This window comes from Pectobacterium brasiliense (assembly GCF_013449685.1).
Lineage (GTDB): Bacteria > Pseudomonadota > Gammaproteobacteria > Enterobacterales > Enterobacteriaceae > Pectobacterium > Pectobacterium brasiliense_A.
The window spans coordinates 115,343-171,487 of record NZ_JACDSF010000031.1; the positions used below are offsets into that span (position 1 = coordinate 115,343).

A 56,145-nucleotide genomic window follows, 5' to 3' on the forward strand; every position below is an offset into this window, starting at 1 on the left:
CGTGCGGGCGAGAATTCCGTTAACGCCGGATGCCGAAATTACGATGGAAGCCAATCCCGGTACGGTTGAAGCCGACCGTTTCAGCGGCTATCAGCGCGCGGGCATTAACCGTATCTCCATCGGCGTTCAGAGTTTCGATCCGCAAAAGCTGACACGCCTCGGGCGTATTCACGGCCCGGACGAGGCCAGACGCGCTGCGCACCTAGCGACCGGTCTGGGATTGCGCAGCTTTAATCTGGACCTGATGCACGGCTTGCCGGATCAATCGCTGGACGAAGCGCTGGACGACCTGCGTCAGGCGATTGCGCTCAATCCGCCGCATTTATCGTGGTATCAGTTGACTATCGAGCCCAATACGCTGTTTAGCTCGCGCCCGCCGACGCTACCGGACGACGACGCGCTGTGGGACATCTACGAGCAGGGCCATGCGCTACTGAGCGCAGCGGGTTACCAGCAATATGAAACCTCTGCCTATGCCAAACCGGGCTATCAGTGCCAGCACAACCTGAACTACTGGCGCTTCGGCGACTATTTAGGGATTGGCTGCGGGGCGCACGGCAAGCTGACCTTCAGCGACGGCCGCATTCTGCGCACGGTCAAAGTCCGCCATCCGCGTGGCTATATGCAGGGTAAGTATCTGGATAAACAGCACGACGTTGCTAACGACGATCGGCCTTTTGAGTTTTTCATGAACCGCTTTCGCCTGCTGGAAGCCGCGCCACGCGAGGATTTCACGGCGTACACCGGTCTGGAAGAACACAGCATCCGCCCGCAGTTGGATCAGGCGCTAGCGCAAGGCTATCTGACGGAAACCGCCACGCATTGGCAAATCACCGAACACGGTAAACTGTTCCTGAACTCCCTGCTGGAACTGTTTCTGGCGGAAGACGAGTAATCATTCCGTGGGCAGGTTTATCACAGANNAAAACCTGCCCACCGCTTCCCACCCTACCTCTCCTTTTGGATGATGACTTAAAAGCGTTATTTATTTACAGCCTGAATGTCTCCACGATGAGGCGCAGACTCTGAGCCTGTTCAGAAAGTGACTGAGAGGCGGTTGACGACTCCTCCACCAATGCAGAGTTGCTCTGCGTCACCCCATCCATCTGGCTCACGGCCACACTCACCTGAGAGATCCCCTGCATCTGCTCAGCCGACGACAGGGCTATGCCATCCATTGATGTGGCAAGTTCTTCAACCAAATTAATGACTTTCATGCTGTTTTGGCCGGTTTCATTGGCCACCATCACGCCGCATTCAACCTGACTCACCGTCTGCTCTATCAGTGACTTGATATCTTTTGCCGCCGTGGAACTGCGTTGCGCCAGGGTCCTGACTTCTGATGCCACCACAGCAAACCCACGTCCGCTTTCACCGGCACGCGCGGCTTCTACCGCAGCGTTGAGCGCAAGGATGTTGGTCTGAAATGCAATACTCTCGATGACCGAGGTAATGTCTCTCACCTTCGAGGCACTTTGCGAAATACCGCCCATGGTATCTGACATGCGTCTAACGTCCTTTTCACCATTTTTTACCAGTAAAGCCGTATCCCTTGCTGCGTTAGCCGTCTGCCTGGCCATTGCGCTGTTACTCTGAACAGCGGCCGTCAACTGCTCCATACTTGCCGCCGTCTGCTGAAGTGCAGCCGCCTGCTCTTCAGTGCGTGAAGCCAGCTCATTGTTACCCTTTGAGATTTCATCTGATGACAGCGCAACAGAAGCGGAGCCATCCTTAATATCTGAGACGATGCCACGAAGCCGCTCCTGCATTCCAGATAGCGAGGCCATCAGGCTGCGTGTATCATTTTTTCGCAGTTGAACGGCTGAGGACAGATCTCCTTGTGAAATCTCATAAGCGAGACGCTGTGCGTCGGCAGGTTCTCCACCGAGTTCACTCATCAGTTTACGAATCAGATAAATACTGGTGGACAAGCCAAACACCACTGCGATGGCTAACAGCACCAGTAAGATGATGTAAGCATGTTCAGTCGTTTTACTGTTTTCTGCGACAGCATCATCAGACCGTTGAGTGAGCTCCTGGCTCATGAGGGTCAGCCCGTCAATCAGAGGAACCTGAGCCGGCCTTACGGTCTCCAGAAGAAACTTCACTGTGGCTGCATTATTTTTCCCTAAGGCTATGGGGATCGTGTTACTGAACGAATCCAGCGCATTTTTTTTGCTGTTCTCTATCAATTCAAATGCTTTAAATTCGGTGCTATTAGTAGACCGGTCAATCATCTGCCCCAGCAGCGTACTGCTGTCAGTGAACCGTTGCTTTAATTTTTCGAGCCGAGCAGATTGCTCCTCAATACCTTTTTCATCAGTAAATAACGCAAGATTTCTTACTGTTATCGCCATGTCGCGCTGAATAAGCGTCAGGTCTGTGATCAGTTTTGTTTTTTGCATATCCCCCTGAACCACGGATTCAAGGGTGCTTTTTGCCTGATACAACGAATGAATGGCAACCACTATGCATACGGAGAAGAAAATAATTAACGTACCAAAACCGGAGCCGAGTCGTGTTGAGATTTTCATGAGTCTTTACTGGAAAAGGGAGGGTTATGATTATTTTCGGCATAAATGTGAAAATCTTTATTCAGAAAAAATCTCAAGATATCCGTCATGGTGGCATCCATTCCATAAATACATCCTGAGTAAAATCAGAACATTAATTTAATTAATGCAATTGGAAACTCAGCCCGTATCCCTTGGTAATCACATCGGTGCAGCAACAGAGCCAGATTCCTCTCTAAGCTACTCTCCATAAGCCGTAACATAATCTCAAACAATATCAGTTGGTTCGGGGCTCTCGAGGATTGAATGTTTACCGGCGGTTATGACACAGTAGAAATCTATCAACATCTTTCTATCAAACCCTGTTTATCAACCACCTGCGGGTAACGATGATGAAACGTATAACAACAATCGTAGTAGCGCTGCTGGTCACGGCAGCATTGAGCGGCTGTAACACCACGCGCGGCTTTGGCCAAGATGTGCAGAAACTGGGTAGCACAATTTCCCACGCCGCCAGCTAACCCACCGTCAAATAACAAAAAACCGGCCATACGTTAGCCGGTTTTTTCGTTTACGCCGCGATCCCTATGCTTTCCGCAGTTGGTTCAATCCCCCTCAGAACGCCGACAGCATATCAATATGCGGAATGCCGTCTTCGTCATATTCCTCACCGGTCGCCACAAAGCCGAACGCGCCGTAGAACGTTTGCAAATGAGCCTGCGCCGACAGGAAAAGATGCTTTTGCGGCCAGTGGCGTGCGCAGGCAATCAGCGTGTGTTCCATCAGCTGGTGCCCCAGATGTTGCCCGCGGGCATGCGGCGCGACAATCACGCGCCCGATCGTCACCACATCGTTGTTCGGATGGGGTGCTAGCAACCGGGCGCATGCGGCCAGTTTGCCGTCACGGTACGCCGTAATATGGCGATTGCCGTCCACCAGATCGCGGCCATCAATATCCAAATAGGGACAGGTTTGCTCGACCACAAATACCTGATTGCGCAGCGCCAATATGTCATGCAGTGAATACACGTTAAGGTCTGCCACATCCCAGTCATGCCATATCAGACTCATTGCTACCCTTCCTATTTCGTTTATTCCGCACCGGTGGAGCGATCGCGGCGCTTAGCCAGAATCAGCCATGCCCACAGCAACGCAATAGCCAGCGCAAACAAGACGCCAAAGCCAATCCCGATAGTGATAACCGACACGCCCAGTTTCACCACCAGAGAATAGAGCCCCAGCATTAACAGCATAGCGCCGTTCTCACCCAAATTCTGTACGGCGATCGCATTACCCGCACCGACGCTGGCCTTCCCACGTTCCTGCAACAGCGCATTCAGCGGGACGATGAAGAACCCACCGAGTGCCCCCAGCAGAATCAGCAAGGAATAGGCGCTCATGAGGTTGTGCTGAAGCGTAAAAATCACCACCACTACGCCGATCAGGAACCCCGCAGGCAGGCAGCGCCGCACGCTATCGAGCGTTATCAGCTTCGCAGCCGCACCGGCTCCCGCCACGATGCCCACGGCGACCATCGCGTTAAGCAGCGTTGGTGTGGCATTGTCGGTGATGCCAAGCGCATGCGGCACCCACAGCACCAGCAGAAAACGCAGCGTCACGCCTGCGCCCCAGAACATACTGGTGCCGATCAGCGAGAGTCGGGCGTCGCCATCGCGCCACAGTACGCGACAGGCGGAAAAGAAGCTTGCAGCCATCTGCACCGGATGCCACGGCTGTCCGGGTCGCGCCGCGTTGAGACGAGGAATCAGCATATTCGCCCCCAGCGCTATGCCGTAAGCTACCGCACACACCGACAGCGCTCCGTAAATGTTCCAGTCCGCCAGCACGCCGCCCGCGACTGAACCGGTCAGGATCGCCGCAATCGTCGAGGCTTCCATCAGACCATTTGCTTTGACCAACTGATCGCCGCGCGTGATCTCACCCAGAATGCCGTATTTCGCCGGGGAATAAGCGGCAGCACCAATGCCCACCAGCGTGTATCCCAGAAACGGATTTCCGCCCACGCAAATCAGCAGCGCGCCCGCCAGCTTCAGGGTATTGGCGAACATCATCACCTGCCCTTTGGAGAAGCTGTCCGCAATTTGCCCGACAAACGGTGCCAGAATGATGTACGCCGCGACAAACCCCATCTGCAAAAACGGCTGGCTCCAGTCGGGATACACCAGCTGTTTGATCAGCGCTAAGGTGGCAAACAGCAGCGCGTTATCGCCAAACGCGGAGAAGAACTGCGCGATAATCACCGCGCTCATACTGCGCGACAGCAAAGGCGTCGCGGGTTCAGTCTGTTGACTCATGCATTCGACTCCGACGCGTTAGTTGCTGGTTCTTCGGCCATCTGGCGCAGCGTGACAAAGTCAGGCTTGCCGCTGCCAAGTAGCGGTAAAGCTTTCACATAGCGAATATCACGCGGCACTGCCAGTTCCGGTACGCCGCTGCGGCGTGCTTGTGCAAGCAATGCGTCACGGGTTATCTGGTTGTCCGTCGTAAACAGCACCAGCGCCTCGCCTTTGCTGCTGTCACTTTTCGCACTGGCCGCATGCTGCGCTTCCGGCGATATCTTCACCGCCAGCTGTTCTACGCTTTCCAGCGACACCATCTCCCCTGCCAGCTTGGCAAAGCGCTTCACGCGGCCGATGATGGTGCAGAAGCCTCTTTCATCCAGTTCGACAATATCGCCCGTGTCATACCAGCCCTGCTGCAACTCGCCCTGCGCGTTTTCTGTCGCAGTCGCTTCGAGCACGCCGGGATTTTCCACCCGCAGATAGCCTTTCATGATATTCGGCCCGCGCAGCTGTAGACGACCACCGCGCGTGATGCCCGGTACCGTAATCAAACGCGATTCAATTTCCGGCAACAGCTTGCCGACGGAATGGATTTTTGTCGCCATCGGCACGTTGATCGCCACCACCGGCGCACACTCGGTCACGCCGTAGCCTTCCAGAATGCGGATACCAAATTTGTCCTGCCAAACCTGACGCGTGGTTTCAGACAGCTTTTCTGCCCCGGCAACCACATAGCGCAGACGAGCAAAATCATACGGATGGGCAAAGCGCGCGTAGTTGCCTAAGAACGTTGAGGTTCCGAACAGCACGGTACAGTTCTGGTCATAAACCAGCTCCGGCACGATGCGATAATGTAGCGGGCTGGGATAGAGGAACACGCGAGCGCCCGTCATCAGCGGCGTTAACAGCCCCACCGTCAGGCCAAACGCATGGAACAGCGGCAGCGCAGACATAAAGCGGTCGCGCGGCGTGAAATCCGCCACTGTACGAATCTGCTCAACGTTCGCCAGCAGGCTGTCATGGGAATGCACGACGCCTTTCGGATTCCCCTCGGAACCGGAGGTAAACAGCACGATAGCCGCATCGTCAGGCTTCTGCGGCAGCATCGCACGAGCAGGAAACAGCAGATGAAACAGGATCCACAGCTTATCCGTCAGCGTTACGGTGTCTTTCAAATCTTCCAGATAGACCCAGTTGGCCTCGTTAACCTGCTTCGGCAGATCCGTCAGCTTGCCCTTTTCAAGAAACTGGCGAGACGTGACGATGGTTTTGATCCCCGCCGCTTTCATCGCGCTTTGTAGCCCTTTCGCGCCTGCGGTGTAGTTCAGCATGGCAGGAACGCGGTTACGCAGCGATGCGCCCAGGATGGATGCCGCGGTAATGGTCGCGTTGGGCAACAGCATACCGACATGTTCATCGACGCGGGTAAAGCGCTGCAAAATGCGCGACACGCCCAGCGATTTTTTCAATAAACCCTGATAGCTGTCTTCATTGAATGAGATATCCGCAATGCTGGGGGAGGAGCGCCCGTAACGGGTTCTCGCCGCCAGAAAGGCCTGATACAGCGTGTGCTGTGGGCGCGTATCCATCCGCGCTTTCATCATAATCTGGTGCAAATGCTCACCGGCCAGCGCACGGCGTTCTCTGGCACTGCTGGCTTCCGGCATCGGCAGCGTGGTCGGCGACAAATAGGTGATCGTAATCTGCGGGAGGCAGCGGCGTTTAAAGACGCCCGCCAACCGACCAAACGGCGTGAACTCTGCGCCATCAATGCGCACGGGGATAATCGTTGCTCCCGATTTCGCCGCGACAAACGCCGCGCCGCTGTAAATCTTCATCAGCGATCCGGTTACGCTGATGCGCCCTTCAGGGAAAACCACGACGGGCTGGCCGCGTTCGATCACCTTGATCAGCCCTTTAATCGCCAGAGGCTTAGTGGGATCTAACGGCACGAAATCGATATACGGCTTCAGCCAACGCATAAACCAGCGGTCGGAAATGGAGGAGTACACGGCAAAGACGGGTTTTATCGGTAAGAATAACGCCAGTAAAACGCCATCAAGGAACGAGACGTGATTGGGGGTAATGAGCAATTTGGATTGCTGAAACTGGCTGCTGTCGCCCTCGATCCGGATGCGGTACAGACGCTGGAACACCCAACGTAACAGGGTATGAATCATGCCTTCTCCCAATAGACAGATAAACGGGCAGCTTGCTGAAACGCAAAAACCACCAGGCGATACGTCAAAATACTACATACATATCATACTTCAAGTGATGGGCACGCGGCTTAAGGTGAAGATTGCCAACGGCACAGCATTCACATCGCATGAAAATGGCTGGAAATAACGAAAGCGGGAAATTCAGGCAAAAAAAAACCTACGCATCCGCGTAGGTTGGTGTAATCAAATGGTTTCAATGTACAGAGCACATCGATATATCACCAATCAATACCTCTGGGACTTGTAACTCTAAAGATCGCCGCTTCGCTTCACCAGCGATGAATCGAAAGAGTTATTCTATAAGTGCAACCAACTGTAAGATTCTGGTGAATCATGTAAGGCCGCCGCTTTTTAGCGCGTTTTTTAGCGGGATAGCGACTGGTGATACAGGCGCACAGGCTTATCCGGGTAATCCAACCCATCGCCGATGTAACGCCAGCCGTGTTTTTCGTAATAGCCGCTAAACGTGGCATACAAGTAGAGATCGTCAAAGCCTCGACGGCGACAGAAGTCCAGTACGTGCTGTTGCAGCGCGATACCCAGCCCTTTGTCACGCTGGCTTTCTTCGACGTATAGCGATGCCAGCCAAGGCGTCAAATCCTGTCGGCTGATTAAATCACAGCGCCAGAGTCCCACCGTCCCGACTAAACGCTCGCCCTCCAGCGCGATAAACGTCAGCGGCAGCGCCGCCGGATTCAGGCTATTGCGCACTACGCTGGCAAAGAATTCACGGCTGTTCTGGCTGCCGAACGCTTGCCAAATCCAGTCGATCACTTGTTCCTGATGCTGGGGATGATCTGCCAGATAAACAATTTTTACGCTAGACATCTCCGCCATGATTACACCAGTTTCCCCTGGAAGATCGGCACAGAATCAAACAAATAGCCGTCAAACTCCGGTGCATCGGCGTCAGAGATTTCCATCAGCGTATTTTTGACGTTTTCGAGGTGCTGCCACATCGCCTGATACGATCCAGACACGTCGCGACGCCGCAGTGCCGCCAGAATAGCCTGATGATCCGCCAGCCATTTCAGGCGATAGCCCTGCGTCCCAACGTGCGTATAAAGCTGCTGCCAAAGCGCGTTATCGTCACGGCATGCCCAGATATTGCTGACCGTTTCCAGCAGCATCTGGTTTTGCGTCGCACCGGCAATTTGCAGATGGAACAGGCGATCGAAATCGCCACGGTAATCTTTTACGGCAATCGCGGCCTGCTCTTGTTCCAGCGTCTTACGCAGATTTTCGATATCCGCCCGCGTTGCCATACGTGCCGCAAACGCCGCAATGTTGCTTTCCAGCAGTTGACGAGCCTGTAGCATTTCAAAGGCGCCGATATGGTTTTTTCCACCCTCTGCCGCGTCGTCTTCATCGGGAATACGCAAGACATAAACCCCAGAGCCCTGACGAATATCGACCGTGCCTTCCAGTTCAAGCATCAGTAGCGCTTCGCGCACTATCGTCCGGCTAACGCCATAGGTTTCCGCAATATTTCGTTCAGGAGGAAGGCGCGATCCGACGGGGTAGTCCCCTGACTGAATCTTCTGACGCAAATCACAGCCGATTTCCTGATATTGCTTCTTCTCTTGCAGAACTACATCCTTCGCCACGCTTTCACCCTACATGCACTGTCGCCCTAGGTGCGGACGTCAGGCCCGCACCGAATATACCCAGCCACGTACTGACGTCGCGGCGGGGCATTAGTCTACCAAACTCAGCGCCTGATCCAGTACTTTTGCGCCATTTAATGTGCCGTAGGCGACAGGGTCGATCACCGCGATAGGAATCTGGTAGCTGTCCGTCAGCTTTTTATTCTCGTTAAGCTTGAAGCGCACCTGCGGCCCCAGCAGAACCGCAATAATGTCGCCGCCAAACTCCTGCAATTCATCCCGCAAGTTTTGCTCAGGGATCGCGTAGATTTTCAGTTCCATTCCCCGCATTTCCGCTTCCTTCTCCATCTTGGTGACCACCAGTGAGGTCGACATTCCTGCTGAGCAGGCCAGTACGATTCTTTTCATATTCCGTTCCTCATTTTGGTTATCTGCACCTATTTCTCTTCATCATCCAGCGTCAATTCAAGCCGACGCGTGTCGTGTAGCTGACGAAACCAGGCGGCGGATTTTTTCGGCCGCCGTTGCCGATCCTGCTCCAGATCGATTTCGATCAATCCGTAGCGATTTTTAAACGCGTTCATCGGCGAGACGTTGTCGGTAAAGGCCCACAGCATGTAGCCCTGGCAGTTTGCGCCTTCCTCCTTCGCCTTCAACGTCCAGTACAGATGTTCGGCAATAAATGCGATACGGTAATCATCCTGAATCACGCCCGCGTCGTCTTTAAAGCGCGCTTCGTTCTCAATACCGATGCCGTTTTCCGCCACAAACCACGGCGCATTACCGTAGTCGCGCTCTATGCGTTTTGCCATGTCGTAAATGATTTTGGGATTGATCTCCCAGCCGCGCGAGGTGTTCATGCGACGCCCCGGTAGCTCAAAATGCTCGTAATAATAGGCCGGATGGAACGGTGTCTCTTTGTTCCACTCGCGGCTGGGCGCTTTGACCCGATGCGGGTAATACAGGTTGATCCCTACCTCATCGACCGTATTGTCCCGAATGATCGCCAGCTCTTCTTCCGTGTAATCCCACTTCACCCGATGCTGCGCCAGCAGCGCCACCAGCTCCGCCGGATATTCCCCTTTTAACGCCGGATCGAGGAAAACGCGGTTATAGAACAGATCGTAAAGGTGCGCCGCTTTTACATCGTGCGCCGCACGGGATCGCGGATACGTGACTTCGGGATTGAGGATCACACCGATCGAACCGCCATCTCGGTGATAACCCTGCTGCCGAAACCGCTGCACCACTTTTGCCGTTGCCAGATTCTTATGGTGATTCCACTGCATCCAGGTGTGCGTGTTCTGCTCATAAGGGTAGCGTAGCGCGTCCAGATAAACGCGCGTCTGCACCACAATCGGCTCATTGAAGGTAAACCAGCGCTTCACTTTCCCGGCATAGCGGGCGAAAACCGCGTCGGCGTACAGCACAAACCACTCCACCACCTGTTTGGATGACCAGCCCTGATACTTCTCCAGCAAGCAGGCGGGCAGCTCGTAATGCTCAAGGCAGATCATCGGTTCGATCCCCTGCCGGTGCATTTCATCCAGCAGGTTATCGATATAGGTCGCGTACTCTTCATCGACGATGCCTTTCTCATAGTCCAGCATAAAGCGTGACCAGTTGATCGACGTACGATAGTGCGTCAGCCCTGCCAGCTTCATCAACGCCACGTCTTCCCGATAACGATTAAAGAAATCCGTCGCTTTCGCCGGACCATAGCCGTTGTGCCAGACCTGACGATCCTGCTTGTACCAGAGATCCAGATAGGAATCCTGTCCAGCTTTCTTGCCGCTCCAGCCTTCCGTTTGCCATGCCGATGCCGCCGCGCCCAGAATAAAATCCGGTGGAATAGTCAGTGCAACCTTACTCATGCGTTACCTCTCTTCTCGTCCGTTTGTTTCAGGCTTTTTCCGCTGCGGCCTGCTTTTCTGCTTCCAACTGCGCCAGCTCGGCACGACGGGACGCCACTTTGACAAACGGCAGATAGATCAACATCGCAACGATGATGCATACGATCTGTGTCGCGACGGCTCCCATCGATCCCGCCGTCGACAGCCAGGCGTTAATGATCGGCGGCGTTGTCCACGGCACCATCACCACGGCTTTACCCGCAAACCCCATGCTGGTGGCGAAATAACCAATCGTGCCCGTCACTAACGGTGTGATAATGAAGGGAATCGCCAGAATCGGGTTGAGCATAATCGGCATACCAAAAATCACCGGCTCATTAATATTGAACACGCTGGGGCCGAAAGAGATTTTGGCGATCTCTTTCATCTCTTTACGCTTGGACGCAATCATCACCGCCAGCAGCAGGCCAATCGTCAGGCCGGAACCCCCGATGCTCATGTACACATCCCAGAACGGCATGGTGATAATGTTCGGTATCTCCTGCCCCTGCTCAAATGCGGTCATGTTGACGGCAATCGCCCCCAGCAATAGCGGTTCACGAATCGGTTTAATCATCTGGTTGCCGTGAATCCCGATCACCCAGAACAGCTGAGCGACAAACATCAGCACCAGTAAACCAGGCAGGCTTTGCACCACAGATTCCAGCGGCTGCTGTACGACTTTATAAACGGCGTCATACAGATACATGCCTGTCACGCGGTGAAACACAAACCCAAAGGTGGCGATAGCAACCACCGTGATAATGGAAGGAAACAGCGCAGAAAAAGAGGCCGCGACGTTGGGCGGCACGCTGTCCGGCATTTTAATCTGCAGCCGATCGACATTTTGCAGCTTGGTGTACATCTCGACAGACAGGATGGCGATGAACATCCCCAGAAACAGGCTTTTGGTATCGGAGAACTGCTTCGCCAGCACGTCTTTCACCACCATCATCTGTCCGTTAACGGCCATTTCGATCGTAGTTGGCGTGACGGCAATAAAGCAAATCACCGCCAGCAGGCCGGGAAACAGCCCGCGTGAACCGTTAATCTTCCCAAGCTCGATACCAATCAGGAAGACGGCACCGATAGTCAGAAAGCTGAGCGTGGCGTAGTTAATGCCGCTCATAATCGGTTTCAGTTCAGCCAGAAACGAGAACATGGAAAAACTGGCCAGACCATTTTTCGGATCCATCACCATGTTGGAAATCAGAACGGAAAACGCCCCGACGATAATGACGGGCATCAGCGTAATAAAAGATGCCTTAATCGCCATAATGTAACGCAGACTGTTAAATTTATTGGCAAAGGAGCCCAATGAATCAATCAGTTGGTCCTTAAATGACATAACACCACCTCTTTCATCATCATATTGTTATATCGCGTGTGACACGCGGGATGGCCGTTACGCGCAGGGTAAATGCAGGTACCGCGCTTTCGCGTTTGGCATACCAAAAATCAACCATAATGAATTATTTTTCTGTGACATGACTCTCACAAGACAAGATTGGAATTCCAATATGATGAAAATGTGATTTTTGGCATACCATGAAAGCTTAACGACATAACTTCTCAGCCACATAAATTCTCAACCAATATGGGCTGCTTTCCTGACCACAAGAAGGAGACCGACGATGAAAGACACCGAAAACGTTCCTGCATTCGATATGGAACAAACCGTGATGGAACTGCTGATTAATGCGGGTGAAGCGCGCTCAAACGCCATGATGGCTATTCAGGCGGCGCGCCACCGGGAGTGGCAACAGGCAGACGATCTGCTCGCGGCATCACAAGAAGCGGCGCGTGCGGCTCACCGTGTTCAAACACGGCTGATCGGTCTGGACGAAGGGGAAGGCAAGGTGCCCGTCAACCTGATCATGGTACATGCACAGGATCATCTGATGACCGCCATGCTATGCCGGGATTTAGCGGAAGAGATTGTCTTGTTACGCCGTGAAATGGCTGCATCACAAAATTGACAAAAATCTAATTGAGAAACGAACATCAGGCGTTAAATCCAACAATAGGCCTGTGGTAATATGCCATACGACGTTCGTAACAGGGATGGATAGGCGTTTAGCCCGTCATCATACTCAATTAAGGTGCAGCGATGAAAACCATGCTTGAGGTGGCAAGACGTGCAGGCGTGTCTAAAGCGACCGTCTCCAGAGTGCTAAACGGCACGGGTCAGGTCAAACAGACGACACGCGATGCGGTATTTCAGGCAATGGAGGAGCTAGGCTACCGCCCTAATTTTTTGGCGCGTTCGCTGGCTCGCCGTACCTCAAACAGCATTGGTCTTGTTATCTCTAATTTTAACGGCCCCTATTTTGGTCGCCTGCTGCGCCGTGCTACGGATATCGCAGAAAGCAACGGTAAGCACCTGATCGTCACCGACGGGCACGATACGCCGGAAGATGAGCAGCGCGCAGTGCAACTTCTATCAGACAGGCAGTGTGACGCCATTATTCTCTATACCCGTTATATGTCCGAATCGGACCTCATGACGCTGCTCGACACGCTGACCATTCCGATGATCGTGATGAATCGCGATCTGCCGCAGGCGCGAGAGCGCTGCATTTTCTTCCGCCAGCAGCAGGCCGCGTTTGACGTGGTGAATTACCTGATCGAACAAGGCCACCGCGAGATCGCCTTTATCACCGCCCCCATGCAAACACCGACGGCGCAGGCGCGACTCGCGGGCTATCAGCAGGCATTAACCGCTCACCAGATCGCGCTTGAACCGCGCCGAGTGGCATATGGTACCAGTCTGGTCGCCAGCGGCTATCAGGCTGCACGCCAGTTGCTGAATAGCGGTATCAGTTTTAGCGCGCTGTTTGTCAGCAACGATCACATGGCGATTGGCGCAATGAAAGCGCTGTACGAGGCAGGGAAAAAATTACCGCAGGATGTCTCCGTCTTCGGCTTTGACGACGAACCCTGCGCCACTTACCTGCACCCTTCACTTTCCACCGTCTACATGCCGATTGAAGAGATGGCCGCTACCGCGATTACGCAAGTGCTGGATCTGATCGCGGGTAAGGACGTCAACCCGCTACAGCCCTTCACCGGCGAACTAAAAATCCGCGAGTCGGTACAGAAAGGGCCGTATTACACAGCGTAAAACTCACAGTAAAACGCCCCTTTTTCTCAATCCCGATTAAAGCGCTTCCAGCGCCAGCAGCTCATCCAGCGTCTGGCGACGGCGAATCAGGCGTGGTTCACCGTTTTCGAACAGTACTTCTGGCAACAGCGGACGGCTGTTGTAGTTCGAGGACATCGATGCGCCGTACGCACCGGTGTCGTGGAAGACCAGATAGTCGCCAACCTGCGCATCCGGCAGCGCGAACGTTTCCACGCCGCCGCCGGCCTGCTGAGTAAACACATCGCCGGATTCACACAGCGGCCCGGCAATCACACTGTCGCGCAACGTGGACTGGCTGATATCGCGGCCATCGCCCGGCAGCAAAGAAACGTGGTGATAGCTGCCGTACATTGCCGGACGCATCAGATCGTTAAACCCAGCATCGACCAGCACAAAGTGGCGACTCCCCATAGATTTTATCGCCCGCACTTCCGCCACCAGCACGCCGGATTCCGCGACCAGAAAACGTCCTGGCTCGATTTCCAGCGTCACCGGATGACCGAGATGCGCGGCAATTTTCTCACGCGCCGCGTTCCACAGCCCGTAATAGTGTTCGGTATCAATCGCTTCTTCGCCGTGGCGATAGGGAATCGACAGCCCGCCGCCCGCTGAAATCGCCTCGATATCCTGACCCAGTTCAACGACCTGCTGCACCATCGCCTCGCACACCTGTTCCAGATGGCCGTAATCGACGCCGGAACCAATGTGCATGTGGATGCCCACCAGCTTCAGCTGATAGCGCTGAATGTGTGCCAGCGCCAGCGGCAAGTCGCCGTACCAGATCCCGTGCTTGCTGTTCTCGCCGCCAGTGTTGGTTTTCTGGCTGTGACCATGACCAAAGCCCGGATTCACACGTAGCCACACCGGATGCCCCGGCGACTGCTGCCCAAGCTGTTCCAGCATATCGACCGAACCGGCGTTCACCGGAATGTTCAGTTCGGAAACGCGTTGCAGCGTCGGACGATCCAGCAGATCGGCAGTAAACACGATCTCATGCGCATCGGTGCCCGGCACAAAGCCTGCAATCAGCGCACGCTCGATCTCACCCAGCGATACCGAATCCACTTTCACACCCTGCTCACGCATCAGGCGCAAAATGTGCGTATTGGAACACGCCTTCTGCGCGAAGCGGATTGTGTCAAACTGGCGCAATTGGGCGATGCGGTTAACGATGGTCTGCGCGTCATAGGCCCAAACCGGGCAACCAAAACGGGCAGGCAGTTCACGCAGACTTTGCGCGTTCAGAGCATGGGTTACGTCATTCAGATCGTGTGGCATAAAAAGTTACCGAGTTTCAGGATTAAAGGTAATAGGCAATCACTATAAAAAGTACCCAATGAGTAAACAAATATCGTTTCAGGCAGACTCTATTCATTTTTGATATGGTTTATCACAATGATGGTTTATCAAAATAAATAAAGGAGGCGATATGGCGGCAATATCCCTACGGCACATCGAAATTTTCCACGCAGTCATGACCACTGGGAATCTGACGGAAGCGGCGGACCTGCTGAACACGTCGCAGCCGACCGTCAGCCGCGAGCTGGCACGCTTTGAGAAGCTGATTCAGATGACGCTGTTCGAGCGACTGCGCGGCCGGCTTTACCCCACCGCGCAGGGGTTACAGCTGTTTGAAGAAGTGCAGCGCTCGTATTATGGGTTGGATCGGATCATCAACGCCGCCAGCGATATTCGCCGTTTTCAGCAGGCGCAGCTTTCCATTGCCTGTCTGCCCGTGTTCTCACAGTCGCTGCTGCCCGACGCCTGTAAACCGTTGCTGGCGCGTTACCCGCTGCTTAATCTGCACATCATTCCGCAAGAGTCGCCGCTGCTGGAAGAGTGGCTGTCTGCCCAGCGCCACGATCTAGGCTTAACGGAAAACAGCCTCACGCCAGCCGGTACGGAACGGCAAACGCTGATGTTACTCAATGAAGTGTGCGTGCTGCCTGCGGGGCATCCGCTGGCGCAAAAAGCGGTGCTCACGCCGCAGGATTTTGCCGATGAGCCCTTTATCAGCCTGTCGAGCGCCGACAGCTATCGCCAGTTGCTGGATAAGCTGTTTCAGGAACAGGGCGTGTCGCGCCGGATGGTGTTGGAAACGCATAGCGCGGCATCGGTGTGTGCGATGGTGCGGGCAGGCATCGGGCTGTCGATCGTTAACCCGCTCACCGCGTTGGATTATGCCGCTTCCGGCGTCGTCGTGCGGCCTTTCAGCATCGACGTGCCCTTTACGGTCAGCCTGATTCGTCCACTGCACCGCCCTGCTTCGGCGCTGGTCGATACCGTGATTGATCAACTCAAACAGTATGCCGCCGATGTGCCTGCACGTCTGGAGCAGGTCTTGCAGCGCTAATAACGTGATTCGCTTGTGATTAGCGCCGTCACATCGCCGATGGCTGTGCCAGCGCCCGCCAGCGAGGATCGTGAGCAAACCAGTCCACCAGAAAATCCAACAGGGTACGCAGCGCGGCCGGCATCTGGCGGCGCGAGGTGTAAATGCCATAAATCCCCATCGCCTGCGGACGGTATTCCGGCAACAGCGCCACTAATTGTCCACTAGCGAGATACGGCGCCACAGAATAGCGCGGTTGCAGCGCGATCCCCGCCCCTTCCAGCGCTCCCGTCAGCAGCACCAGCGACTCGTTGCCGCTCAGGTTACCGCTAACGGGAATCGTAAACTTTTCATCACCGCGGGAAAAATGCCACAGACTTTTACCGAAATAGGTGTAGGTCAGGCAGTTATGAATCGAGAGATCGGTCAGCTGTCGCGGAATACCGTGCTCATTCAGATAAGAAGGCGATGCACACAGCACCGACTCACAGCGTGAAAGCGGGCGGGCAATCAGATTGGGATCCAGCTCGTTGGTGATGCGCAGCGCCAGATCGATACGCTCCTCGACCAGATTCACCGTTCGGTTATTCATTTGCAGATCGATAGCAACGCGAGGATGTCGCCGCAGGAAAGCCGTTATCGCCATACCAAGCGCCCCCTGCGCCAGCGACTGCGAACAGCTGACGCGCAGCAAACCGCTTAACGTAGCATCGTCGGTATCGGCCTCGACGCGCATATCCGCCGTCAGCGCCAGCATCTCCCGACAGCGCGCCAGCGTTTTTTCACCGGCATCCGTCAGGCTCAGCTTGCGCGTGGTGCGGTGCAATAGCCGCGCCCCTGCCCACGTTTCCATCTCCGCCAGATAGCGCGTCACCATCGCCCGCGACATATCCAGCGTGTCCGCTGCCGCGATCATGCTGCCGCGATCGATAATCGTGACAAACACTTCAGCAGCCGTAATACGATCCATAAATTAGTCCGTTTTATGCAACAAACAATTGCCGGTTTTGCGGTTTTTCGTACGATTAATGCAACATAACATGAACCCACTTTCTGTCATACCTGTGGAGTATCACCATGTCTAAATCTATCGTTTTTACTGTCTCTTTACTCGCGGCATCAATGAGTCTGGCTTCTGCGGCTAACGCCGCCGAGTTAAACATCGACGTGTTTAATCCGGGTGAAGCCAGTATGTTCCCCGTTTCTTCTGAAATTATCAGCGGCGATAAAGAAGTCGCGCTGATCGATGCACAGTTCCAACGTAACGATGCCCAAACGCTGGTTGATCGCATCAAAGCTACCGGAAAAAAACTGACCACCGTCTATATCAGCCATTCTGACCCTGACTACTATTTCGGTCTGGATGTCATTAAAGCCGCCTTCCCGGACGCTAAAATTATTGCGACTCAGGCGACCATCGATGCGATCAACGCCAGCAAAGACGGCAAAGTGGCGCATTGGGGCCCGGTTCTGAAAGAAAACGCGCCGAAGGAGATCGTGGTTCCTCAAGCACTGGAAGGCGATAGCTTTACCGTTGATGGCAAAAAGCTGGAAGTGAAAGGACTGAAAGGGCCAACGCCGGATCGCACTTACGTCTGGATCCCTTCGCTGAAAGCCGTGGTCGGCGGTATTCCAGTGTCTGCCAACATCCACGTCTGGCTTGCCGATACCCAAACGCCAGAATCTCGCGTTCACTGGCGTGACACGCTGAAATCCATTGAAGCGCTGAAGCCAACCACTGTCGTACCGGGTCACTTTATCGCGCCAACGGATTACACCTTGAAAAACGTGACCTTTACGCTGCAATATCTGGATACGGTGGAAAAAGAGCTGGCAAAAGCGAAAGATTCTGCCGAACTGATCGCAGTAATGAAAAAACACTACCCGACGCTGAAAGAAGAATCGGGTCTTGAACTGAGCGCCAAAGTCCTGAAAGGTGAAATGAAGTGGCCACAGTAAGACTGCATTATATTTACGATCCCTTGTGCGGCTGGTGCTACGGCGCCGCTCCACTCGCGCTGGCAGCGCAGGAGATTGACGGGTTGGATCTGATCCTCCACGGCGGCGGTATGATGACGGGCAGTAATAGCCGTACTATCACCCCAGAGTGGCACGACTACGTGATCCCCCACGATCGTCGCATTGCACAAATGACCGGACAAACCTTCGGCGAAGCGTATTACGAAGGGCTGCTCCGCGACACCAGCGTCGTGCTGGATTCTGCGCCGCCGACGGCTGCTGTACTCGCTGCGGAAGCGATGGATGATAAAGGCATGGTGATGCTGCACGAGATCGAGCGTGCGCACTATGTTTCCGGGCTAAAAATCGTCGACGCCGCCGTGCTGCGTCAGTGCGCGGAAGCAATCGGTCTGGATGGCGAGGCTTTCAGCACCGAGTTCGCCTTTATCCAGGCAGAAACGCTGTCAAAACACATCAGCGCTAGCCGGGAATTACTGGCGAAAGTACGTGGACAAGGCTTCCCCACTTTTGCGCTGGAAGACGCTAACGGGAATTTCGAGCAAATCCCGGCGGCAAACTACCTCGGTCAGGTAGACGCATGGCGCAAGGTACTGACACAGAGGGTCAACCACGCGACGGCATAATCGCCGCATCAGCCTTCATTAAGGGAGCACGCCAACGGCTTGTTCCCTTTTTTCGTTCCCGATATCGGCTGTATCTCATCCCCATAAACCCCTAAAGTATCTCCTTCGTGATAAATCAGCGCGTTGAGAGGGAAGCAACATGAGAGCCATGTTGCCGGTGTGATTGCCGGAAAGTACGTTTACTCTGATAAATACGGCGGGCTGATGCCTATCGATAAACTATCAATGCGCAAAGCAGCCAATAACGGGAGTGATTGACAATGAAATTAAGCCACAGCTTTAGTAGCGCATTAAGAACGTTTGCCTATTTCATGGCCAGCGGCACCCAAAATACGCTAGAAGGCATTGATTACCTTTCACTGTATGGTGAAGAACCCAGCGCGTTTGAGCAGGTCTTCGCTATCTACGCTAATGTATTAGAGCTAGATGAAGACGGTAACGTCTTGAACGCTAAATATGCCGAAAAACGAGCTACAGACTATTTACGACAATACTGCGACCCCAGCTTCACCGTCGAACCGCCTTATGAAGACTGGGAAGTTGAGCTGCATTGATTTACCTACGGGGTTTCTTGATCAAAAAAGCCTCGACGAAATAGTCGAGGCTTAGAGAAAACCCAAATTAATGATGGATTATAACGAATGTAATCAGTCTGGCTGGCGGGTGAAAACAACGTCCTCAAACGAGAAACGCTGTTGGCCACCGGTAATCGTCGTGTACGAACGGCTACCACTTAACGTGATCTGCTGGGGGTTATCCGTTGAGGTTCCCACCCAATAATCACGAATGACATAATTATAACCGCCCCCATCATTACGATAGGTACATGCAATGCCAAAATTAATCGTCGCCTGTCCCGCAGTATAAAGCCAGGAACCAGCGAAGAATGCGCCCTGATAAATAAACTCCCCTACAGGCGTGTCTTTCGCTGTGAATGAGCCTGTAAATTTAGCCCCCAAAAAATCTGGGTCGGTAATAACCAATGTATGTTTACCATCTGCGCTAGAATACGTTCCGGCTGATAACATAATTAACCTCTCTATATTAATTTATTTAGAAAATGGAATTAACGCACTGTCATATTCATAATAAAAAAATTCTGAGGCATTACCTATAGCCAACAGTATTCTAAATATAATATGAGATATGCAGCACTTAGATAGTGTATAAAAAATACCGAAGATATTTTATTAAACTAATTTATAACTTCAGCGTAGAACACCAGCAACTAACCCACTCCTGCACTGACGAAAGAGATATCTTTTATGCTGGAGATAAGCTGTTTACTCTTAAGAAGTGTGATAAATTACGTCATATTAATACTATCCATTTTGAGATAATTTAAATGAATATAATTTACCCAAGTGATTACTTTGATAGTTCAAAAGTGGATGAGATTTTCGAGGAAGAATATCATTCGGCGAAAAAAAGTGGTTTATCGTGTCTATTATTATCCACGCAGCATGTATCCAATGGAAAATACAAATTTTCAAAGGACATTGCACCGAACACACCTGTCATTTGGCGAGGCTGGATGCTCAAATCAGATGAATATAAAAAATTGAGCGATGCCGTGACCCAGAATGGCGGTAACATGCTCGTGTCCTTAGAAGATTATCTCTCAATCCATCATATTACGGGATGGTATAAATCATGTGAGAAATACACACCTGACACGATTTTCGTAAAAGAAGATGATGACTTCGACCAGATTATTAACCAGCTAAAGTGGCCCGCCTATTTCGTTAAAGACTATGTTAAGTCACTAACCACATCCAGAGGTTCTATCGCTAAAAATGCTGAAGAGATCCGAGAAATAATATCCTCTATTAAAAAATTTCGTGGTGACATCGAAGGCGGAATTAGTCTAAGAAAGGTTGAAGACATTATAAAAACCAGCGAAAGACGCTATTTTTCCTTTAGAAATAACGTGTATTCTTCTGATGGTGTTGTTCCAGATCTTGTTGTTGAAATAGCACAGCATATCAGTTCCCCCTTTTTCTCGATTGATATGGTTGAAAACGCTTCTGGTGAGCTTCGCCTGATAGAAATTGGCGATGGACAAGTCTCTGATACCAAAGAATGGAACATCGACAAGTTTGTTCAAATATTTATTAAGGCTTAGCTCAGGTTTTAGCTGGTGATTTTGTGAGTCAGGGCTATGCTTCATCTGACGGGCTGTTTTGTGCTAGGGGAAACATTACAAACTTCAGAATATGTCAATCCATGTGGAGTAGATCACGAGCGTGAGCGTATCCTTAAGCGGACAAGCGATGGGTGTATTGCTACAATACATCCAGATGTCAGACTTGTAAGAAAGTGATACTCATTTATGTCATCATTATTGCATTCCATAAAAAATGACATTTCTTAAAATTTAGCTAATAAAAAATGATATTTATATATAATTTAATTTAAAAAAGGATTGTTTTATGAAAATTGAAGTAGACTTCCACAGTTTGAAACTACCATCGGTAAACACAGATGATATGTTGAGGAGAATTAGCACTGGCAAAGCAATTATCTTTACTGGTGCTGGATTTTCCAAAAAAACCATTAACATCCTTAACGAAGAACCTCCCTTGGCAAAAGAATTATCAAAGAAGATAGGAGTACTTGGGGGGATTGGCGATGATATCGATGATCTAATGTTTACATCTAGATTTTTTTTAAAATATAAAGATAAATCTGATTTATTAAGTTTACTTAAAGATTCATTTATTTTAAAAAAAGTAACTAAAGACCATGAGTTTATCTGTTCACTCCCATGGAGAAGATTTTATACAACCAATTATGATAACTCTATAGAACTGGCGTGTCTGAGTTCTGGAAAAAGGGTTGATGCACTAGATATCGATGCAAAACCAAGTAATTACATGTCCCAAGAAAATCTATGTATTCACTTAAATGGAGTCATAGACAAAGCTATTCCTGATGACCTAGAATCGAAAATAAAGCTAACAAACTCCTCATATTTAACCGCTCAGTCTTTTGTTAACTCTCAGTGGAATTATGTGTTTAAGCGAGATTTAGAAACATCCAGTGCTATTATATTTGTTGGATATTCAATGTATGATATGGATGTACAGCGCTTGCTATATCAAACAGATAATTTAATCGACAAGACATATTTTATAGTCAGCGAAGATGCGGACTTTAAATCAACATTTTTCCTAACAGAATTTGGACACGTCTTGCCCATAGGCCTGTCTGGGTTTTCAGAGCTCACTAAGTCCATAAATCCAGATGGAGAAAAAAGTAATGCACCTTATCTTGAATGCTTCAGTTTAAGAGAAATTAAACACACCGATAAATCAGTAACTGATTCTGAGATAAAAGATTTTTTGTTATTTGGTAAATTTAGCGAGCATCAAATAGACACTTCAATTAGTAATGAATATCATGATTTCCTTCTAATACATAGAGACTTAATAACAGATTCAATAAGGTTAATTGATGGCGGAGAAAACATACTAATACATAGTGAACTAGGAAATGGAAAAACAATATTCCTTCAACAGTTAACTTATTCCCTGACACAAAGAGGACATAAAGTATATATTTACTCAGGAAAGAGTGAGTATGATGATGAATTATCTGAAATAGATATAATCGCATCAAAAAAAGAACAGCCAATAATTATAATCGAAGGTTATAATAGAGCACAAAGACTTCTTAAACACATTAGCATAAAATACCCCACAGAGTTGAGAGTAATCATTGTAGATAGAAGTGCAGTTGCAGCTCGATCTGCCCAGCTCATTAATTCTCTAGGGTTAGATTTTTCTGAAATAAGCCTTGATCAATTAACCGATAGTGAAATACACAACTTCATCAACTTATTAGAAAATCAGGGGTTGTGGGAGGAGCTAACAACTCTATCTAAGGATGCTAAACTCAGAAAAATAAAGGATGATTATAATGGTCAAATGTCTGGAATTTTACTTGGACTACTGAATAGTCCATCAATAAAAAATAAAATAAAAGCTCTTACTGATGAATTATTTAATAACCAAGAGTATAAAGATACAATTTTCGGAATCGCTTTATGTGATGTAATTGATGTAAATAAAACATCGTCAATGATATCAGAAATATCAGAAAGCCAAAGTATTTATAAAATGGATTTAAGAAACAATGATGCATTCAAATCCCTTTATAGGTTTGTAGAGAATGGAAATGCCATTGAAACAAAATCAAGCTTAATGTCTTTGGCTATAATTAACAATTGCTTCCAAGATAGCTATATTAAACATAAATTACTTTCTATCGTGGAGAATTTCAACCGCATGAGAAATGTATCTCATGATTCAAATAATGTATTTAAATCTCTTTTACGTTTTCATATCCTTGAAATTTTGATGCCACAAAAGCAGAAAGCTTTGGATAGCTATTATATGGAATTAAAACGGGTGTGCCCTTGGCTTAAAGAATCTCCTCATTACTGGGTTCAGTATGCTATGTGTAGGCTATCCATAGGGGATCTTGATTCGGCACAAACCTATCTAAATGATGCATATTCCTTAGCACGTTCTAGAACAGGTTACCACACTGAAAATATAGATACACAACAAGCAAGATTATTGATAATGAAATGTCTGAAAGAAAATGACCCATCAAAAAGCTTTACTTGCTTTCAAGATGCACACAACATTCTTATAGGTTTGCCTGATGATGGATATAAGCATAGACAAATACTACCTTATAAAGATGTTTTTGATGGAAAATATAAATATTTTAACAAGGGTAATAAGGTGAGTTTTGAACACGCTTGCAAAGCATTGCTTCAACAAGTTGAGTCTGCTGTTTTATTTGTTGATGATTTGACTCTAATTAAGAGGGTTACCTTCATCAACAAGAGTAAAACTGTTTTAGAAGATATCCTAGATAAGATAAAGAACCTTCGTTCGTAAAATAATTTTTAGACGGCTTGTTCTAAATAGCCGTCTTTATTGTAATTTATTATTACACCCAAATCATCGTTTAGTAATTCACCTGAACTATTTAAGTGATACAGAGCTTGATTTATTGCTATTGCCTACTTCTAACTTAAGGTTCATCGCGCTTTACCGGGGAACGCTGCTTTTATCTTCAGGAAGAAGTAATCGTTATCCCGGTATCCATAAGCCATACGTTTTATTACCTTGATTTTATTATTCATCCCCTCCAGTACACTGGTGTTCAGATGATGCGTCGCGCTGGCTATAATCCCACTCACATACCCTTTCAGCCTGTCGGCGAACTGTTTCAGCGCCTTTATCCCGCTTTCCTGTGATTGCCTGTACCATTCATTCCACCGTTGCCTTGCCTCCTGTTCATCCGAGGCGTACCACAGCTCTTTCAGCGCCGTTTTCATCACATACACCGTATTTAGCGGCTGGTTAGCTTCCAGTAACTCTGACAGCTTCACATCATGCCCAGCCGGCAGATTCTCTGGGTTACGCAACAACAGCCAGCGACTGCGTTTGATGACCCGCCTGGCTTTCGGGTTATCACGGAGCTGGTTTGCCTGGTCGACCCTCACCCGGTCAGTCACCTCACGACCGAACTTAGCCACCACGTGGAACAGGTCATAGACTATCTGAGCCTGTGGACAGTGCTCCCTGACTTCAAGGTCCAAAGCTGTATTCATGTCCATCGCCACCGATTCAATGGCTGCACACCCTTGTGGTCCCAGCCAGGTGAAGAAGGGGCGGAAGGCTGCCCGGCTGCGGCCTTCCCCCACCCACAGCACCTGCTGCGTATCAGCATCCGCCACGACAGTCGCGTAACGGTGTCCCTTAAACAGGGCGAATTCATCCATCATGAGACGACGGAGTGTATGCCGTTCTGGCTCCGTGACTTCCCGTTGCATACGCCGGTAATCAATATTTTTAACGGTATGCCAGTGCAGCCCGGTCAGTCCGGCTACGTGCTTAACCGGAAGCAGACGAACCAGTGACTCAACCCATGTCGCTAATGCAGTGGTGTAGTGCTGACGTTCGGGCAGCCAGTCGATTTTTTCGGTTGTGATGCCACAGGACGGACAGCGTAAACGACGAACAGGAATATCCAGCCAGACCTTCCAGTGAAGCAATTCGCGTTCTCTGACACGCCGCAGGGTCGTATCGTGTATTCGGCAGACATCCTGGTTACATCGTCGACAGCAGGCAGATTGTGAAGGGAGATGCTCAAGACGGATGAGCAGAGTATCAGAGGCAATTTCAGTGCAGGAGGAGACACTGAATCCTTTCCAGAAAAGGGAAGTCAGGTTAGCATTCATGGTAGCGGCAGTTTTGAAGGTTCAGGGTGTTTTTTGGCGAAGACAAACCTAAACGTTCTGACTGCCGTTTTCTATTAGTTCACGCTAATCCGCGATGAACCTAACTTAAGCCTTGGCACGTAAATTGGGCATGATTACGCTTCGAACTCATTTTCCACTATAAGCCAGATTATCTATTTTGTCCTGAACTAGTTAAAGCACTGTGCCAAGTATCTTCTCGATAATTTAGTCCTTAGCTATATAGTCAAGCCCCCCTCCTCCCCATTGTTCAATATCTATCCATTAGAAATGATGTTATTGTAATCAGACTATCTTTGCAGATTCGAATGTCATTAGGTCTGCGACTGGCTCATTGCCCACAACAAATTTAGTCATGTTCGAACACAGAACGCTGCCAGATCCAATAAACACAATATGTCGCTAACAGCGTCGTGATTCATACTTATTGATCTCAGACTGTTGTGCACTAAAAACACCTGTTCCTTAACCCAGAGTAAGATAGCTATCAGTCACGGCCCGCTCCCTGTGCTATAGTCGGCACCAGCAAAGATAACCTCAGACAACACCGCCAGACACACGAAACGATAACTGACAAACCATGACCGACGTAAAATCAGGTACACACCACACGGTATCCACCGACTCTCGCGCTTCTCGCCTTAACCGCTTCTCCATCGCGCCGATGTTGGACTGGACCGATCGCCATTGCCGTTATTTTCTTCGCCAGTTGAGCAGCCAGACGCTGCTGTATACCGAAATGGTGACGACAGGCGCGATTCTTCACGGCAAAGGCGACTATCTGGCCTACAGCGAAGAAGAACACCCGCTGGCGCTACAACTCGGCGGTAGCGATCCGCAAGCGCTGGCGCAGTGTGCCAAACTGGCAGAGCAGCGTGGCTATGATGAAGTTAACCTGAACGTTGGCTGCCCATCTGATCGTGTACAGAACGGCCGTTTCGGTGCCTGCTTGATGGGCGAAGCGGCGCTGGTGGCGGACTGCATCAAGGCGATGAAAGACAGTACCTCAATCCCGATTACGGTGAAAACCCGCATCGGCATTGACGATCAAGACAGCTATGAATTCCTGTGCGATTTTATTCAAACCGTCGCCGAACGCGGCGAGTGCGATACTTTTATCGTCCACGCGCGCAAAGCCTGGCTATCGGGCCTGAGTCCGAAAGAGAATCGGGAGATTCCACCGCTGGATTATCCGCGCGTTTACCAGCTCAAGCGCGATTTCCCTGCGCTCACTATCGCTATCAACGGCGGCGTCAAAACGCTGGAAGAAGCCAAAACGCATTTACAGCATCTGGACGGCGTGATGATGGGCCGTGAGGCTTACCAGAATCCCGGTATTCTGGCGCAGGTTGACCGTGAGCTATTTGGCATCGACACTGCCACGCCGGATCTGGCTGGCGTGGTACGAGCCATGTATCCCTATATCGAGCGCGAACTCTCTGGCGGCGCGTCATTAGGCCACATCACGCGTCACATGCTCGGCATGTTTCAGGGCATCCCCGGCGCGCGTCAGTGGCGACGCTATTTGAGTGAAAACGCCCACAAACCCGGTGCTGACGCTGCGGTGGTAGAGCGTGCGCTAGCGCTGGTTAATCTGGTTTAAAAAATACTAATAGTTAGTATTTTTCACCAAAACCCTTTCATTTCTCTTCCTTGTACCGCTGGTAAATCAATCACTTACCAGCGGTACATCTTGGCACGATTCTTGTTATAGCTTATGTGGCACGCAGAACTTTTCTCTGCGGTTTAACCGCTACAGGAGCACACCATGTTGGAAATTTTCTTCGTTATTGGCTTTTTTATCATGCTGATGTTGACGGGAGTATCACTGCTGGGCGTGATTGCGGCACTGTTTGTGGCGTCCCTTTTTATGTTGATTGGTGGGCTGTTTAGCATCGCGATAAAGGTGCTGCCGTGGCTGATTTTAGCCGTCGCAGCGGTGTGGTTGTGGCGCAAATTTAGCGGTCGACCTGTCTACAACTCGCATCGCTATACCTATCGCAAATACACGTATCGCCAGCGCAACGGGAATGACTGGTAATGTCAGAAAAATTTGAATTACGCACAAAAATGACGGGCAACGCCGTGTTTAACACCGACTTGTTTTACTACGGCGCATTTTAATATGACCTGTTTTAGTACAAAAGTGTGCGCCAGCAGATATTTTTTCCCCAATGTGGCTGCTAGGATGGCGCTACTGTTTGATACCCCAATGTCGTTTACACGGGTAAGCAAGCACTGTGGCAGAAAGCCACACAATTTCATCATCGTCAGGGAAATAATAGCCGCACAGCGGCACTTTCGTGACGATCACCACGCTGTACCCTACATACAGTCTGATGAAATTAGCGTAACAGCAAGGGCTTCCTAACAGGAAGCCCTTTGCTTTTCAGAAACCAATATTAGGGAATCAGCAGACATGAACCCTGCGTACTGCGGCTTTCCAGCGCCCGATGCGCCGCTTGCGCATCCGACAGCGCGAATTTCTGGTTCTGCGGCACATCAACCGTAATCGCCCCGCTGGCGATCAGTGAAAAGAGTTCATTGCTGGCCTGTTCCAGCTCGGCGCGGTTCGTCACATAGCCAAACAGCGACGGACGCGTGACGTACAGCGAGCCTTTCTGGTTCAAAATCCCCAGATTGACGCCAGTAACCGGCCCAGACGCATTGCCGAAGCTGACCATCAGTCCACGGCGACGCAGGCTATCGAGCGAGGCTTCCCAGGTATCTTTCCCGACCGAGTCATACACGACGTTCACCTTCTGCCCCTCGGTTAGTTCTGCGACGCGCTGCGCAATATTCTCGGTACGGTAATTAATGGTCGCCCAGGCACCCGCCTGTTTTGCCCGTTCCGCCTTCTCATCGGAACCCACCGTCCCGATCAGCTTCGCTCCCAGCGCCTTCGCCCACTGGCAGGCGATCAACCCAACGCCACCCGCCGCGGCATGGAACAGGAAGACTTCATTTGGCTTGATTTCATACGTCTGGCGTAGCAGATAGTAAACCGTCAGCCCTTTCAGGAAAGAGGCCGCAGCCTGCTCAAAGCTGATGGCATCCGGCAGCAGCGCCACCTTATCCGCCACCACGTTATGCACGTCGCTATACGCACCCAGCCCGGACTGCGCATACACCACACGATCGCCCACTTTCGGCTCGCTAACCCCTGCTCCAACTTTCGTCACGACGCCTGCCGCTTCGGTTCCCAGCCCGGAAGGCAAATCAGGCACCGGATACAGGCCGCTGCGAATATAGGTATCGATAAAATTAATGCCGATGGCGCGGTTCTCAACCTGAACCTCTCCCGCAGCGGGGTCGGCAGGCGTGAAATCCGCATATTGCAGAACCTCTGGGCCACCATAAGCTCGGAACTGAATGCGTTTTGCCATGTTATCTCCTTAATCGTGACAGGTTCATCATTGCTCTATTATGGAATATGGATTGTGTTATTTCGGACGTGTGGCATATACAATGCCCCCTAATCCAATGGCAAATCAACCGGTAAAGAATCCGTTTCATGGCAGAGAAAAGACCCACCAATAAATCGAATGAACCCCGTGACCGCCAGATGGAAGGTCTGAAACTTCCGCCACATTCGCTGGAAGCGGAGCAATCGGTATTGGGTGGCCTGATGCTCGACAATGAGCGCTGGGATAATGTCGCCGAGCGTGTTGTCGCGAACGACTTCTATAACCGCGCCCATCGTCTGATCTTCACTGAAATGCAGCGCCTGCTCGAAATGAGCAAACCCATCGACCTGATTACGCTGTCCGAATCGCTCGAGCTGCAAGGCTCGCTGGAATCCGCCGGTGGCTTCGCCTATCTTGCCGAACTGGCAAAAAACACCCCGAGCGCCGCGAACATCGGGGCTTATGCCGATATCGTGCGCGAGCGCGCCGTGGTGCGTGAAATGATCTCCGTCGCCAATGAGATCGCCGATGCAGGCTACGATCCGCAGGGTCGCAGCAGTGAGGATCTACTCGATCTGGCGGAATCTCGCGTCTTCCAGATCGCCGAAAACCGCGCCAGCAAAGATGAAGGCCCGAAAAGTATCGACCGTATTTTGGAAGACACCGTTTCTCGTATCGAGCAGCTTTATCAAAAACCACACGATGGGGTTACCGGTGTAGATACGGGCTATCAGGATCTCAACAAAAAAACCGCCGGTTTGCAGAAATCTGACCTGATCATCGTGGCAGCGCGTCCATCAATGGGGAAAACTACCTTTGCGATGAACCTGTGTGAACATGCTGCCATGACCCAAGAAAAGCCCGTGCTGATATTTAGTCTGGAGATGCCCGGCGAACAGATCATGATGCGTATGCTCGCGTCACTGTCCCGCGTGGATCAGACCCGTATTCGTACCGGTCAGTTGGACGATGAAGACTGGGCGCGTATTTCCAGCACCATGGGGATCCTGCTGGAAAAGCGCAACATGTACATCGATGACTCCTCCGGCCTGACGCCAACCGAAGTGCGATCCCGCGCCCGCCGCGTGTTCCGTGAACATGACGGCCTGAGCCTGATCATGATCGACTACCTGCAACTGATGCGCGTGCCGTCTCTGTCCGACAACCGTACGCTGGAAATTGCAGAAATCTCCCGCTCGCTCAAAGCCTTGGCAAAAGAATTGCAGGTTCCCGTCGTCGCTCTGTCGCAGCTTAACCGTAGTCTGGAACAGCGCGCCGATAAGCGCCCGGTTAACTCGGATCTGCGTGAATCCGGCTCCATCGAGCAGGATGCCGACCTGATTATGTTTATCTATCGTGATGAGGTGTATCACGAAAACAGCGACCTGAAAGGCATCGCTGAAATCATTCTGGGGAAACAGCGTAACGGCCCGATTGGTTCCGTTCGTTTGACCTTTAACGGGCAGTGGTCGCGCTTTGATAACTATGCCGGCCCACAATATGACGATGAATAACGCAGCGCTCAGCAATGACAACACTGCACTAAGGAACAAGAATGAAAACGGCAACGGCCGTCATTAACCGGCGTGCTTTACGCCACAACCTGCAACGTATCCGCCAGCTCGCGCCTGGCAGCCAGGTCGTTGCCATCGTGAAAGCCAACGCCTACGGCCACGGCATGATCGACGCTGCCCATACCTTTTCCGACGCTGACTGTTACGGCGTCGCGCGGCTTTCCGAAGCGCTGGCACTGCGCGCCGCGGGCATCACCAAGCCTATCGTCCTGCTGGAAGGCTTTTTCTCCTCAGACGAGCTTCCGCTTCTGGTGGAGCACCAGCTAGAAACCGCCGTTCACAGCCCTGAACAGATTGCCGCGCTGGAGCAGGCTACGCTGCCACAGCCGATCCCCGTGTGGATGAAGCTGGATAGCGGCATGCACCGACTTGGCGTTCTGCCGGAACACGCCGACGCGTTTTGGCAGCGCCTGACCGAATGCCGCAATGTGGTTCAGCCGGTCAATATCATGAGCCACTTTTGCCGCGCCGATGAACCCGAAGCCGGCGCCACCGAACGCCAGCTAACCTGCTTCGATGCCTTTACGCAGGGTAAACCCGGCGCACAGTCCATCGCGGCCTCCGGCGGTATTCTGCTGTGGCCGCAGTCACACCGCGATCGCGTTCGTCCCGGCATCATTCTCTATGGCGTGTCGCCGCTGGATAACGAAGACGCCGCGCATTTCGGCTTCCAGCCCGCAATGACCTTTACGTCTCACCTGATTGCCGTTCGCGAACACAATGCGGGCGAAGCGGTCGGTTACGGCGGCACCTGGACCAGCCCGCGCAATACTCGTCTGGGCGTGGTGGCCGTCGGCTACGGCGATGGCTATCCGCGCTGCGCGCCAGCAGGAACCCCCGTGCTCATCAACGGGCGCGAAGTGCCGCTTTCCGGCCGCGTATCAATGGATATGATTACGGTGGATTTAGGGCCGGATGCGCAGGACAAGGTTGGCGATGAGGTCATTCTTTGGGGGCCAACACTACCGGTTGAACGCATTGCCGCGCATACGGGTGCAAGCGCCTACGAACTGATCACGCGCTTAACCCAGCGCACTGCGTTGGAATACGTTGACGGTGAGTAAAAACGGACTAGCAAGTTTTTATCGGCAGGCGCATGGCTTGCCGACCTTAAAACGGATTATCTACTCTACGGCAAGCTGGCTTGCCGTCTCCGCGATCCTGACGCTGTTTGCCCTCGTCAATTTCTATACTCTGAAACCGACGGATGTCGGCGGCACGCTGTTTGGCGGCATGTTTAGCGCGATGTTCGATCTCATCTACTGGTCTTGCGCGGCATCGGGTTTCTGCTTTCTGGCGTTCTTTCGGCTTTCAGGATGGCGTGTTGCCTGGATACTCGCGGGTCTGGTGCAAATCGGCATCAGCGCCCTATGGCGGATTCAATATTGGCAGGAGTATGAAAACGATAATGTAATACTCTCCCCGATGCCCGGTGAGCTGTATGTTTCCATGCTGGTAGGCGCAGGCATGGCCGCTATCGGCATCGTGAAGTATCGACACGCGCGGCGCATCCCAGTCGCTCAACGCCCAACCTATGCTAAAGCCGTCGCCGCATTGCTGCTCGTTGCGCTTTATCTGGCGCTTCCGCTACATCTCTACCTGCGAGAACCTCTCCCTTACTGCGCCTTTAGCCCTGACGGACAGCAGTTAAGCATATGCCTGGGAGACAATGACGAGCGGATTATTGTGGAGTGATGGATTTACTGCCGGATAGGCAGCTTAGAAAGATGAGCAACATGACAGAGTGCTATCTGTCTCGTTCACTGCCGCACAGGCAGCTTAGAAAATTGTGTCCGCGATCATCTCAGGTGTTAAATCGTTCACTGCCGTATAGGCAACTGAGAAATGGTATGCCAAAGCCGGAGCAGATATAGAAAAGTTCACTGCCGTATACGCAGCTTAGAAACACTGCGTAGTACCCATCACCACAACACAGCGGTTCACTGCCGTGTAGGCAGCTCAGAAATAGGACCTATTGACTCTTAATCAATTGGTCGCGTCCACTGCCGAGCAGGCAGCTAAGAAAATAAAGCTCTCCTAAAGTCAGGAATAAAAAACTCATAGGCAACGCGGCCTAAAAAGCTGGTAGTCTGTTTGGCTGACTGCCTGATACTGTTTAGGAAACGCGATGTACCACATTGATGACTTCGATCTGAAAATCCTGACGCTGCTACAGACGAACGGCCGCCTGACCAATCAGGAACTGAGCGATCTGGTTGGGCTTTCCGCCTCGCAGTGTTCCCGCCGTCGCATCGCGCTAGAGCAGGCACAGCTGATTCTCGGCTATCATGCCCGTCTGTCGCCGAACGCGGTCGGGCTGGAATGTCTGGGGTTAATTGAGGTGCGACTGATCAATCACACCAGCGAATACGTTGAGCGTTTTCACCAGATGCTGGGAGAAGTGGACGCCATCATCGACGCCTATAAAACCACGGGCGATGCCGATTATCTGTTAAAAGTCGCCGTGGCAGATCTGCCTGGACTCAGCACGCTGATTAGTCAGATTCTGTCGCAGAACAAGAGCGTCGCGCACCTGAAAACCTCGGTAGTATTGAACCGCCTCAAAGAGAACGGTTTGATGATGCCGGAACGGCCTGCGTTGCCCTAAGTTGGGGCAATCGCCTCTATTTGGTGCAGAAAATCTGCATTTCACGCAATAACCTCCAAATAAATGCACAAAATAGACAAATAAATAATAAAAAATGCATGAATCACGCATTATTTTCATTCATATAATTCAATACGTTGCTCTTATCGCAGGCGAGATTATGCCGATGCCAGCCGCTAAGCAGCACTATCTGGTGCGATTCTTGCTCTGGTAAGCACATGTTTTTACGACAGTCTGTTGAGTGCTCACCATGGATAACGTTATTCCCACACAAAAACTATCACACACGCTGCTGGAAGATATTCTGGCGATACTGATCGGCACGCTGATGGTATCGTTTGGCGTCATTCTGCTACGTCAGGCCGGCGCCCTCACCGGCGGCACCGCAGGTATCGCTTTTCTTATCCACTATCTGACAAACGTCTCCTTTGGCGTCGCGTTTTTCCTGCTGAACCTGCCCTTCTACTATCTGGCCTTACGCCGCATGGGGTGGGAATTCACGGTGAAAACGTTCTGCGCTGTCGGGCTGGTTTCGCTGTTTTCCGACCTGCACCCGATGTTCGTTCATTTCGATCAGCTCAATCCGTTCTACGCCACGCTGTTTGGCAATATCATCACCGGAATCGGCTTCGTGGTGCTGTTCCGCCATAAGGCCAGCCTCGGTGGAATGAACATTCTGGCGCTGTATCTTCAGGACAAATACGGCCTGCGGGCGGGAAAACTCCAGATGGGCGTTGACGTTGTGATTGTGCTGACTTCCCTGTTCGTGGTAAGCATACCGATGTTGATTGCTTCGATTCTGGGGGCAACCATTCTGAACCTGATTATCGCGATGAATCATCGCCCCGGCCGTTACGCGGCCTGATTGTCCCCACCATCGTTGGGGTTGCGGTACCCACAAAAATGACACATTCAGGAGAGCTACACTGTGTTTCAAAACGTTGATACCTATGCCGGAGATCCTATCCTGTCTCTGATGGAAAAATTCAAACAGGATCCAAGAGCGGATAAGATCAATTTGAGTATCGGGCTCTACTACAACGAGCAGAATATTATCCCGCAATTGCGCTCCGTCAGCGCGGCAGAAAGCAGCCTGAAACAGCCAGCGCAGAGCGCGAGCTCTTATTTGCCGATGGAAGGGCTACAGTCTTACCGTACCGCGATCCAACAACTGCTGTTTGGTGCAAACCACGCGGCGCTGGAAGCGGGTCGCATCGCCACCATCCAGACGCTGGGCGGTTCCGGTGCGCTGAAAGTCGGTGCGGATTTCCTGAAACGCTACTTCCCAAATTCAGAAGTGTGGGTCAGCGATCCAACATGGGAAAACCATATTGCGATCTTTGAGGGCGCGGGCTTTAACGTTCACACCTACCCGTATTTCGATGGCGAAAACCTGGGCGTGAAATTTGAGGCCATGCTCGCCACCCTGCAAGCGTTGCCAGCACGCAGCATCGTGCTGCTGCACCCGTGCTGCCACAACCCGACCGGTTCCGACCTCACCACCGAACAGTGGGATCGCATCATTGAGGTCATCATCCAGCGTGAGCTGATTCCGTTTATGGACATCGCCTATCAGGGCTTTGGCCTCGGGATCGAGCAGGATGCCTATGCGATTCGCGCCGTTGCCAGCGCGGGCGTTCCAGCACTCATCGCCAACTCGTTCTCCAAGATTTTCTCACTGTATAGCGAGCGCGTCGGCGGCCTTTCCGTGGTGTGTGACGATGCTGACAGCGCACAGCGCGTGCTGGGCCAGTTAAAAGCCACCGTTCGCCGCAACTACTCTTCCCCACCAAATTTCGGCGCACAGGTGGTCTCTAAAGTCCTGAACGACGCGCAGTTGAATGCTGACTGGAAAGCGGAAGTCGAAGAGATGCGTACCCGCATTCTGAGCATGCGTCAGGAACTGGTTTCGGCACTGAAAAACGCACTGCCGAACCGTAACTTCGACTACCTGCTCACCCAGCGCGGTATGTTCAGCTACACCGGATTCAGCCCGGAACAGGTTGATCGTCTGCGTGAAGAATTCGGCGTGTATCTGATCGCCAGCGGCCGTATGTGTATGGCGGGGCTGAACCACAGCAACGTCCAGCGCGTCGCTGCGGCTTTCGCCGCGATTCAGTAAATCGTAAAATAATAAAGCCACTGGCTTAACCGACTCACCGTTGTGAACTCGCTTAACTCAGTGGCTTGTGTGATAAAAATCCCATGACCCAACTACGCTACCTGAACGGCTATCCCCCAACGATTGTTGCACAAGCGCAAACGCTCCTCGATCAAGGCAAACTCGGCCTCTGGCTGGAAAAAAGATACCCTGACCGCCACCCGATCCAGAGTGATAAGTCGCTCTATCAGTTTGTCGCCGAGCTGAAACAGCGCTATTTGAAAAACGCCCCGGCGATATCAAAGGTGCTTTACGACAATAAACAAAACCCGATAAAAGGGACGCTAGGAACCAATACGTTTGTGGCGCGTGTGCAGGGCGGAAAATTAAAGTCCAATAACGAAATCAGAATAGCGACGCTGTTCCGTGACGGGCCCGAAGATTTCCTGCGGATGATCGTGATACACGAACTCGCTCACCTCAAAGAAAAAGACCACAACAAGGCCTTCTACCAGCTCTGCTGCCATATGGATCCTGATTATCACCAGTTGGAATTTGATATGCGAATCTGGCTGAACTGGCGAGAAATAAATGCGGGTTAGGTCTAACTTCACCTTTTATTATGACTCGCTTTACTTTAGCTTTGCCTTAGCCGTATTATTTCCGCGCGGATAATCGATATATTATCACGCAGTCTATTGATAAATATTCTCATAAGGATTTGATATGGCTAATTTGATTTATGCCAGCATTAATGGTCAAAAACAGGGTTTAATATCATCTGGTTGCTCAACGCTAGATTCAATTGGTAATCGCTACCAAACGGGTCATGAAGATCAAATACAAGTATTAGGGTTAAACCACAGCATCAGTCGCGAACAGAATGTCGCGCATCATCCGATTCATTTTATTAAGCCAATCGATAAGTCGTCTCCGTTATTAGGGATGGCGATCTCTTATAATGAAAAAGTTGATGTGACATTTTATTTTTATCGCGTCAATTCCGCTGGGCAGTTAGAGCTTTATTACGAAGTGACCTTAACGGATGCAAGCATTGTCGACGTCACCTGTGTCTATCCACACGTCATCGATAATAACGACATCATGCCGTATGAAAAAGTCCAGCTGAAATATAAAACCATAGCATGGAACCACAAAATCGCAGGAACGTCGGGTTACAGTATTTGGGAGGAAATGAGCCTCTAAGATTTAGGCCTTTGATAACAAGCACATCTTATTAGCTGTGCTTGTTATTCATCACTTATCACAAAGATCGATACTTTTCACATATTTACTGGGATCCATCCAGGATTTTTTAGGGCAGGTTTCATAGCCTTGTTCTCTAAAATTAAAAGATATATACATAGATGCAACAAAACTAACCACCACACCAATAAAAAACAAATAACCACACACACTTGCTAATATTCCATGCATTCCTATAGGTTTGTTTTTTACTGCCATGTAAAACCCTAAATACGAAAAGTAGAATAATATTGGCGCACCAAAAATAAGTATACCTACTTTCCATGAAAAGATAATGACATCGTTTAGCCTAAATAGATTCCAATAACCGTTAAAAGAAAACCATATTCCCCAGCATGTAAGAATAAAAGTCAACACTGAGAATGCGAAAAATAACGGCCTATTTATTTTAAACACGAACAATCCCCCACAAGCATGAAAAAATAAAAATCTATCAGATCATTGTTTACCATTCATCACAAAGAGAAATGTCTTTCACATACTTATTGGGAGCTATCCATGAGTTATTAGGACAGGTTTTATAATCTTGATCATTAAGATCATATGATATATAAATTGATGAAAAAAAACTAACAACCGCACCAAATATAGCCACAACAGCTAATGAATTAGCTAGTTTATTATTCATTTTAGGCACTTCATTTTTTATAGCTGAATAAAGTGCCAAATATGAAAAATAAAACAACAAAGGTGATCCAAATATCATTAAACCAAGTTTCCATGAAAAAATGATCACATCACTTTTTTGTAAAAAACTCAAATATCCATTGAACGAAACCCAACTAATAAAACATGAAAGAAAAAAAAGGAAAGCTGCAAATGCGCCAACTAATGGCCTGTTTACCTTAACCACAAACACCCCCCTAAATCATAAAATAATTATAACTATATTTATCCCTTACAAAGAGAAATATTCCTTACATATTTATTAGGCGCTATCCATGAGTTCTTGGGACAAATTTTATAACCCTGTTCATTAAGACTATAAGAGATATACATAGATGAAAATAAACTCACCACAATACCAAAAATAGCAAATATAACCAATGCATTTGAAATTTTATTATTCATTTTAATTGGTCTATTTTTTACAGCAGAAAAAAAACCAAAATAAGAAAACTGGAACACTATTGGGACTAGAAAAATTATCACCCCGAGTTTCCATGAAAATGAAATAACATCATTTAGATTAAAGAAATCAATATAGCCGCTTAAAGAGAACCATCCTCCCCAGCATGAAAGAAGAAAAATAAAAACTGAATATATGAAAAAAAATGGTCTATTTATCTTAACCACGACTGACTCTCCCCCATGCATGAAAGAATTGATCAGGATGGTATGGTGTATATTGTCTTTTATGCGATTTCAAATTTTTTATTATCGTCTCACTTATTTTATACTCATTATCCAACCACAGTAATGAAAGACTGACTATCACCCCAATAGCAAAGATGCCAAAAGCAATGCCAATAACACTGAACCCCGTAGCCATAAGCCCAGTTGCTAATGTTTTCGCCCCCCATGCAACCCCAACCGATACCGCTAACTTTGCCGCATCCATCGTTAAATTAACAAAGAAATCGGTCAGTGCGTATTCATCTTTCACCATCAATTCAATGGCTCGATAAGCGCCTGAAAACACAATGCAGAACCTTGCCCCAGTCGCAATACCGCTTTCAATACCTTTCGTACCAATCCCCATATCGAGTATTTTATGGTTACTGACTAAATATCGGGTGGCATCTAAATACTTTCTTACCCCCGGATAGCCAGATAATTTTATGTACTTACTGCCATTTTTCCCGACATATTCCGTTGCCGTGACGCCGAACCCTTTTATCTCCATCACGATTCGGCTCACAGACACGGCTTCTGCGATGTTCCCAGCAAACGATGAAACAGGATCAGTACAGCCAAATATGGCCGTTTTCCACGATTGATTGGGATTTGGGGTGCATAACGTCTGTAAAAAATACGTCGCTTCCTGCGCAGTCAATATGGCATGAATGTTATCGTTATTTATTTCATTGAGTTGAGCATGTAATTTCTGATAGTTAATATCAGCATGCTGCTTTTTAAAATCAAGATGATCTTCTAGCCGATAGTCATCATCAACAAGTGTTTTTAAAACCGGATCGTATTTCACAGCATCTCATTCCTTTGAATTTTACTTAAGTCAACGAACTATTTCCCTGTAAGGTTACTTTAACGGAAAAATGATGATTTTTAAATGTTAATAACGTTCAATACGCAATTTTTCATTCCCAACAAAGAAACCCGTTACTTAAAAAGGTTACGAGAAAGGGGAATCAAAAATACGTTATTTAAAGGCGATAACGCATCAAAATCTGCCGATAGCGCTACCTCGATAATAGCCAGATAATGGCACTTAAAACCGGGGATAAACTGCCTGTACGGCAGTGAACTCCGACTGCACTGCGACAGTGTCGGCTGGGAATTTCTAAGCTGCCTATACGGCAGTGAACAGAATGATTAATCTCATCATATCCGATGACATTTTCTAAGCTGCCTATACGGCAGTGAACGCCACTATATGTTGTATATCCGTCAAATAAATTTTCTAAGCTGCCTATACGGCAGTGAACTGCGAAATTCACTGAGATGGCGGATCACGTCTTTTCTAAGCTGCCTATACGGCAGTGAACTTCCCGCTAGCTCGTCAGCAGGCGCATTTACATTTCTAAGCTGCCTATACGGCAGTGAACACAACGTAACATTCCCGTTATCGCTCAGCAATTTTCTAAGCTGCCTATACGGCAGTGAACTTGGCTACAGTGTGAAGCTGTGAGCCACAGTATTTCTAAGCTGCCTATACGGCAGTGAACTCAGCGGGTGACTGTCCGTTGGCCTAAAAGTGTTTCTAAGCTGCCTATACGGCAGTGAACTCTGCGCCGCAGCTTGCTGCAATCTAGAGTTTTTTCTAAGCTGCCTATACGGCAGTGAACATTCTTGACGAGGTAGTTAACAGAATTTTACCTTTCTAAGCTGCCTATACGGCAGTGAACCCAAAGCCGCCTTAAGAGACTTAATACGCAATTTTCTAAGCTGCCTATACGGCAGTGAACGAAGAAGTGACAAGATTAAGTTATCAACAAGTTTTCTAAGCTGCCTATACGGCAGTGAACGCCGACTATGCCGAATACATGCTGAAATCAGATTTCTAAGCTGCCTATACGGCAGTGAACGCATACGAAACAGCCGCTAATAAAAAGGCGCATTTCTAAGCTGCCTATACGGCAGTGAACATGGAACACTGGTGAGCCACCCGAATTTGATTTTTCTAAGCTGCCTATACGGCAGTGAACCGAACAATATTCGTCAGCAGTTGGCCGCGTTTTTTCTAAGCTGCCTATACGGCAGTGAACCCTTCTTGAACATCATCAACGCTTCCCAAGCTTTTCTAAGCTGCCTATACGGCAGTGAACTTGTCGGCACCACAGCTACTCAGGCAAAAGCATTTCTAAGCTGCCTATACGGCAGTGAACTTTGTTGATGAATTGCTGACTGATGAGGACATTTTCTAAGCTGCCTATACGGCAGTGAACCGCGTGCGGCTTTCGCCAGTACACGCTTCTCCTTTCTAAGCTGCCTATACGGCAGTGAACCTCGTACTCTTCCCTGTCACGCCATTGGTAGATTTCTAAGCTGCCTATACGGCAGTGAACTGCCGGCTCAGTTTGAGTTCGGGGGCATCGTCGTTTCTAAGCTGCCTATACGGCAGTGAACACGGTGCCAGAGTAGACGTTGCTGTGGCTTACTTTCTAAGCTGCCTATACGGCAGTGAACTACTATGGAACAATTACGAAGTTGATGAAGACTTTCTAAGCTGCCTATACGGCAGTGAACCGCTGACGTCAGAGACGCGATAGGCTCCGCGTTTTCTAAGCTGCCTATACGGCAGTGAACGGGTCTATGCGTGGTTCGTTCCGTGCTGACACTTTCTAAGCTGCCTATACGGCAGTGAACAATGCGTTTAGTGCGGGCCTCCATTTCTGCCTTTTCTAAGCTGCCTATACGGCAGTGAACCATCGACACGAGCCGGCGCATCATCTGGTCTTTTTCTAAGCTGCCTATACGGCAGTGAACGGCGGACAGCGAAGAAGCCCAGCGAAAGCAAATTTCTAAGCTGCCTATACGGCAGTGAACCTACGCTAGCTTACTATCAGCAGCAACTACAGTTTCTAAGCTGCCTATACGGCAGTGAACTGTCCATCAACTCACTTATCAGAGAATCGGGTTTTCTAAGCTGCCTATACGGCAGTGAACGTTACGCAGCAGGGTAACACCATCACGTCGCATTTCTAAGCTGCCTATACGGCAGTGAACATACTTCCTGTTTTGTTCCACTTTTACATTGTTTTCTAAGCTGCCTATACGGCAGTGAACACGACCGTAAAATCCCAATTGTTCCGGTTGTTTTTCTAAGCTGCCTATACGGCAGTGAACCCTTTATTCCGTTCATTGACCTCGCGTATTCATTTCTAAGCTGCCTATACGGCAGTGAACGATTTCAATCGCACGCTCAGCACTATCAATTCTTTCTAAGCTGCCTATACGGCAGTGAACAGTCTGAACAGCAAAATGACGGCAGCACAGGATTTCTAAGCTGCCTATACGGCAGTGAACGTGAATGAACCATCTGAGTAGATGTTAATTACTTTCTAAGCTGCCTATACGGCAGTGAACTATTGACACGCACTTGCATAAAATGACCTAGATTTCTAAGCTGCCTATACGGCAGTGAACGACCTAGCTGAATATCGATAGGTGATTTGTCATTTCTAAGCTGCCTATACGGCAGTGAACTTACAAACGGTTCTAAAGTCGTAACGAAAGTATTTCTAAGCTGCCTATACGGCAGTGAACACGACCCGCACCACATCATTGGTCACGGACAATTTCTAAGCTGCCTATACGGCAGTGAACTAATTCAGCTAACTCACTATCGTTATAATTACTTTCTAAGCTGCCTATACGGCAGTGAACCAATCTGGAGCGGGCCAGAGATTAACTGGTCTTTTCTAAGCTGCCTATACGGCAGTGAACATGGCATAGGCAGAAAAGTTGAGTTACATCTTTTTCTAAGCTGCCTATACGGCAGTGAACCGCCCTGTTCAGAATGAGCTTGGTCCCACCGTTTTCTAAGCTGCCTATACGGCAGTGAACGTGATATGTCATGCGGCGTAATATCGGAAATTTTTCTAAGCTGCCTATACGGCAGTGAACAGCAAATGCTCGGGGGTTTGAAAACGAACATCTTTCTAAGCTGCCTATACGGCAGTGAACGGGTAACCGGCTGCTGCTAAATCTGCCCACGGTTTCTAAGCTGCCTATACGGCAGTGAACCAGCGGTCCGTGTCCGCTTAGTTTTTCCTGCTTTTCTAAGCTGCCTATACGGCAGTGAACTTTAAGATGCTGCTTAAAGTCATTTGCCAGTCTTTCTAAGCTGCCTATACGGCAGTGAACTGTAGCCCGATCACTCTAACGGTTTGTTTTATTAGTAGCAATTGCCGTTTTCCCTGCAAAAACCCTTTTTTTCAGCTCATCTGTAACTCATTGATTGTTAAGCCTGTGAAATAGGCCAAATAAAAAGGGTCTGTGTTTGGGTCATATTTTTTGCAGCCACCATTTTTTCTGAATATTTGTGATAATCTGATTTTCGTTAGTTTTCTGAAAATTATATTTTTTCTTTATCAAATAGTTAGCCTGCGACTCATTCCGCTGGCGTCACAGCTATTATCGATTACGGCAGAAAATACATGATGGATAACGCCTTTAGCCCTTCGGACTTAAAAACCATTCTGCATTCCAAACGCGCCAATGTTTATTATCTCCAGCATTGCCGCATTCTCGTTAACGGTGGCCGTGTCGAATATGTCACGGAGGAAGGAAGCCAGTCTCTGTACTGGAATATCCCCATCGCCAATACCAGCGTTGTCATGCTGGGGACCGGCACCTCTGTCACGCAGGCGGCAATGCGGGAGTTCGCCAGAGCGGGCGTCATGATCGGTTTTTGTGGCGGCGGCGGTACTCCGCTGTTTGCAGCCAACGAGGCGGAAGTCGCGGTGTCCTGGCTATCGCCACAGAGCGAATATCGGCCAACCGAATATTTGCAGGACTGGGTGAGTTTTTGGTTCGATGATGAGAAAAGGCTGGCTGCCGCCATCGCTTTCCAACAGGTTCGAATAACACAAATTCGTCAGCACTGGCTGGGCTCGCGTCTGTCCCGCGAATCCCGCTTTACTTTTAAGGCCGACCATCTTCAGGCGCTTCTCGATCGCTATGAAAAAGGGCTAACCGACTGCCGCACCAGCAATGACGTGCTGGTGCAGGAAGCGATGATGACCAAAGCTCTGTACAAACTGGCCGCCAATGCCGTGAGCTATGGCGACTTTACCCGCGCCAAACGCGGCGGCGGCACCGATCTGGCTAACCGCTTTCTCGATCACGGCAATTATCTGGCTTACGGGCTGGCCGCCGTCGCGACATGGGTGCTGGGTCTGCCGCACGGGTTAGCCGTGTTGCACGGTAAAACTCGCCGTGGTGGGCTGGTATTCGACGTCGCCGATTTAATTAAGGACGCACTCGTGCTGCCGCAGGCGTTTATTGCCGCGATGGAAGGCGAAGATGAGCAAGAATTTCGTCAACGCTGCCTGACCGCATTCCAACAATCCGAGGCGCTGGATGTGATGATCGGCAGTTTACAAGATGTCGCTGGCAAGCTGAGTCAGGTGGCTCGATGAACATTCTGCTGATTTCAGAATGCAATAAGCGCGCGCTGGTCGAAACCCGCCGGATACTGGATCAGTTTGCTGAACGCAAGGGCGAACGCACGTGGCAAACCGCCATCACGCAGGAAGGGCTGAACACGCTACGCAAGCTGCTGCGCAAAACGGCACGTCGCAATACGGCCGTCGCCTGTCACTGGGTTCGCAGTGCGAATCATACGGAACTGCTGTGGATCGTCGGTAATTTACGGCGTTTTAATGCACAAGGGAGCGTGCCGACCAACACCACCAGCCGCGATATTCTGCGCGCGCAAGATGAAAACCCGTGGCACAGCGCCGAGGTGTTTAGCCTGCTGGCCGCTATTGCTGGGTTATTTCACGATGTCGGCAAGGCTAACGCGCTATTCCAGACGGGGTTGAGCGGTACAGGTCCACGCAGCCAACCGTATCGGCATGAATGGGTATCACTGCGGCTGTTTCAGGCCTTCGTGGGGGAGCAAGACGACAAAGGCTGGTTAACCGCGCTCAGCACGGTGACTCCAGAGGCAGAAACAACCCTGCTGGCGGCCTTACAGCGGGATAAGCAAACGCCCAGTGGCAGTCCATTTCGCACTTTGCCACCGCTGGCGCAGGTTATCGCCTGGCTGATTGTTTCACACCATCGGCTGCCTATGTTTAACAAATCGGCAGAGCTTGCGCCCAACAGCCGTGAACCCCAGCTAGACTATGCAGAAACATGGTTAACCGACCATCTCTCGGCACAATGGAATGCACTCAATCATTGCAAGCTCGATGTCACGCCAGCCAATCTGGCACAGGTGTGGCAGTTTCCGCATGGCACGCCGCTACGCAGCAGCGTCTGGCGTGAGAAGGCGCGCAAGTTTGCGGGTCGAGCACTAAAGCTCCCCTCATTCATGCATTTCGCTCAGTTAGATCAGCGGCTGACCGTGCATCTGGCGCGTCTCGCACTCATGCTGGCTGACCATCATTATTCAGCAGACGCGGCAACGGTTGGCTGGCAGGATATGGCTTATTCAGTCTGGGCTAACACCGATCGCAAAACGGGGGAATATAAACAGAGGCTGGATGAACACTGCGTCGGCGTCGGGCAAAATGCTCTGTTGCTGGGGCGCAGCCTGCCGAACCTGCGCGATACGCTGCCGGCGATTACCCGGCATAAAGGATTTCGTCAGCGCAGCACGCACCCGCGCTTTCGCTGGCAGGATCGCGCATTCGATCTCGCCTGTTCCATTCGGGAATCCAGCAAGCAACATGGTTTTTTCGGCGTCAACATGGCCTCGACAGGCCGGGGGAAAACCTTCGCTAACGCCCGAATTATGTATGGCTTGTCGGACGAAGCACTCGGCTGTCGCTTCTCTGTCGCGTTAGGGTTACGCACGCTGACGCTACAAACGGGTGATGCGCTACGGCAGCGCTTAAAGCTGGATGAAGACGACCTAGCAGTACTGATTGGTTCACAGGCCGTGCAAGACCTCCATGAAATGCAGTTGGAAAATGAGACGCGCCAACAAAACACAGTGCAGACGGGCAGTGAATCCGCCGACCCGTTGTTCTCTGAACATCAGTATGTTCGTTACGATGGCTCGCTGGACGATGGCAGGTTAAAGACGTGGCTGGAACGCAGCCCAACCCTGCATCAATTACTGAGTGCGCCGGTGCTGATCACCACCATCGATCACCTGATGCCCGCCACAGAAAGTCTGCGCGGCGGCCACCAGATTGCCCCGATGCTACGGCTATTGACCGCCGATCTGGTGCTGGATGAACCGGATGATTTTGGGCTGGAAGATCTTCCCGCGCTCTGCCGACTGGTGAACTGGGCAGGCATGCTGGGATCGCGTGTTCTACTTTCCTCGGCCACGCTGCCACCTGCGTTAATTCGCGCGTTGTTCGGTGCCTATCTTGATGGCCGTGCTGCCTGGCAACAGGCTTACGGCACACCGAATACGCCCTTGAACGTGTGCTGCGGCTGGTTTGATGAATTTGACTGTCAGCATGAGCAGTACGGCGATGTGAAAGGCTTCATAACCAGGCACGATTCATTCGTTCAGCAACGGCTGAAGCATCTTACCAAAGAGGAACTCCCGCTCCGGCTGGCCTCCATTGTGCCCGTCAGTAGCCCCAGTAAAAATAAAGATGATGTTCATCTGGCCGTCGCGCAGGCGATCCACCCACTGCTACGCGATTTACATTCACAGCATCACCAACAGCATAAGAGCGGAAAAACCGTCTCGCTGGGGCTGGTCAGAATGGCAAACATCGACCCGTTGGTTGCCGTCGCCCGTCAGTTGCTTGCCATCCCTTCGCCACAGGACACCTGTATTCATTACTGCATTTATCACAGCCAACATCCGCTGGCGATGCGTTCCTATATTGAGCAACGACTCGATGCCGCGCTGATGCGTAACGACGCCGATGCACTGTGGCAGGTCGATGAAATTCGTCAGGCGATAGAAAACGCGCCGCAGCAGCATCATATCTTTGTGGTGTTAGCGACCTCGGTCGCCGAAGTGGGCCGTGACCACGACTACGACTGGGCGATTGTTGAACCTAGCTCAATGCGTTCATTCATCCAACTCGCCGGACGAATATTGCGCCATCGGCAGGATGAACAACATGTGCCTAAAACGCCGAATATCTGCCTACTTAGCCACAATATTCGCGCGCTGAGAGGGGAAGATATCGCGTACTGTAAACCCGGCTTTGAGTCAAAAGACGAACGGCTGGATACGCACGACCTTCGTCAGCTATTGCAGGAGGAGGACTACCGTCATCTCAACGCCGCCCCGCGCATTGTGCAACCCCCGGCCCTCACCAAGCCGTTTTCACTGATGGCGTTAGAACATGCTGTTTTAGGAAAAACGCTGCTTGGCCTAAAAAATCAACAGCTTGATGGGCTGAAACGCCCTCCCGCCGCGTTTTGGTGGCGTGCGCATCCGCACTGGAACGGTGAATTACAGCGGCGCACGCCGTTTCGTCAATCGGCAAAAGATGAACCGTACACCCTGTGGATCGCCGACGACGATGAAGATGCCGTTTTCATGATACCGGACGACGGCCCCAGCGGCTGGAAGCAAAGCGATGTGATCCGCCCCACGTCACTACACATGGCAGAAGGCGTTTGTGCGTGGGTCGATCCCGACTACCACGCCTTATACCAGCGACTGGCGGACGAAAAGCAGTGGGAACTCGAACGGGTTAGCGCTCGCTTCGGCGAAATCCGCCTGCGGGAAAAAGAAGAAAAAGACTGGCTCTGGCACCCGCTGTTAGGAGTGTTTGGACAGTGACAAAAATAGCAATAGGAGGAGGAATGGAAGAAAGCAGACTGACACAGTTCATCGTGTCCTACATCAACAATCGAAAGCAGGCCAAGCTGGATGCGTTCGATAAAGAAGCGGAGAAGAAACGTGCGGCGCTCAGCGGTGAAGCCTTAGCTGCAGAGGAATTGGATCTGGCCGAGAAGCGGCGAGAGATCGAGCAAAAACATGAGGTTCGCGTGTGGTTAAGCGATGCCTCCAGCCGCGCCGGACAAATCAGTCTGGTCACCCATGCGCTGAAATTTACCCACAGCGACGCCAAAGGCACCAGCGTCTTTAGCACCGGAACGGTAGCAGAGGCCAAAACGCTTTCGACCGCAACACTGACACAGCCCGCTATCGATGCAGTCGGCAACGCCGCCGCCCTTGATGTCGCCAAATTGCTCCAGACCGAGCACGACGGGGATTCGCTGGTCGCGGCCCTACAGCGTGGCGATCACCGTGCATTAGAAGCGCTGGCAGAAAGCCCGGAACAGCTCGCACAGTGGCTGGCAGGGTTTCAGCAGGTCTTCACCGATCGCCAGCCCAGCTCACATAAGCTAGCCAAACAGATCTATTTCCCCATAGCAAACGGTGAATACCATCTGCTCAGCCCGCTGTACTCCTCTTCACTCGCGCAAGCGCTCCACCAGCGGATTAATGCCGTGCGCTTTGGTGATGAAGCCAAAGCGATTCGTCAGGCGCAAAAAGCAAATCAGTGGCACGACCAGCTCTCCATCAGCTACCCCAATCTGGCGGTGCAGAATATGGGGGGCACCAAGCCGCAAAATATTTCCTCACTCAATAGCAGCCGCAGCGGCCGTTCCTATTTGCTCAGCAGCGCACCGCCACAGTGGAACAGCATTGAAAAACCACCACAGCAGCATGACTCTATTTTCCGCCCACGCGGCGAGGTGGACTATCACACCCGAGCGACCTTAGCGCAGATGCAGCGCTTTCTGCTTAGCGTCAAAGAGGTGGAAAACAATCGCGACATTCGTCAACAGCGCCTGCGTTATCTCGACCAGTTGATCGATCAGCTCTTCTTTTATGTCTCCAGCGTGCAAAACCTGCCCTCCGGCTGGAGCGCAGAGTCTGAACTGAAACGCGCCCAGCAGTTGTGGCTCGATCCCTATCGTGCAGAAACGGATACGGTTTTCCGCCGCGAGCGTGAAGCAGGAGAGTGGCAAAAGGCCGTGGCCTACGATTTTGGCCGCTGGCTGAACCGTCGGCTCAAGCATGAAGAGTTGATCTTCGGCGAAGTCGAACGCCGCGAATGGTCTACCGCCGCGCTGTTCAAACGCCGGATGCGTGAAATGGAAAGCACACTGAAAGAGGATCTGGCATGAGCACATTACTTATCCTGCGGCGTATCAAAGTCGAAAATGCCAACGCCATTGCCGGGTTGACCTATGGCTTCCCCGCTATTACGCACTTTCTCGGCTTTACCCATGCGCTATCACGCAAGTTACAGGCCAGCCACGGACTAACGCTGGAAGGCTGCGGCGTGGTGAGCCATCAGCATCAGCTACACGCCTACGGTTCTAGCTGGGAACGGAGTTTCGCCCTGACCCGCAATCCATTGACCAAAGAAGCGAAAACCGCCGCTTTCAATGAAGAAGGCCGTATGCACATGACCGTCTCGCTGTTAATCCGCTGTGAGGGCCAGATCCCTGCGGATACCACGGCATTGTGTGATTTCCTCACCCAGCAGGCACAGTGCCAGCGACTGGCGGGCGGCACCATTGTTGATATCGAGCGCGTCACCATCCAGTCATTACCCAGCGACGAAGCAGAAACCCGTAAAGTTATGCGCCGTTTGTTACCTGGCTTTGTACTAAAAGATCGCACATCACTGCTGCATGACCATTTCCAGACGCTACAGCAGGACAATCCGCAAGCGGAACTGATTGATGCCTGGCTGGACTTCGCTGCGCTAAAAATGCGGGCAGAGCGCGATCCCAACGGGAGCAATGTACAGTGGCAGTACCAGCCCAAACCCGGTGGTGGCGGCTTTCTGATCCCGTTAATGATCGGCTACCGCGCCATTTCGCCGCTTTATGCCCCCGGCGAGGTCGATAAAACCCGCGATCCGCACACGCCATTCTGTTTTGCCGAAGCCGCCTACGGCATCGGGGAATGGCAAGGCGCGCATCGCATCAGTGATATCCGCCAGATACTCTGGGAGTACGACTATCAGAACGGCGATTATCACTGCCGCCAATTAGCAGACACCCATTCAGCAGCAGAAGACACTTCCTACGAATTCGATGACTAAAAAGGACGATATCATGGCAAAAGCACCAACAAGTTTAAAAACTGCGTCAGTACTGGCTTTTGAACGCAAGCTGGCGAATTCGGACGCGGTAATGTACGCAGGCAACTGGGCGCAGCAGGATAACTGGACGCCTATTGCCATTCAGGAGAAATCGGTGCGCGGGACGATCTCCAACCGCCTGAAAAATGCCCTCACCAGCGACCCCGCCAAGCTGGATGCAGAAATCCAAAAAGCCAACCTGCAAACCGTAGACGTTGCCGCCCTTCCCTTCGGAGCCGATACCCTGAAAGTCGTGTTTACCCTGCGGGTGCTCGGTAATCTGGCACAGCCCTCGGTCTGTAACGATCAGGATTATCAAACCGCGTTGGGTAACATCATCACCGGATACGCTCAGGATCAGGGTTTTGGCACACTGGCGGCACGCTATGCGGAAAATATCGCGAACGGTCGTTTTCTGTGGCGCAACCGCGTCGGCGCGGAAGCCATTCGCGTGGTCGTTACCACAGGCGAACTGCGTTGGGAATTTAACGGCGAAGACTATTCGCTGCGTGAGTTCAGCCAACCAACCGGTGACCTTGCAGCACTGGCACAGGCGATTGAGCAAGGGTTGGCTGGCGACTCATCGGTGCTTTTTACCGTGGAAGCCTATGTGCAGTTAGGCAACGGGCAGGAAGTCTTCCCGTCTCAGGAACTCGTGCTCGATGAAAAAGCGCGTAACGGCAAGAGCAAGATTCTCTATCAGGTGAATGACGTCGCGGCTATCCACTCGCAGAAAATCGGTAACGCGCTACGCACCGTTGATGACTGGTATCCCGCCGCAGATGAAGCGGGCCCGATTGCCGTCGAACCCTACGGTTCCGTCACCAGCCGGGGTAAAGCCTACCGCCAGCCCAAAGAAAAAATGGATTTTTACACGCTGTTGGATAACTGGGTGATTAAAGGCGATGCTCCCGCGCCGGAACAGCAGCACTACGTGATCGCTACGCTGATTCGCGGCGGTGTGTTTGGTGAAAAAGGCGAATAAGGTGGCGGTATGGATCACTACATTGATATTCGCGTCCAGCCCGACCCTGAGTTCACGGCTTCGCAGCTCTTGAACGCGCTGTTTGCCAAACTGCACCGAGCACTCGGACAGGTGGCGGATGGCAAGATCGGGATCAGCTTTCCCCAAGTGGGTAAAACGCTGGGGGAATGTTTGCGGCTGCACGGTACAAAAGAGGCGCTCTCTACGCTGGATCAAACGGCCTGGCTGAAAGGATTGCGGGATTACACATTGATTTCTGAGTGTAAAGCCGTACCCAACGGCGTGAAATTTCGCACCGTGCGCCGCGTTCAGCTCAAGAGCAGCGCAGAACGGCTACGTCGACGCTCGGTGAACAAAGGCTGGCTAACGGAAGCGGAAGCCGCAGCACGAATTCCCGATGCGGTGGAAAAACGCAGCACACTGCCGTTTGTGCAAATCAAGAGCCTGTCCAACGGGCAAATGTTCTTCGTATTTATAGAACATGGTCCGCTACAGGACGTTCCCGTCGCAGGACGCTTTTCCTCCTACGGCTTAAGCGCAGAAGCCACCGTTCCCTGGTTCTGACCCTTTTTTGGCGACCATCTGCAACCCATTGATTTTTAAATGCAGTTGGTCGCCCTAATAAAAAAGGGTTTTTCGCGATAAAATGAATATTCTCTTTAACAATCTGGTGGTTAGCGTAAAAACCTAATAGTTCACTGCCGCATAGGCAGCTTAGAAAGTATGCTGCATTTTTATACTGCGACAGTAATAGTTCACTGCCGCATAGGCAGCTTAGAAAAGGAAGCTCTGTGGGCAAGTCCATCAAAGGCTGTTCACTGCCGCATAGGCAGCTTAGAAAGTTGCAGGACGAGTTCATTGATACCGCAAAGAGTTCACTGCCGCATAGGCAGCTTAGAAAGATAATGTCACCCTCAAACATTTTAAACGTGCGTTCACTGCCGCATAGGCAGCTTAGAAACACGTCGAAGCCATCACATATGTCGATTATTTGTTCACTGCCGCATAGGCAGCTTAGAAAATGAGCAACCCATTCTTGCCTGATGATTACGTGTTCACTGCCGCATAGGCAGCTTAGAAAAGCGCCTACCCTCGAGTCGTCATAACCAAAATGTTCACTGCCGCATGGGCAGCTTAGAAATAAATAGGTCCCTGAGCAATATGTACGCTGATGTTCACTGCCGCATAGGCAGCTTAGAAACAAAGCCGCCAGCGACCTTAACGCCTACATGCGTTCACTGCCGCATAGGCAGCTTAGAAAGACGCGGAATTGATAGCCGTGCTCCCGTTCGCGTTCACTGCCGCATAGGCAGCTTAGAAAAGACAGGGCGGAAGCAAAACCAGGCGGCGCAAGTTCACTGCCGCATAGGCAGCTTAGAAAGATGGAGAAGAGAATATTTTCCATGTTGCAATGTTCACTGCCGCATAGGCAGCTTAGAAAAGCTTGACGCGTAACGTAGCAACGTCGCCAGTGTTCACTGCCGCATAGGCAGCTTAGAAACTGGCGCAATGCCGTTCGCCATTAACGCCGATGTTCACTGCCGCATAGGCAGCTTAGAAAGCAACGGCGTGCATCGTGGAATTAGGCAGGAGGTTCACTGCCGCATAGGCAGCTTAGAAAGCAGCGAAGACGATCAGTGGAAGGATTACGACGTTCACTGCCGCATAGGCAGCTTAGAAAGATCTCGAAACAGAGCTGGCGCAGTTCATGATGTTCACTGCCGCACAGGCAGCTCAGTGCTTATCGAGATGCGTCGCTAGCGCGACGCATTCTTGAGGACTATTCCCCGTTGAGGGTGACAACCAGCGAGCGGCTGCCGCCGTGGTTGCGGTGCTCGCACAGGTAGATACCCTGCCAGGTGCCGATGTTCAGGCGTCCGTTGGTGATGGGTATCGTTAGACTGTTGCCCAGCAGGCTACCTTTTAGGTGCGCGGGCATGTCGTCGCTACCTTCATATGTATGGCGGTAATACGGCTCATCCTCCGGCACCAAGCGATTAAAAAAGCTCTCGAAATCCTGCCGCACCGTGGGGTCGGCATTCTCGTTAATCGTTAGCGCCGCCGAGGTGTGCTTGATGAACACCTGCATCAGCCCGACGTTTATCTGCCGCAGTGCAGTAACCTGCGCCAGTATTTCGTCAGTCACCAGATGAAAGCCTCTGGCTTTCGGCTTCAGGCGGATTTCATATTGCATCCACATCGTCGTATCCTGCTATCAGGCTTCGCGTGCCAGAATCGGCCGCAGGAAGCGTGCAGTGTGAGACTGTTCGCACTCTGCCACCGTTTCCGGCGTGCCGGAGACCAGAATTTCTCCGCCGCCGCTGCCGCCTTCCGGCCCTAAGTCGACAATCCAGTCAGCCGTTTTAATGACATCCAGATTGTGCTCAATCACCACGATGGTATTGCCCTGATCGCGCAGCTGATGCAGAACGGTAAGAAGCTGCTGAATATCGGCAAAGTGCAGGCCGGTCGTGGGTTCATCAAGAATATACAGCGTCTGTCCGGTTCCGCGTTTTGACAGCTCACGCGACAGTTTTACACGCTGCGCTTCCCCGCCGGACAGCGTAGTGGCCGACTGCCCAAGGCGAATGTAAGACAGACCGACGTCGATCAGCGTTTGCAGCTTCCGCGCCAGCGCCGGAATAGCATCAAAGAACTCTCGAGCCTCTTCGATGGTCATATCCAGCACTTCATGGATGCCTTTGCCTTTGTATTGAATTTCCAGCGTTTCGCGGTTATAGCGCTTGCCTTTGCACTGGTCGCACGGCACATAAACATCCGGCAGGAAGTGCATTTCGACCTTAATCACACCGTCGCCCTGACAGGCTTCACAGCGTCCACCGCGCACGTTAAAGCTGAAACGGCCAGGGTTGTAACCACGGGTACGCGCTTCCGGTACGCCAGCAAACAGTTCACGAATCGGTGTGAAAATGCCGGTATAGGTTGCTGGGTTGGAGCGCGGCGTACGGCCAATCGGGCTTTGATCGATATCGATCACCTTATCGAAATGCTCCAGCCCTTGAATTTCACGGTGAGCGGCAGGTTCCGCCAGCGTCGCGCCGTTCAACTGACGCTGCGCCAGCGGGAATAACGTATCGTTGATGAGGGTGGATTTACCCGATCCCGACACGCCGGTGATGCAGGTAAACAGTCCAACCGGCAGCGTCAGCGTGACGTCTTTCAGGTTATTGCCTTTCGCGCCAATCAGCTTCAGCACTTTAGTGGGATCCGCAGGCACGCGCTGTTTTGGGATTTCGATCTTGCGTTTACCGCTGAGGAACTGCCCCGTCAGCGAATCCGGTACCGCCATGATCTCTTCCATCGTGCCTTCTGCGACAATCTGGCCGCCGTGCACGCCCGCACCGGGGCCGATATCAATCACATGGTCGGCAGCGCGAATCGCATCTTCATCATGTTCCACCACAATGACGGTATTACCCAGATTACGCAGGTGAATCAGGGTTTCCAGCAGGCGCTCGTTGTCACGCTGATGCAGGCCGATAGAGGGTTCATCCAGCACGTACATGACGCCAACCAGCCCGGCACCAATCTGGCTCGCCAGACGAATACGCTGCGCCTCGCCGCCGGACAGCGTTTCTGCCGAACGAGAGAGCGATAAATAGTTCAGCCCGACGTTAACCAGAAACTTCAGCCGATCGCCAATCTCTTTCAGCACCTTCTCGGCGATTTGGGCGCGTTGCCCACTGAGCTTCATATTTTGGAAAAACGTCATCGCATGGCCGATGCTCATATCGGAAATCTGCGGCAGCGTCGTCTGTTCAACGAACACGTTACGTGCTTCTTCACGCAGGCGCGTTCCGCCGCAGCTGGCGCAAGAGCGGTTGCTGATGAATTTCGCCAGCTCTTCGCGCACCGCTGTGGATTCCGTCTCTTTATAGCGGCGCTCCATGTTGTGCAGCACGCCTTCAAACGGATGACGACGCACCGAGGTGTCGCCGCGATCGTTGATATATTTGAATTCGACGTTCTCTTTACCGGAGCCGTACAGAATCACTTTCTGCACCGCGGCACTCAGGCTTTCAAACGGGGCATCGACGTCAAATTTGTAATGCTCCGCCAGTGAGCGCAGCATCTGGAAATAGTAGAAGTTACGGCGATCCCAGCCGCGAATCGCGCCCCCCGCCAGCGACAGCTCGGCATTTTGCACCACGCGGGACGGATCGAAGAATTGCTGCACACCCAGACCATCACAGCTTGGGCACGCGCCCGCCGGATTGTTGAACGAGAACATACGCGGTTCCAGTTCGTGCATGCTGTAGCCACACACCGGACAGGCAAAGTTCGCCGAGAACAGCAGTTCAGGCTGCGTCGGATCGTCCATATCCGCGACCACCACGCTACCGCCGGACAGATCCAGCGCGGTTTCAAACGACTCTGCCAGCCGCTGCGCCAAATCTTCGCGCACTTTAAACCGGTCAACGACAACTTCGATGGTGTGCTTTTTCTGTAATTCTAGCTTCGGCGGATCGGACAGATCGCACACTTCGCCGTCGATACGGGCGCGGATATAGCCCTGCGAGGCCAGGTTTTCCAGCGTCTTGCTGTGTTCGCCTTTGCGATCTTTCACAATCGGTGCCAGCAGCATCAGGCGCTTGCCTTCCGGCTGCGCCAGCACGTTGTCCACCATCTGGCTGACCGTCTGCGCATCCAGAGGCACATCGTGATCGGGGCAGCGCGGTTCACCCACGCGAGCAAACAGCAAGCGCAGGTAGTCATGAATTTCGGTAATCGTCCCGACCGTGGAACGCGGGTTATGCGAGGTGGATTTCTGTTCGATAGAGATGGCGGGCGACAGCCCTTCTATATGATCGACGTCCGGTTTTTCCATCAGCGACAAAAACTGACGGGCATAGGCGGAGAGGGATTCCACATAGCGCCGCTGCCCTTCGGCATACAGCGTGTCAAACGCCAGCGATGACTTACCCGAGCCCGACAAACCGGTGATTACGATCAGCTTGTCACGAGGGATTATCAGGTTGATATTCTTGAGATTATGGGTACGAGCACCACGAACTTCGATCTTATCCATTCACACACTTCCCGGAATAAAAACGGTTTGTCATCGCCTCTCGAAGAGAGAGAACCGGTACGAAACGAGCAATTATGGCACAAACAAGGCTGAATGAATATCCAGTATTAAACCCGTTTACCTTGCAAACGCTGCAAATTTTACTTTCATTTCTGAAGCCATTTCGCAGGTATGACAGAGAGTTTTCCACATGGTAAGATTGATCGTTTAGACTTAGAAAATAAATCTACCGATTCATCAGGAGACGAGCATGGCCAGCAGAGGCGTTAATAAAGTGATTCTTGTCGGGAATCTGGGTCAAGACCCAGAAGTCCGCTATATGCCGAATGGTGGTGCAGTTGCCAACATCACGCTGGCTACGTCGGAAAGCTGGCGTGACAAGCAAACCGGTGAGCAGAAAGAGAAGACCGAATGGCACCGTGTCGTGCTGTTCGGCAAACTGGCAGAAGTCGCGGGCGAATACCTGCGCAAAGGCTCTCAGGTTTACATCGAAGGCGCACTGCAAACCCGTAAATGGGCCGATCAGGCTGGCGTAGAGCGCTACACCACCGAAGTCGTCGTTAACGTCGGCGGCACCATGCAGATGCTGGGTGGACGCCAGGGCGGCGGCGCACCAGCAGGCGGTGGCAATGCAGGTGGCAGTCAGCAACAAGGCGGTTGGGGTCAACCTCAGCAGCCGCAGGGCGGCAACCAGTTCAGCGGCGGCGCGCAGTCTCAACAGCGTCCGGCCCAGAACTCATCTTCCTCACAAAATAATGCCCCAGCACAAAGCAACGAACCGCCAATGGATTTCGACGACGACATTCCGTTCTAATTTGCGTTAGTTAGAATAATTACTGATATATTTATTTAATGGCCTGAATATTCAGGCCATTTTGCATGGAAAGCTCGTAGCACCATGAACAAAAATATTGACCATGTGCCAACACTGACACTACCGCTAATTCTGATTGAAAATAGCAATGGATATTCTTCGCAAACCCGAGAGAGGAAAAAATTGATATTTCTGGTTTCCCTGAAGAAATTGGTGCCTACGTTATCCGATATCAACAGCATCCGATCCCTCGATTAATAGGAACCAGCCCTACATTAAAGATAGGTTGCACTACCGATAGTTTCAGAAAACGTTTCAAGAACTACAATCATCAATCAGATATGACCACTCCTGATGTTGATTTATATGAAAAACTTAGTCTAAGAACACAAAAAACGAATATCAGGATTATGTATTTTCTTTCCCACCATAAACATCAAGATGAGATTGTTATCGACTTTTATTTCTCCACACTTGATGAACCGAAATCATTAGAGTACAAACTTATCAAAAACTATATGGAATCACATGGTGAATTACCACCACTTAATTTTGGCATGAAATAATGTAATAACACCCATTACATTTTCTTTATTTAAAATTTATTCCGCCCGCTGCACAGGCTACCTGTACGACAATCCGCCGTATGGATAAACACCACATAGCCGTCCTCCATTCTGCGAAATAACCTGCCGCCATAAAGCCGTTTGCATTCATTTTCACTTGGCGCACCGGAGACCAAACGTGGGATATGACCATAACAGCCCGCTAACACTACGGCAAAACCCACGGCCTGTTCAGGCTAAGACCGTGGGAATTTAAACGAATTGGTCTGGTTCCATCTCAATAAGTGGAGGGGCATATCCATCTATTTGATTGCTATTTTATTCCGGTACATATCAGCCTGATTGCCAGCACTTATCCACGATAATATGAGAGTAAGATGATGAATAGAGACCAAGAAATTATTGTTAATTCCGTTGAGCCAGAAGATCACGCGCAGTGGCTGCCCTATTGGAAGCGTTATCAGGAATTCGGTAATGCCTCCAATTAGTAGAAC

General features: G+C 51.0%; 47 protein-coding genes and 2 CRISPR repeat arrays (1 of these 49 running past the window's edge). Of the genes, 27 read left to right on the forward strand and 20 right to left on the reverse strand.

Features of this window, described 5'->3' with window-relative positions; translation table 11 throughout:
* Positions 1 to 895, forward strand: partial view of a radical SAM family heme chaperone HemW gene (gene hemW / locus H0248_RS13790; protein ID WP_180786353.1) — the 3' portion only. It extends 248 nt beyond the left edge of the window; the window shows 895 of its 1,143 coding nt (coding positions 249–1,143); its start codon lies beyond the left edge, outside the window; its stop codon occupies positions 893 to 895.
* Positions 896 to 989: 94 nt separating this feature from the next.
* On the opposite strand, the gene H0248_RS13795 is transcribed toward hemW, so the two are convergent.
* Entirely contained in the window at positions 990 to 2,534 is a 1,545-nt protein-coding gene (locus tag H0248_RS13795) for a methyl-accepting chemotaxis protein (protein ID WP_180786354.1), read from the reverse strand.
* Between the two features lie 371 nt (positions 2,535 to 2,905).
* Here H0248_RS13795 and H0248_RS13800 point away from each other — a divergent pair, with 371 nt between their 5' ends.
* Entirely contained in the window at positions 2,906 to 3,034 is a 129-nt protein-coding gene (locus tag H0248_RS13800) for an entericidin A/B family lipoprotein (RefSeq protein WP_015841598.1), read from the forward strand.
* A gap of 94 nt (positions 3,035 to 3,128) precedes the next feature.
* Here H0248_RS13800 and H0248_RS13805 read toward each other — a convergent pair whose 3' ends face one another.
* From H0248_RS13805 to H0248_RS13840, 8 genes are all read right to left on the reverse strand, one after another.
* A complete protein-coding gene (locus tag H0248_RS13805) occupies positions 3,129 to 3,584 on the reverse strand; it encodes a GNAT family N-acetyltransferase (RefSeq protein WP_014916544.1) in 456 nt (151 codons plus the stop codon).
* A gap of 20 nt (positions 3,585 to 3,604) precedes the next feature.
* A complete protein-coding gene (gene lplT, locus H0248_RS13810; protein ID WP_180786355.1) occupies positions 3,605 to 4,828 on the reverse strand; it encodes a lysophospholipid transporter LplT in 1,224 nt (407 codons plus the stop codon).
* Complete coding sequence (aas, locus tag H0248_RS13815; protein ID WP_180786356.1) at positions 4,825 to 6,996, reverse strand: bifunctional acyl-ACP--phospholipid O-acyltransferase/long-chain-fatty-acid--ACP ligase; 2,172 nt, start codon at positions 6,994 to 6,996, stop codon at positions 4,825 to 4,827. Before aas ends, lplT begins: the two co-directional genes overlap by 4 nt.
* Positions 6,997 to 7,401: 405 nt before the next feature.
* Positions 7,402 to 7,875, reverse strand: a complete 474-nt coding sequence (locus tag H0248_RS13820) for a GNAT family N-acetyltransferase (protein WP_180786357.1) — start codon at positions 7,873 to 7,875, stop codon at positions 7,402 to 7,404.
* A gap of 2 nt (positions 7,876 to 7,877) precedes the next feature.
* Positions 7,878 to 8,645 carry an FCD domain-containing protein gene (locus tag H0248_RS13825; RefSeq protein ID WP_102117275.1) on the reverse strand — a complete coding sequence of 256 codons (768 nt, stop codon included), beginning with the start codon at positions 8,643 to 8,645 and terminating at the stop codon, positions 7,878 to 7,880.
* Between the two features lie 90 nt (positions 8,646 to 8,735).
* Positions 8,736 to 9,053 carry a PTS sugar transporter subunit IIB gene (locus H0248_RS13830; RefSeq protein WP_039283225.1) on the reverse strand — a complete coding sequence of 106 codons (318 nt, stop codon included), beginning with the start codon at positions 9,051 to 9,053 and terminating at the stop codon, positions 8,736 to 8,738.
* Between the two features lie 29 nt (positions 9,054 to 9,082).
* Positions 9,083 to 10,519, reverse strand: a complete 1,437-nt coding sequence (locus H0248_RS13835) for a glycoside hydrolase family 1 protein (RefSeq protein WP_180786358.1) — start codon at positions 10,517 to 10,519, stop codon at positions 9,083 to 9,085.
* 28 nt (positions 10,520 to 10,547) lie between these two features.
* Entirely contained in the window at positions 10,548 to 11,885 is a 1,338-nt protein-coding gene (locus H0248_RS13840) for a PTS sugar transporter subunit IIC (protein ID WP_039361387.1), read from the reverse strand.
* Between the two features lie 286 nt (positions 11,886 to 12,171).
* Between H0248_RS13840 and H0248_RS13845 the strand changes: the two genes are divergently transcribed.
* Both H0248_RS13845 and H0248_RS13850 read left to right on the forward strand, forming a co-directional pair.
* Complete coding sequence (locus H0248_RS13845) at positions 12,172 to 12,516, forward strand: PTS lactose/cellobiose transporter subunit IIA (RefSeq protein ID WP_180786359.1); 345 nt, start codon at positions 12,172 to 12,174, stop codon at positions 12,514 to 12,516.
* Positions 12,517 to 12,647: 131 nt separating this feature from the next.
* Entirely contained in the window at positions 12,648 to 13,661 is a 1,014-nt protein-coding gene (locus tag H0248_RS13850; RefSeq protein ID WP_180786360.1) for a LacI family DNA-binding transcriptional regulator, read from the forward strand.
* A 36-nt stretch (positions 13,662 to 13,697) separates the two neighbouring features.
* Here H0248_RS13850 and lysA read toward each other — a convergent pair whose 3' ends face one another.
* Positions 13,698 to 14,960 carry a diaminopimelate decarboxylase gene (lysA, locus tag H0248_RS13855; RefSeq protein WP_010279173.1) on the reverse strand — a complete coding sequence of 421 codons (1,263 nt, stop codon included), beginning with the start codon at positions 14,958 to 14,960 and terminating at the stop codon, positions 13,698 to 13,700.
* 151 nt (positions 14,961 to 15,111) lie between these two features.
* Between lysA and H0248_RS13860 the strand changes: the two genes are divergently transcribed.
* The gene (locus H0248_RS13860) at positions 15,112 to 16,035 is read left to right on the forward strand and encodes a LysR family transcriptional regulator (protein ID WP_180786361.1); all 924 of its coding nucleotides are present in this window, start codon (positions 15,112 to 15,114) and stop codon (positions 16,033 to 16,035) included.
* Positions 16,036 to 16,063: 28 nt separating this feature from the next.
* Here the strand turns inward: H0248_RS13860 and H0248_RS13865 are convergent, their stop codons facing one another.
* On the reverse strand, positions 16,064 to 16,984 hold the full coding sequence (locus tag H0248_RS13865) for a LysR family transcriptional regulator (protein ID WP_180786362.1): 921 nt from the start codon (positions 16,982 to 16,984) through the stop codon (positions 16,064 to 16,066).
* Positions 16,985 to 17,091: 107 nt separating this feature from the next.
* On the opposite strand from H0248_RS13865, the gene H0248_RS13870 reads away from it, so the two are divergent.
* The 3 genes from H0248_RS13870 (at position 17,092) to H0248_RS13880 (ending at position 19,171) form a co-directional block, all read left to right on the forward strand.
* A complete protein-coding gene (locus H0248_RS13870; protein WP_180786363.1) occupies positions 17,092 to 17,973 on the forward strand; it encodes an MBL fold metallo-hydrolase in 882 nt (293 codons plus the stop codon).
* Positions 17,961 to 18,617: a DsbA family protein gene (locus tag H0248_RS13875; RefSeq protein ID WP_180786364.1), complete on the forward strand. Its 657-nt coding sequence runs from the start codon at positions 17,961 to 17,963 to the stop codon at positions 18,615 to 18,617. The genes H0248_RS13870 and H0248_RS13875 overlap by 13 nt, the downstream gene beginning before the upstream one ends.
* Before the next feature lie 260 nt (positions 18,618 to 18,877).
* On the forward strand, positions 18,878 to 19,171 hold the full coding sequence (locus tag H0248_RS13880; protein WP_010279195.1) for a DUF7677 family protein: 294 nt from the start codon (positions 18,878 to 18,880) through the stop codon (positions 19,169 to 19,171).
* 93 nt (positions 19,172 to 19,264) lie between these two features.
* Here the strand turns inward: H0248_RS13880 and H0248_RS13885 are convergent, their stop codons facing one another.
* On the reverse strand, positions 19,265 to 19,645 hold the full coding sequence (locus H0248_RS13885; RefSeq protein WP_039283251.1) for a hypothetical protein: 381 nt from the start codon (positions 19,643 to 19,645) through the stop codon (positions 19,265 to 19,267).
* 317 nt (positions 19,646 to 19,962) lie between these two features.
* On the opposite strand from H0248_RS13885, the gene H0248_RS13890 reads away from it, so the two are divergent.
* Positions 19,963 to 20,742, forward strand: a complete 780-nt coding sequence (locus H0248_RS13890; RefSeq protein WP_180786365.1) for an ATP-grasp domain-containing protein — start codon at positions 19,963 to 19,965, stop codon at positions 20,740 to 20,742.
* A gap of 307 nt (positions 20,743 to 21,049) precedes the next feature.
* Positions 21,050 to 23,530, forward strand: a complete 2,481-nt coding sequence (locus H0248_RS13895) for an SIR2 family protein (RefSeq protein ID WP_180786366.1) — start codon at positions 21,050 to 21,052, stop codon at positions 23,528 to 23,530.
* A gap of 143 nt (positions 23,531 to 23,673) precedes the next feature.
* On the opposite strand, the gene H0248_RS13900 is transcribed toward H0248_RS13895, so the two are convergent.
* Positions 23,674 to 24,879 (reverse strand): ISL3 family transposase, encoded by a 1,206-nt coding sequence (locus H0248_RS13900; protein ID WP_205558233.1) that lies wholly within the window; start codon positions 24,877 to 24,879, stop codon positions 23,674 to 23,676.
* A 598-nt stretch (positions 24,880 to 25,477) separates the two neighbouring features.
* Between H0248_RS13900 and dusA the strand changes: the two genes are divergently transcribed.
* On the forward strand, positions 25,478 to 26,500 hold the full coding sequence (gene dusA, locus H0248_RS13905; protein WP_039278491.1) for a tRNA dihydrouridine(20/20a) synthase DusA: 1,023 nt from the start codon (positions 25,478 to 25,480) through the stop codon (positions 26,498 to 26,500).
* Between the two features lie 165 nt (positions 26,501 to 26,665).
* On the forward strand, positions 26,666 to 26,938 hold the full coding sequence (pspG, locus tag H0248_RS13910) for an envelope stress response protein PspG (protein WP_180786367.1): 273 nt from the start codon (positions 26,666 to 26,668) through the stop codon (positions 26,936 to 26,938).
* A 361-nt stretch (positions 26,939 to 27,299) separates the two neighbouring features.
* Here the strand turns inward: pspG and H0248_RS13915 are convergent, their stop codons facing one another.
* Positions 27,300 to 28,283: a quinone oxidoreductase gene (locus H0248_RS13915; protein ID WP_180786368.1), complete on the reverse strand. Its 984-nt coding sequence runs from the start codon at positions 28,281 to 28,283 to the stop codon at positions 27,300 to 27,302.
* Between the two features lie 128 nt (positions 28,284 to 28,411).
* Here H0248_RS13915 and dnaB point away from each other — a divergent pair, with 128 nt between their 5' ends.
* The 8 genes from dnaB to H0248_RS13955 all read left to right on the forward strand — a co-directional run bounded on the left by dnaB (position 28,412) and on the right by H0248_RS13955 (position 35,793).
* A complete protein-coding gene (gene dnaB, locus H0248_RS13920; protein WP_119874746.1) occupies positions 28,412 to 29,818 on the forward strand; it encodes a replicative DNA helicase in 1,407 nt (468 codons plus the stop codon).
* A 41-nt stretch (positions 29,819 to 29,859) separates the two neighbouring features.
* Positions 29,860 to 30,942, forward strand: a complete 1,083-nt coding sequence (alr, locus tag H0248_RS13925; RefSeq protein ID WP_180786369.1) for an alanine racemase — start codon at positions 29,860 to 29,862, stop codon at positions 30,940 to 30,942.
* Positions 30,935 to 31,573, forward strand: a complete 639-nt coding sequence (locus tag H0248_RS13930; RefSeq protein WP_180786370.1) for a hypothetical protein — start codon at positions 30,935 to 30,937, stop codon at positions 31,571 to 31,573. The genes alr and H0248_RS13930 overlap by 8 nt, the downstream gene beginning before the upstream one ends.
* A 433-nt stretch (positions 31,574 to 32,006) precedes the next feature.
* Complete coding sequence (locus tag H0248_RS13935) at positions 32,007 to 32,486, forward strand: Lrp/AsnC family transcriptional regulator (protein WP_010279234.1); 480 nt, start codon at positions 32,007 to 32,009, stop codon at positions 32,484 to 32,486.
* 250 nt (positions 32,487 to 32,736) lie between these two features.
* The gene (locus H0248_RS13940; RefSeq protein ID WP_010279239.1) at positions 32,737 to 33,351 is read left to right on the forward strand and encodes a YitT family protein; all 615 of its coding nucleotides are present in this window, start codon (positions 32,737 to 32,739) and stop codon (positions 33,349 to 33,351) included.
* A gap of 63 nt (positions 33,352 to 33,414) precedes the next feature.
* Entirely contained in the window at positions 33,415 to 34,608 is a 1,194-nt protein-coding gene (locus H0248_RS13945) for an amino acid aminotransferase (RefSeq protein WP_110162445.1), read from the forward strand.
* Between the two features lie 83 nt (positions 34,609 to 34,691).
* Positions 34,692 to 35,189 carry a M48 family metallopeptidase gene (locus tag H0248_RS13950; protein WP_110162444.1) on the forward strand — a complete coding sequence of 166 codons (498 nt, stop codon included), beginning with the start codon at positions 34,692 to 34,694 and terminating at the stop codon, positions 35,187 to 35,189.
* Between the two features lie 124 nt (positions 35,190 to 35,313).
* Positions 35,314 to 35,793 (forward strand): Hcp family type VI secretion system effector, encoded by a 480-nt coding sequence (locus H0248_RS13955; RefSeq protein ID WP_014916572.1) that lies wholly within the window; start codon positions 35,314 to 35,316, stop codon positions 35,791 to 35,793.
* A 51-nt stretch (positions 35,794 to 35,844) separates the two neighbouring features.
* Here H0248_RS13955 and H0248_RS13960 read toward each other — a convergent pair whose 3' ends face one another.
* Genes H0248_RS13960 through H0248_RS13975 form a run of 4 tightly spaced genes read right to left on the reverse strand, consistent with a single transcriptional unit; the run spans position 35,845 to position 37,999 of the window.
* Entirely contained in the window at positions 35,845 to 36,249 is a 405-nt protein-coding gene (locus tag H0248_RS13960; protein WP_180786371.1) for a DUF1240 domain-containing protein, read from the reverse strand.
* Between the two features lie 49 nt (positions 36,250 to 36,298).
* A complete protein-coding gene (locus tag H0248_RS13965) occupies positions 36,299 to 36,706 on the reverse strand; it encodes a DUF1240 domain-containing protein (RefSeq protein WP_180786372.1) in 408 nt (135 codons plus the stop codon).
* Positions 36,707 to 36,744: 38 nt separating this feature from the next.
* Entirely contained in the window at positions 36,745 to 37,149 is a 405-nt protein-coding gene (locus H0248_RS13970) for a DUF1240 domain-containing protein (protein WP_180786373.1), read from the reverse strand.
* Positions 37,142 to 37,999, reverse strand: coding sequence for a hypothetical protein (locus tag H0248_RS13975; protein ID WP_180786374.1), 858 nt, complete (start codon positions 37,997 to 37,999; stop codon positions 37,142 to 37,144). The genes H0248_RS13970 and H0248_RS13975 overlap by 8 nt, the downstream gene beginning before the upstream one ends.
* A 312-nt stretch (positions 38,000 to 38,311) precedes the next feature.
* Positions 38,312 to 41,340: direct repeats of the CRISPR family, unit length 28 nt; unit sequence TTTCTAAGCTGCCTATACGGCAGTGAAC.
* A 296-nt stretch (positions 41,341 to 41,636) separates the two neighbouring features.
* Between H0248_RS13975 and cas1f the strand changes: the two genes are divergently transcribed.
* From cas1f to cas6f, 6 genes are read left to right on the forward strand one after another with little or no spacing between them, the layout of a single operon-like run.
* Positions 41,637 to 42,617, forward strand: a complete 981-nt coding sequence (gene cas1f, locus H0248_RS13980; protein WP_180786388.1) for a type I-F CRISPR-associated endonuclease Cas1f — start codon at positions 41,637 to 41,639, stop codon at positions 42,615 to 42,617.
* On the forward strand, positions 42,614 to 45,910 hold the full coding sequence (gene cas3f / locus H0248_RS13985; protein ID WP_180786375.1) for a type I-F CRISPR-associated helicase Cas3f: 3,297 nt from the start codon (positions 42,614 to 42,616) through the stop codon (positions 45,908 to 45,910). Before cas1f ends, cas3f begins: the two co-directional genes overlap by 4 nt.
* 23 nt (positions 45,911 to 45,933) lie before the next feature.
* Positions 45,934 to 47,268 (forward strand): type I-F CRISPR-associated protein Csy1, encoded by a 1,335-nt coding sequence (gene csy1 / locus H0248_RS13990; RefSeq protein WP_180786376.1) that lies wholly within the window; start codon positions 45,934 to 45,936, stop codon positions 47,266 to 47,268.
* On the forward strand, positions 47,265 to 48,197 hold the full coding sequence (csy2, locus tag H0248_RS13995) for a type I-F CRISPR-associated protein Csy2 (protein WP_180786377.1): 933 nt from the start codon (positions 47,265 to 47,267) through the stop codon (positions 48,195 to 48,197). The genes csy1 and csy2 overlap by 4 nt, the downstream gene beginning before the upstream one ends.
* A 13-nt stretch (positions 48,198 to 48,210) precedes the next feature.
* Positions 48,211 to 49,221, forward strand: coding sequence for a type I-F CRISPR-associated protein Csy3 (gene csy3 / locus H0248_RS14000; RefSeq protein ID WP_180786378.1), 1,011 nt, complete (start codon positions 48,211 to 48,213; stop codon positions 49,219 to 49,221).
* A gap of 9 nt (positions 49,222 to 49,230) precedes the next feature.
* A complete protein-coding gene (cas6f, locus tag H0248_RS14005; RefSeq protein WP_180786379.1) occupies positions 49,231 to 49,785 on the forward strand; it encodes a type I-F CRISPR-associated endoribonuclease Cas6/Csy4 in 555 nt (184 codons plus the stop codon).
* 129 nt (positions 49,786 to 49,914) lie between these two features.
* Positions 49,915 to 50,962: direct repeats of the CRISPR family, unit length 28 nt; unit sequence GTTCACTGCCGCATAGGCAGCTTAGAAA.
* A gap of 39 nt (positions 50,963 to 51,001) precedes the next feature.
* Here cas6f and H0248_RS14010 read toward each other — a convergent pair.
* The gene (locus tag H0248_RS14010) at positions 51,002 to 51,421 is read right to left on the reverse strand and encodes a secondary thiamine-phosphate synthase enzyme YjbQ (RefSeq protein WP_039521522.1); all 420 of its coding nucleotides are present in this window, start codon (positions 51,419 to 51,421) and stop codon (positions 51,002 to 51,004) included.
* A 15-nt stretch (positions 51,422 to 51,436) separates the two neighbouring features.
* The gene (gene uvrA / locus H0248_RS14015) at positions 51,437 to 54,271 is read right to left on the reverse strand and encodes an excinuclease ABC subunit UvrA (RefSeq protein ID WP_180786380.1); all 2,835 of its coding nucleotides are present in this window, start codon (positions 54,269 to 54,271) and stop codon (positions 51,437 to 51,439) included.
* A gap of 250 nt (positions 54,272 to 54,521) precedes the next feature.
* On the opposite strand from uvrA, the gene ssb1 reads away from it, so the two are divergent.
* Entirely contained in the window at positions 54,522 to 55,085 is a 564-nt protein-coding gene (gene ssb1, locus H0248_RS14020) for a single-stranded DNA-binding protein SSB1 (RefSeq protein ID WP_180786381.1), read from the forward strand.
* Positions 55,086 to 56,145 lie beyond the last annotated feature (1,060 nt).

Excerpts from the sequence above, each read along its gene's own strand:
- dnaB (WP_119874746.1), top strand. The coding sequence starts at position 28,412 with ATGGCAGAGAAAAGACCCACCAATAAATCGAATGAACCCCGTGACCGC.
- lysA (WP_010279173.1), bottom strand. The coding sequence starts at position 14,960 with ATGCCACACGATCTGAATGACGTAACCCATGCTCTGAACGCGCAAAGT.
- H0248_RS13870 (WP_180786363.1), top strand. The coding sequence starts at position 17,092 with ATGTCTAAATCTATCGTTTTTACTGTCTCTTTACTCGCGGCATCAATG.
- H0248_RS13940 (WP_010279239.1), top strand. The coding sequence starts at position 32,737 with ATGGATAACGTTATTCCCACACAAAAACTATCACACACGCTGCTGGAA.
- H0248_RS13880 (WP_010279195.1), top strand. The coding sequence starts at position 18,878 with ATGAAATTAAGCCACAGCTTTAGTAGCGCATTAAGAACGTTTGCCTAT.
- cas1f (WP_180786388.1), top strand. The coding sequence starts at position 41,637 with ATGGATAACGCCTTTAGCCCTTCGGACTTAAAAACCATTCTGCATTCC.
- H0248_RS13915 (WP_180786368.1), bottom strand. The coding sequence starts at position 28,283 with ATGGCAAAACGCATTCAGTTCCGAGCTTATGGTGGCCCAGAGGTTCTG.
- H0248_RS13935 (WP_010279234.1), top strand. The coding sequence starts at position 32,007 with ATGTACCACATTGATGACTTCGATCTGAAAATCCTGACGCTGCTACAG.
- H0248_RS13885 (WP_039283251.1), bottom strand. The coding sequence starts at position 19,645 with ATGTTATCAGCCGGAACGTATTCTAGCGCAGATGGTAAACATACATTG.
- csy2 (WP_180786377.1), top strand. The coding sequence starts at position 47,265 with ATGAGCACATTACTTATCCTGCGGCGTATCAAAGTCGAAAATGCCAAC.
- H0248_RS13860 (WP_180786361.1), top strand. The coding sequence starts at position 15,112 with ATGGCGGCAATATCCCTACGGCACATCGAAATTTTCCACGCAGTCATG.
- H0248_RS13955 (WP_014916572.1), top strand. The coding sequence starts at position 35,314 with ATGGCTAATTTGATTTATGCCAGCATTAATGGTCAAAAACAGGGTTTA.
- H0248_RS13850 (WP_180786360.1), top strand. The coding sequence starts at position 12,648 with ATGAAAACCATGCTTGAGGTGGCAAGACGTGCAGGCGTGTCTAAAGCG.
- H0248_RS13895 (WP_180786366.1), top strand. The coding sequence starts at position 21,050 with ATGAAAATTGAAGTAGACTTCCACAGTTTGAAACTACCATCGGTAAAC.
- H0248_RS13950 (WP_110162444.1), top strand. The coding sequence starts at position 34,692 with ATGACCCAACTACGCTACCTGAACGGCTATCCCCCAACGATTGTTGCA.
- H0248_RS13805 (WP_014916544.1), bottom strand. The coding sequence starts at position 3,584 with ATGAGTCTGATATGGCATGACTGGGATGTGGCAGACCTTAACGTGTAT.
- csy3 (WP_180786378.1), top strand. The coding sequence starts at position 48,211 with ATGGCAAAAGCACCAACAAGTTTAAAAACTGCGTCAGTACTGGCTTTT.
- H0248_RS13800 (WP_015841598.1), top strand. The coding sequence starts at position 2,906 with ATGAAACGTATAACAACAATCGTAGTAGCGCTGCTGGTCACGGCAGCA.
- H0248_RS13830 (WP_039283225.1), bottom strand. The coding sequence starts at position 9,053 with ATGAAAAGAATCGTACTGGCCTGCTCAGCAGGAATGTCGACCTCACTG.
- cas6f (WP_180786379.1), top strand. The coding sequence starts at position 49,231 with ATGGATCACTACATTGATATTCGCGTCCAGCCCGACCCTGAGTTCACG.
- H0248_RS13835 (WP_180786358.1), bottom strand. The coding sequence starts at position 10,519 with ATGAGTAAGGTTGCACTGACTATTCCACCGGATTTTATTCTGGGCGCG.
- uvrA (WP_180786380.1), bottom strand. The coding sequence starts at position 54,271 with ATGGATAAGATCGAAGTTCGTGGTGCTCGTACCCATAATCTCAAGAAT.
- H0248_RS13900 (WP_205558233.1), bottom strand. The coding sequence starts at position 24,879 with ATGAATGCTAACCTGACTTCCCTTTTCTGGAAAGGATTCAGTGTCTCC.
- pspG (WP_180786367.1), top strand. The coding sequence starts at position 26,666 with ATGTTGGAAATTTTCTTCGTTATTGGCTTTTTTATCATGCTGATGTTG.
- H0248_RS14010 (WP_039521522.1), bottom strand. The coding sequence starts at position 51,421 with ATGTGGATGCAATATGAAATCCGCCTGAAGCCGAAAGCCAGAGGCTTT.
- H0248_RS13865 (WP_180786362.1), bottom strand. The coding sequence starts at position 16,984 with ATGGATCGTATTACGGCTGCTGAAGTGTTTGTCACGATTATCGATCGC.
- H0248_RS13840 (WP_039361387.1), bottom strand. The coding sequence starts at position 11,885 with ATGTCATTTAAGGACCAACTGATTGATTCATTGGGCTCCTTTGCCAAT.
- H0248_RS13795 (WP_180786354.1), bottom strand. The coding sequence starts at position 2,534 with ATGAAAATCTCAACACGACTCGGCTCCGGTTTTGGTACGTTAATTATT.
- ssb1 (WP_180786381.1), top strand. The coding sequence starts at position 54,522 with ATGGCCAGCAGAGGCGTTAATAAAGTGATTCTTGTCGGGAATCTGGGT.
- dusA (WP_039278491.1), top strand. The coding sequence starts at position 25,478 with ATGACCGACGTAAAATCAGGTACACACCACACGGTATCCACCGACTCT.
- cas3f (WP_180786375.1), top strand. The coding sequence starts at position 42,614 with ATGAACATTCTGCTGATTTCAGAATGCAATAAGCGCGCGCTGGTCGAA.
- H0248_RS13820 (WP_180786357.1), bottom strand. The coding sequence starts at position 7,875 with ATGGCGGAGATGTCTAGCGTAAAAATTGTTTATCTGGCAGATCATCCC.
- aas (WP_180786356.1), bottom strand. The coding sequence starts at position 6,996 with ATGATTCATACCCTGTTACGTTGGGTGTTCCAGCGTCTGTACCGCATC.
- lplT (WP_180786355.1), bottom strand. The coding sequence starts at position 4,828 with ATGAGTCAACAGACTGAACCCGCGACGCCTTTGCTGTCGCGCAGTATG.
- H0248_RS13845 (WP_180786359.1), top strand. The coding sequence starts at position 12,172 with ATGAAAGACACCGAAAACGTTCCTGCATTCGATATGGAACAAACCGTG.
- csy1 (WP_180786376.1), top strand. The coding sequence starts at position 45,934 with ATGGAAGAAAGCAGACTGACACAGTTCATCGTGTCCTACATCAACAAT.
- alr (WP_180786369.1), top strand. The coding sequence starts at position 29,860 with ATGAAAACGGCAACGGCCGTCATTAACCGGCGTGCTTTACGCCACAAC.
- H0248_RS13890 (WP_180786365.1), top strand. The coding sequence starts at position 19,963 with ATGAATATAATTTACCCAAGTGATTACTTTGATAGTTCAAAAGTGGAT.